Raw genomic sequence first — 57671 nt, 5'->3', positions numbered from 1 at the left:
CGCGTTGCAAAACACGGGCTTTCCGCTCAAATTCGTGTATCCGAAGGAGGGAGGCGTCGCGCTACAGGTAGCGGCCTGCGCGCTCGCCGAGAACGCACAGCCCAAGCTCTCGCAGGAGTTCATCCAGTATCTGCTGAGCCCGGAAGTGCAGGCGATGCAGGCGCAGGCAATCGGGCTCGGCCCCGTCAACAAGACCGTTAAGCTGACGCCCGAGTTCGCGGCGCGCGTGCCGTATGGTCCGGAACAGGTGCGCAAGTTGACTGCAATGGACTGGGCCACGATCAACCAGCATCGCACGGAATGGACGGAGCGCTGGAACCGCTCGGTCGAACGCTGAGCGCCGCAACCGCAGCATAGCCGCTTCACAGTTCCCACGTCCCGACTCCGAACCGGACCGACGCCATGACCTTTCTCACCCTGCAGGGCATCTCGAAGCGCTACGGCCATTTCACTGCCGTCGAGCAGCTCGATCTGTCCGTCGAACGCGGCGAGTTCCTGTCGCTGCTCGGGCCGTCCGGGTGTGGCAAGACGACCACGCTGCAGATGATCGCCGGCTTCGTCACGCCGAGCGCAGGCCGTATTACGCTCGGCGGACGCGACATCACGCACGAGCGCCCCGAAAAGCGCGGCATGGGCGTCGTGTTTCAGAGCTATGCGCTGTTTCCGCATATGACGGTGGCGTGCAACGTGGGCTTCGGTCTGGAAATGCGCAACATGAAGCGCGACGAACGCGCGGTGCGCATCACCGAAGCGCTCGATCTGGTGCGGCTCAACGGGCTCGACGCGCGTTATCCGAAGGAACTGTCGGGCGGACAGCGTCAGCGCGTCGCGATTGCGCGGGCGCTGGCGATGCGCCCCAACCTGCTGCTGCTCGACGAACCGATGTCGAATCTCGACGCGAAGCTGCGCGAGGAGATGCACATCGAACTGCGCGCGATTCAGAAGCGACTCGGCATCACGACCATCCTGGTCACACACGACCAGGTCGAAGCGATGACGATGAGCGACCGTATCGCGGTGTTGCACAAGGGACGCATTGCGCAACTGAGCACGCCGTTCGATGCCTATGAACGTCCCGCTACGCCGTTTGCATCGACCTTTCTGGGGCGCACCAACACGCTGCCTGGCGAAGTGCGGGAGCGTAATCCGCGCTGCGCCGTCGTGGATGTGGCGGGCACGACGCTGCACGTGCCGCACGAAGGGCGCGATGTCGAAGGCGCAGTGCACGTCTACATTCGGCCGGAGAAAGTACGCCTTGCGAATGGCGACGCGCGCATGCACGGACGTATTGCGAACCGCGTGTTCATCGGTAACCAGTGGCTGCTCGAAGTCGATACGGCGCTCGGCAAACTCCATATCGCGCAGCCGAACTTCGGCGCGCCGCCGCCCGACGAAGGCCATGAAGTCGGACTCTCGTTCACCGACGACGATCTGCGCGTGCTGACCCGGGAGCGTGCTCATGGCAACGCTTGACGAGTCACGCGCGGGCGCGGCGCCCTGGCTGCTCTCTTCGCCGGCACTGCTGCTGTTCGGCGCGCTGCTGCTCGTGCCGCTCGTGCTGACACTGCTGCTGTCGTTTCGCGTGTTCAGCGATGTGGCCGGTGTGCAGGCCGCGTACACGCTGAAAAATTACGTCGAAGTGCTGAGCGATCCGTACTACGGCGAAATCTTTTTGCGCACCGTGGGTCTCGCGCTCGCCGTGACGCTGCTGAGCGTACTGCTCGGCGTGCCGGAAACCATCGTGCTCGCGCGCATGAAGCGGCCCTGGCAGTCGCTATGTCTGCTGATCGTACTCGGCCCGCTGCTGATTTCCGTCGTGGTGCGCACGCTCGGCTGGCAGATTCTGCTTGGCAATAACGGCGTGCTAAATAACGCACTGCAAGCCTTTCACATTACGTCCGAGCCGATCCGTCTCGTGTTCACGATGACGGGCATGATCATCGCGCTCACGCATGTGCTGGTGCCGTTCATGGTGATATCGGTGTGGGCGACGCTGCAAAAGCTCGATCCGCACGTCGAATGGGCGGGGATGTCGATGGGCGGTTCGCCACTGCGCGTGTTCCGCCGCGTGGTGCTTCCGCAGATCATGCCCGGTGTGCTGTCGGGTTCAATCATCGTATTCGCGCTGTCCGCCTCGGCTTTCGCGACGCCGGCGCTAATCGGCGGGCGCCGTCTGAAAGTGGTGGCCACCGCCGCCTACGACGAATTCCTCGGTACGCTGAACTGGCCGCTCGGCGCGAGCATCGCCGTGTTGCTGCTGATTGCGAACGTCGCGATCGTGATGGGTTGCAGCCGTCTCGCCGAGCGTCGTTTCAAGCATATTTTTGAGTGACGCCATGAAACAGAACGGATTGTGGGGCCTGCTGTTCAACGCGCTGTTCCTCACTTTCATCCTCGCACCGCTCGTCGCCGTGATGCTGGTCGCGTTCACCGACAAGGGCTTCATCTCGATGCCCTTCGACGGCGCGTCGCTGCGCTGGTTTCGCGCGATCCTGGAGAACGACGACATCGTGTCGGCATTTTGGCTTTCCGTGCGGCTCGCGTTCGTGGCGGCGACCATCGGCGTGGCGCTCGCGGTGCCCGCCGCGCTCGCTATTGCGCGCTATCGCTTCGCGGGCCGTGGCGCGCTGATGAGCTTCTTCCTGTCGCCGATGATGATTCCCGCCGTCGTGCTCGGCATCGCGTTCCTGCGCTTTCTGTCACTGCTGCATCTGAGCGGCTCGTTCTGGGCGCTGGCGGCAACGCACGTGATCGTCGTGCTGCCGTATGGGCTGCGCCTCGCGCTGTCGTCGGCCGTCGGGCTCGATCGCGATGCCGAACGCGCGGCGCTGTCGTGCGGTGCGAGCCGCTTCACCGCGTTTCGCCGCGTCGTGCTGCCGATGATCCGCACGGGCGTCGCCGGCGGATGGGTGCTGTCGTTCATCCAGAGTTTCGACGAGCTGACGATGACCATATTCGTCGCGACCCCCGGCACGACCACGCTGCCCGTCGCCATGTACAACCAGATCGCGCAGACCATCGATCCGCTCGTCGCTTCCGTGTCGGCGGTGCTGATCGTCGGCACGGTTCTGCTGATGGTGCTGCTCGACCGCATGGTCGGACTGGACCGCATCCTCATTGGAGAAGCTCGATGATTCGTCACGCTTCCGACAACCCCGACGTGCTCGTGCTGGGCGGCGGACTGGTCGGTTCCGCCGTTGCCTGGGGCCTTGCGCGCGAAGGCGCGAACGTCACCGTGCTCGACCAGGACGACGGCGCGTTCCGCGCGTCGCGCGGCAACTTCGGGCTGGTCTGGATTCAGGGCAAGGGCTATGGCTTGTCGCCGTATGCACGCTGGTCGCGCAGCTCGGCTTCGCGCTGGCCGTCGCTCGCTGCGGCGTTGCTCGACGAAACCGGTATCGACGTCGCGCTGCGCCAGCCCGGCGGCTTCCACTTCTTTTTCTCCGAAGACGAAATCGCAGAACGCGCGAAGCGTCTCGGCGCCCTGCAGCGTGAACTGGGCGACTACCCGTATCAGTTGCTCGATGCGCGCGAAGTGCGAGAGCGTATCCCCGAAATCGGCCCGGACGTGATCGGCGCGAGCTACACGCCGATGGACGGCCACGTCAATCCGCTCAAGCTGCTGCGCGCGCTCCACGCGGGCATGCAGCGGCACGGCGTGAAGCTCGTCAACAACGAGGAAGCGCTGCGCATCACACCCGAACACGGCGGCTTCACGGTACAAGGCAAACGCGGCACCTACCGCGCGGCGCGCGTCGTGCTCGCGGCGGGCCTCGGCAATCGCGCGCTCGCGCCGCACGTCGGACTGCGTGCGCCCGTCGCACCGAATCGCGGACAGGTGCTGATCAGCGAACGCGTCGCGCCGTTCCTGCGTTACCCGACCCTCAACGTGCGCCAAACCGACGAAGGCACGCTGCAATTCGGCGATTCGATGGAAGAAGTCGGTTTCGACGACTTCACGACGACGCCCGTGCTGTCCGATATTGCGCGGCGCGGCGTGCGCGCCTTTCCGCTGCTGAAGAACGTGCGGCTGGTGCGCACGTGGGCCGCGTTGCGCGTCTACAGCCCCGATGGTTTTCCGATCTACGACGAATCCGCACGCCATCCCGGCGCGTTCGCCGTCACCTGCCACAGCGGCGTGACGCTGGCCGCCGCGCACGCGCTGCGCATCGCGCCGTGGATCGCGGGCGGCGCGATGCCCGATGAAATCCCCGCGCTGTCCGGCACGCGCTTTCTCGAATCCCCTGCACTCACCCCCGCTCACTGATTCCGACATGACCCCCACACCGCTCTTCAAGGCCTTGCCCGGCGCCGATGCGCCGGTCGACATCTGGTTCAACGATCAGCCGCTGCGCGTGCCGGGCGGCCGGTCGGTAGCGGCGGCGCTGCTCGCTGCCGGCATCGCGCGGTTCCGTGCGACACCCGTCTCGGGCGCGCCGCGCGCGCCGTATTGCATGATGGGCGCGTGCTTCGAGTGTCTCGTCGAGATCGACGGCGTGCCGAGCCGGCAAAGCTGCATGGTGACCGTGCGCGCCGGTATGCGCATCCGCTCGCAGGAGGGCGCGCGCGATCTGCCGCCCGTCGATGTTTCACTGGAGGACGCTCATGCCCGCTGATCACGCTGTCGAAACCGTGTCGAGTTTCCCTTCGGAAGCCGTCGATGTCGTCGTGGTCGGCGCCGGTCCGGCCGGCATGAGCGCGGCGACGCGCGCCGCGAGCGCTGGCCTGTCAGTGGTGCTGCTGGACGAACAGGACGCCGTCGGCGGGCAGATCTATCGGGCGATCGGCCGCGCCGATGCGCGCCGCAAGGAGATTCTCGGCCCAGATTACGCAGCGGGCGCATCGCTCGCCGACGCCTTCTCGCGCTCTGGCGCACGGCATGTCGCGCATGCGTCCGTGTGGCAGGTGACGCGCGAACATGCCGTGCACTATCTGAGGGACGGCAAGGTCGGCAGCTTCGACGCACGCCGCGTGATTCTGGCCACGGGCGCGCTGGAAAGGCCGTTCCCGATTCCCGGCTGGACGCTGCCCGGCGTACTGACGGCGGGCGCCGCGCAGATCCTGCTGAAAAGCGCGGGCGAGGTGCCCGCCGAGCCGCCCGTGCTGGCGGGCTGCGGTCCGCTGCTCTATCTGCTCGGCTGGCAGTACGTGCGTGCCGGCGTGCCGATCCGCGCACTCGTCGACACGACTCGTCACGAAGACCGCTGGCGCGCGAAGAAACATCTGCTGTCGGCGTTGCGCGCGTGGCCGTTCCTGAGCAAGGGCCTGCAACTGATCCGCACGCTGCGCGCCGCGGGCGTGCCCATCTACGAAGCCGCCGACGATCTGCGCGTCGAGTCGAAGCAGGACGCGCAAGGCGTCGAGCGCGCCGCCGCGCTGAGTTTCAGCACGCAAGGCCGTGCGCAGCGGATCGACGCGAACGTGATCCTCCTGCATCAGGGCGTCGTGCCGAATACGCAGTTCACGCTGTCGTTGCGCGCGCACCACCATTGGGACGCCGCGCAGCTATGCTTCGCACCGACCACCGACGCATGGGGCGAACTCGACGTGCCGGGCATCTTCGTCGCGGGCGACGGCGGCGGTATCGGCGGTGCGCTGGCGGCGGCCGAACAGGGCGCGCTCGCCGCGCTACGGGTCGCCAGTCAACTCGGTGCCATCGATGCGGCTGCCTGCGAGCGCGAAGCCGAGCCGCACCGCCGCGCGCTGGAGAGCGTGATGCGCATCCGTCCGTTTCTGGACAGCCTGTACCGCCCGCGCGACGCGAACCGCATTCCGCGCGACGACGTGGTCGTGTGCCGCTGCGAGGAAGTGACGGCGGGCGACGTGCGCGGTTTCGTCGAACTCGGCTGCCTCGGCCCGAACCAGGCGAAATCGTTCGGACGCTGCGGGATGGGCCCGTGTCAGGGTCGCATGTGCGGCCTGACCGTCACCGAAATCATCGCCGACGCGCGCAAGGTGCCGCCGGGCGAAGTCGGCTATTACCGCATCCGTCCGCCCATCAAGCCGCTGACGCTCGGAGAACTCGCCGGTGAATGACGCTACCCGCTCCTCTTCCGGCGCCGTGCGCGAGGCCGACGTGCTGGTGATCGGCGGCGGGCTGCACGGCTCGAGCAGCGCGTTCCATCTGGCCGCGCGCGGCGCGAACGTGATCGTGCTCGAAGCCGACTACGTCGGGCGGCACTCGTCAGGCGTCAATGCGGGGGGCGTGCGCACGCTCGGCCGCCCGCTGCCCGAGATTCCGCTCGCGTTGATGTCGCGCAAAATCTGGCACAGCCTGCGCGAAACGATCGGCGACGACGGCGGCTTCGTGCCGTCCGGCCAGTTGAAGATCGCGGAGACGGAAGCCGAACTCGACGAATGCCGCGCCCGCGTCGCGCAACTCGAAGCGCACGGCTTCACGCACGAAAAGCTGATCGACCGCGCGAGCGTGCTCGAACTTGAGCCGTCGCTCGCGCGGCACGTGACGGGCGGCATCTGGGTCGAGCGCGACGGCTATGCGCTGCCGTTCAAGACCACCACCGCCTTCCGACTCGCCGCGCAGCGGCATGGTGCGGCGTTTTTCGAAGGAACGCCGGTCACGCGCATCGAACAACGCGGCACGCGCTGGTTCGCGCAGACGCCGCGCGGCGAGTTCAGCGCGGACAAACTCGTCGTCACGGCGGGCGCGTGGGCGGGACAACTGGCCGAACAGGTGGGTGAACGCGTGCCCGTGCACCCCGAAGGGCTGATGCTGATGGTCACGCATCGCGTCGCGCCGTTCTGCCGCGCGACGCTGGGTGCAACCGGGCGTCCGTTGTCGTTCAAGCAGTTCGACAATGGCACCGTCGTGATCGGCGGCAGGCTGATCGGTATCGCCGATCTGCATGGCCGGCATGGCGAAGTCGATTTCGCGCGGCTCGTGCGTAGCGCCAATACCGTCGTCGATCTCTTCCCGCATTTGCGGCATCTCGGCGTGAACCGCGCGTGGGCCGGCGTCGAAGCATTCACCGACGATGCGCTGCCCGTGCTCTCACCTAGCCGCCGCGCGTCGAATCTCGTCTATTCGTTCGGCTATTGCGGCAGCGGTTTCCAGCTTGGACCGGCCTGCGGGCGGCTCGTATCCGAACTCGTGCTCGACGGCAAGGCTTCGCTGCCGCTCGACGACTTCGCGATCGACCGCTTTACGCGCCAGTCCGTGCCGCAGCCGACGGCCAGCACCGCCGCGTACTGATCGCACCCGCGCGCCGCCCGGTGCGCTTTCCTGTACTCCAACCAAGGAGAGCCGGGCGAAAAATCGACCGCCATAAGCCCATTCCGTCACGTCGACGACGCGCGCGTGTTGAATCAACTTGCGCACTGGGTACCCGAACCGGATTTGCGACAGCGCATCCTGGTCATCAATCCAACTACGCTTTATGGCTTTTGCTGCATTTTCCGGGTCCCGGAGGCTTTTTTCAGAACCGGTACTTGAACCGGATCTGGCCGCCATTCTCGACCTCGTGCGCGGCAACGACGCCGTCATACTCCAGACGCACATCGAGACGTTTGGTCGTATAGACCTCTACCCCAGCGGAAAACTTGCCTGCAACGTGCGCATTGGTGAGCGTATTGGTGAAGCTGCCGAAACCCGGGGCAGCGGCGAACGACGCGTTGGTCGTGTAGCTATTGCCTGCAATGAAGCTCACCCCGGCGCCGACATAAGCGTCGACTGTCGCTGACCCTATCTGCGCGCGCGTCCCGATCCGCAGATTCGGCGTGCCGGTCGCAATGATGCTGTTCGCACTATTCACCTTCAGGTTGAGCGCGCCCGCACCGCTCTCCGTGTAGCCCGGGAGATTGATGTAGTTCAGGTCGCCGTCGAGCGCCGGCTCCAGGTAGAAACGGCCGAACGGAATCTGATAGGCCGCGCGCATGTGCATTCCGAGATTGAACGAATTGGGCGAGGCGGTCGCCACCGCATTGGCGCTCGGGATCACGCGCGAGCTGTTCAACCAGCCATAGCTCGCGTCCACCGCACCGCTGAAAGTCCACCGCCCGACCTCGTGCTTGAGCGCGACGACGCCAAGAAGCGCATTGCCGTTGGCGCTCGTCAGGTTGTCGTTGCCGGTGAAACGGTCGGTCTCGTAGCCGATGGCGCCACCGAGGAACCAGCCGGGCTGTAGCTGGACCTGCCCGCCGACTTTCATCGTCGTACCTTGCCAGCCGAAACCTGGGAACGAAGCGTCGGCGCTGCGGTTTTCCCACATGCCCGTGGCGCGGAACCACACGCAGGAGCCCTGCTTTCTCACGGTGGTGTCGTCGTCGCCGAACTCTGGACAACTGAAGACGGAGCGCGAGAATGCCTGGCTGGACTGGTAGCGCGCAGCGGCAACGCCGAGCAACTCCTGGCCGGAAACGGCGGTTAGCGTCTGGGCATAGCCCGCCGTGCTACCGGCGCTACCGAAGGCTCCGAAGATGGGAGCAAAGGTAGGATCGGCACTGTTCCACAACCGGTCCAGATTGGCTGCGACACTCTGCTGCGTGGCCGAAGCCCCCTTGCTCGCACCGACGAAGTCCGCATCGGTTTTGATCGCGACGGTGTTGCCCTGCACCAGCGGCGTGAAGCGGTAGACCGGCGTGGAAGAACCCGCGAGCGCCGTATCCGGCCGAATTCCGCCGGCCGCCGACAGCACGGTGCTCGTGCTCTTCAGATAGCTCACCGGATCGGCCTGCACCTTGCCGGCAAGCGCGGCGGTACCCGTGATGTTGAGCAGATCGGACCGCTTGTTGGCCGGATCGATCTGTACGTTCAGCGTGCCAGTCGAACTCTGCACGAGATTGCCGGTGAGAATCGTATTGCCGATCGACTTCGCGCCGCCGACTTTCAGCGTGCCGGCGTTGTTCACCGTGCCGCCTCCGACGTTCAGCGTGGCCGGTGTGTCGATAACGCCCCCGGGCAGATTGTTGACAACGCTGTTGCCGGGGCCACCAAGGACGTGGATGTCACCCGTGATAGTGCCGGAGTTGTTGACCGTGGTGGTGGCGGACGCCTCGCCATACAACGTGGGGTCCACCAGGATCGCGTATTTGCCCAAGGTCTGGATGGTGCCCTGGTTGGTGATGATGTTGTTATTGCCGCCGATCAGACGGACGGCGGCAGCGTCGCGAAACTCCGGGTCCAATCCCCCCATTGAGGAGGTCCGGAAATTGGGATCGGTCGTGCCGCCTATGACTTTCGACCCGGGCGCCAGGTGGATCGAGATTTGCCCGCCTTTCTGGCCGTCGCTTTGCGCGAGGATGCCGGCGGACCCGACACCTGTGGCCATGACCGTGTCGTTATCCCTGACGTTGACGGCGACCAGGCCGCCCACGCCGGCGCCACCCGCCCTGCCACGTGCCACATCATGCAGCGGGCCGAGCGGGCTTGAGTTGTAGTTGGAGGCCACCAGACCACCGCCACCGCCGATCGATTGCGCGAAGATTGCCGGCGCGTACCGGCCGGTCGTCACGACCTTCCCGCCGTTTACCACGATGACGTTGACGGTGCCGCCATTGCCGCTGTTGGCAAATACCACGCCGCCCGTATTGTCGGCGTAGTAGTTCGGGGCGGACGGGTCGCCGGCAAAGCCCCCGCCACCGCCGATCGATTGTGCGACGATCCCATACGCACCGTCGCCGGTGGTAGAGACAGTGTTATTGGTGTCCACGACAAGAACGTTGCCGCCATTGCCGCTCGCGCCGCCGGCGCCAACGAGCGCGTTCGTGTTCGTGTTGATCTGTCCGCCCGCCACGAACCCGCCCCCGCCGCCGATCGACTGCGCGACGATACCGTGCGCGTCAAGCCCGCTCGTCGTCACGTTGCCTTGCGTGTTGACAGTGACGCCGCCGCCATTTCCCGAACTGCCGTTCTGACCGCCGAAGCTCAGTGTCACCCCGTAGATGTCGGCGATCCGTCCCTGCGGATTCTGGACGGCTTTGGAAGGATCGAATGTCTCATCGCTGCTCGCGGTCGTCACGACACCGCCGCCGCCTCCGATACTTTGCGCGAGGATGCCGACGCTGTGCTTGCCAAGTGTCGTGACCGTGCCGCCGTTGCTGACGCTTACGTCGCCGCCATTCCCGGCGCCTCCGCCATTGCCGCCCACGGCGATCGACAGGCTTTTCAGCGAACCGCTGACCGCCCCCGACATCGCGCCGTTGCCGCCACCGCCGCCTACGCTCTGCGCGTACACGCCGAACGCTTCCACCCCCTGCGTCTCGACTGCACCATTTGCCTTCTGCACCACACTCACCGCCCCGCCCGAGCCCGCCGCGCCACCGCTGCCGCCCACGGCGACCGCGGCCTGCACCTTCGAATCATTATTCGACTTGCCGGTCGAACTCGCCGCACCGCCGCTGCCGCCGCCGCCGCCAACGCTCTGCGCGAAGATGCCGTGGGATTGCGCGCCATAGGTGCCGATCGCGCCGGTGTTGCTGGCGTTCACCGCGCCGCCCTGGCCACCCGCGCCGCCACTGCCGCCGACCGCCACGCCGACGCTGATCTGGTTCACGGTGCCCAGAACTTTCGATACCCCGTCCGGCTGCGTGAGAAGCTTTTCCAGGTCACCATAAGTCGCTTTGATTTTTTCGCCGAGCACTCCGACCTGCAGGATGTTGTTGCCCAGGTTCTGCACGTTCTGGTTGAGGCCGAGGCCCTGACCCAGAATGCCAAACAGCGTCTGGGCGTTGGAGATCGTGTCGAGGCCGCCGCTGCCGCCCGCGGCCGCCGCGCCCTTGCCGCCTTTGCCCCCGCCGCCGCCGACGCTTTGCGCGAAGATGCCGGTCGAGGCCGCGCCGCGGGTGACGATGTTGCCGTTGTTGATCGTCGTCACCGTGTTGCCGTCGCCGCCGACGCCACCCTTGCCGCCAACACCCACGGCGATGGCATCTTTGCCGCCGCTGGCCGCAGCGGTACCTCCGCCGCCTGCGCCGCCGCCGCCGCCCACGCTCTGGGCGAACACGGCATCGGCGCCGTCGCCACGCGTCGCGATCGAACCGTCGTTGGTCAGGCCGACCGTGCCGCCCGTCCCCCCCGTTCCACCCGTTCCGCCCACCGCGATTGACGCGCTGAAGCTGGCTTTGGCGTTAGCCGCCGTTGCCGAGGCATCGCCCGTTCCGCCATTGCCGCCGCCACCGCCAATTGACTGTGCGAACACGCCATGGGCGTCCTGGCCCAGGGTTGCGACGAGCCCTGAGTTTTCGAGGTTGACGGCGCCGCCCCTGCCGCCGCTGCCGCCGCTGCCCCCGAGAGCCACGGAGACCGACAGGGACGCCCCCTTGGCAGGCGACGCGGAGTAGGACGCGGCGGTTGCGTCGCCGCCCGTACCACCGCCGCCACCGACGGACTGCGCGAGAACGCCGGTCGCGCTGTCGCCCGCAGTGGTGATCAGGCCGGAATTATCAAGCGTGACATTGCCGCCGGTGTTGCCGGTCCCGCCGGCGCCGCCGATAGCGGCGCTGACACTGATCGAAGGAATATTTGGGCTGGCCGATGCGGCAACGGCACGCGCCGTGGCGCTGCCGCCGGAGCCGCCGCCGCCGCCGATACTTTGCAGCACGACACCTTCGGCGTCCGAACCATACGTAACGACCTGCCCCGTATTGGTCAGCGACACCGCGCCGGCCGCGCCGCCTCCGCCGCCTTGTCCGCCGATGGCAACCGAACTCGACAGCGGGCCGCCGACGGTGAACGCTGTAGCGTTGCCGCCATTGCCGCCACCGCCGCCGATCGACTGAGCCTTGATACCGGCTGCGTGGTCGCCGTAGGTCGTGACGAGTGCGCCGTTGTCAACGGTGACCTGGCCGCCCGCGCCGCCACCGTGGGCATCACCGCCGATCACCATGGTGATCAGCCCCCCGCCGCTCGACGTCGCGTTGCCGGCATTGCCGCCGGAGCCGCCAATGCTTTGCGCAAGAATGCCGGCTCCACCGCTCTGGTCGAGGCTGCCAAACACGCTGTTCTGGCCCAGCGTGAGTTTCACCGCGCCGCCATTGCCGCCCTGGCCGCCGTTGCCGCCGATTTCGAAGCCCGCGCCAGCGGTGACGCCGCTGGCGTCACCGCCGCTTCCGCCGCCACCGCCGATGCTTTGCGCGATCAGCGGGATGCTGCCTACGCCTGATTGACTGCCGACCGTGACAAAGGCGTGGTCCGAGTTCACCGTGACCGCGCCGCCATCGCCGCCCGCGGCACCTGCACCGCCCGTGCCGGCCAGCGCGAAGCTGACACTACCGCCATTGCCGCCGCCGCCTCCGACACTTTGCACCAACGCGCCATGTGTATATGGGCCGTTCGTTTTAATTGTCGCCGTGTTCGCCGCGTCTCCAAGGGTCAGCGAAGCCTTCCCGCCAGCGCCTGCCTTACCACCATCACCGCCTTCACCCACGACAGTGCTCTGGGCGCCGTCACCGATACCGCCGGCGCCTCCATTGGCCTGCACCAGCACCCCCTCACCCCCGATCAACCCGGCAGCAGACTGCCCGCCCGGAACATTCGCGGTGTAATCGATGGAACCAAGGACGGTGGCGCTGGCGCTGCCTGCAATTCCGCCGTTGCCGCCCACACCACCCTCGTTGCGGAATGAGCCGTCGATGGCAGTGCCACCGCCCCCGCCCGCTCCGCCGTTCGCCTTGGCGGTTACGCCGCTGCCCGGCTGATACCGACTATTCGCCGGTTGCATCTGATCGGAGAACACGATCTGGCCACCGCTGCCCAGTTCCGCGCTCGCTGTGCCGCCGTTACCTCCGTTGCCGCCGGTCCCGCCAAAACTGCCACTTCCACCGTACGCGCCACCAGCGCTGCCGCCCGTACCGCCATCGGCGTCGGCCTGCATCGGAAAGATCTGGCCTGCCGAGGTGCTGGCGGTCAGACTGCCGTTCTGAAAGGCAAGCGTCGCGGTACCGCCGGCGCCGCCGTTGCCGCCCTTGCCTCCATGGCCTTCTACAACCAAATCGCCCGGAGTGGGCGAGTTGCCACCTACCCCGCCGGTCCCGCCCAGGGCGGACGCTCGCAGGCCGACACCATAGAACTGAATGCTGCCAGAGGCGCTAAGCGCTGCCTGACCACCCCGCCCCCCTGCTCCGCCGTTGCCGCCGTAGAGCGGCTCAGTACCTTGGGCATTGGACACGGCACCCACTCCGCCGGTGCCGCCATTGGCTTGCACGTCGAGCGCAACTTCCGGAAGGACACCTTTCGGGTCGGGACCAACCGTGCCGCTAAACTGCACGGAGACCGCGCCGCCATTGCCTGCCGCCCCGCCGTTTCCCGTGTGGGCGGAGCCATTGGCGTCATAACCGCCCTGTCCGCCGCCACCACCATCACCACCGTCGACGGACCATCCCGCTCCCATCGTGGGGCTGATGAAGGTCGGCGCGAATCCCCCCTTCACCGTAATTCCGTTGTTGACACTGTTAAAGGAACCACCCGACTGACCAGCGAAGCCATCCTGGCCCACTCCGTTCCAAGAGCCGTCGTCGGCGCCTTTGCATCCCGCCTGCCCCGCGGCGTTCAGGTAGTACTGCGGAAGCGGCGCTGCGCCAAACGACTGATTGGAAAAGTTGGTCTGTGCCGGCGCCGCAGGCAGCGCCGGGTTGGCGCTGCTGTTGCACTGGGCTCGCACAGCGACCGGAACAAACAGCGCGGCAAGCGACGTTACGGCAGAGGCCAAGGCAACCACGGTCCGACGCTTGCGGCCGCAGCAATCCTCAAAACAAGGCGCCGACGTCAATGTCCGCGCAGACTCACAATGCGATGAATGCTTGAATATGTACACGAACTTCCTCATTCGGTTCTGTCGCAATAACAGGTGCAACTGGTTCCAGTCTTTTGAAAAGACATCGAATCTGTCTGCGAGTCGCACAGAGACTGGTTTTACTGGCGACCCGGCTCGATCGGACAAAATCCGATTTCTGGACACGACGAATGACCGCAAGCCGGCACTGGCAAGTGATGCCTACGAAATTGAGCGCTGCCCAGGAAGATGATTAATTGCTAACGTCGCCGGAATATTTCGTCGGAGGCATGGTCACATAATCATGAAACTTAAAAGCGACTTAATATGGTTAAATGTTTTCATAATAAATCTCACGATCCAGCGTGCCGTGGCACCCAATGCGCGTTTGAAAATACATCAATCCGTTGCGCTTAAGTTGCATAGTGCGCGTGATAACTTAGATAACTATTAGTAGGAGGGAACATCAGGTGCCGCTAGCCGGGCTTTGTTCAATGGAACAAAAATGCGAATATCGAGGAGCTGAGGAGCGCGGCGCGAATTTCGAGCCTGGGACTCCGCTTCCACGACGGGCGTCGCGCTATGGCAAGCCGGTTGGTGTTCTACGGTGACGGGGCGAACGTGTTCTGCTGAACATCGGCCGGCAAGACCGGCAACGGCGTAATGTTGACGAAAGTATGGATTAGCACGATTCGATGTGTGAATAGCCGCTTGCTGAGCGACGCAGAACTATGCTTTCTTCGGGGGTCTCCGATCATCACAAGTGCGCCGAAGAAGAATATTTGGAGATTCGCCTTATTTCCGCCAACAAGAGCCCGGAAAATTGACATCGCCGTCGTACGGGACCTAGCCGAAACGCGCGGTCACACCTCCGGCGATTCGCCGAGCGTCACAGTCCAGCCGAGGCCACGCACGTTGCGAATCACAGACTGTCCGAACTTCTTGCGTACACCGTGGATCAGCACGTCGACCGCGTTGCTCTCGACTTCCTTACCCCAACCATAAAGCTTCCCCTCGAGCTGATCTCGCGAAAGGATAGTGCCGGGGCGCTCAAGGAACGCGAACATCAATGCGAATTCGCGCGCGGACAGAACGGATGACACTCCGTTGCAACATAGAGTTCGTTTGTCGAGATCGAGGTTCAACGTGTCATTGCCTAGACGCGACGACGCAAAGCCTGCCCTGCGACGCAACACGGCACGAATCCGCGCGAGCAGTTCGGGCAGGTGGAAGGGCTTGAGAACGTAGTCGTCAGCGCCGAAATCGAGCCCTTGGACCCGGGCGTCAAGGTCGTCACGTGCGGTCAGGATCAGAATGGGTACCTTGCTCCCCTTCTCACGTGCCGCCTTCAGCAATTCGATGCCGCCCATGCCGGGCAAACCAAGATCGAGCAAGACCAGCGTATATTCAACGGCAGCGATGGCCGCGCTGCCGGCATTGCCGTCGCGGACCCAGTCGACGCTGTACTCCGCATCCTGAAGCGCGCGCAGCAAACTTTGACCAATCTGCAGGTCGTCTTCGACTATGAGCACTCGCATAGTGCAATGTCCACGGCAATGGAGCGTTGTCGTTGGGCGCAGGGCAAGGAACATTCTTCCGCGGGCGCGTTTCTCGCCTGAGCGAATTGCGATTCATGCGTAATGCGCCGGTTTTTTCTCAACAGTTCGGAAGCTTCGCATCAGGCAAATTAGCTCTCCGCGGGAAAACCTTCCTGAACCACTCGAGAATGCCGGAGTTGATGAAGCTGTATCGCCCCGGATTTCCACAGGTGGCTGAACACTCACTATCCTCGGAATCGACGGGCAGTAAATACACATTAAGCATGTTGTCCCTCTCGCGTAGGCGACGATCTTGCGCTAGGGATTCCCTCGCAATAACTCCCGGAATCCACTCTGCACCGGGGCTTTTCAGCCCGCCAATCCGCAATCTTCGTCTCAGGAAATATTTTAGATCCTAAGAATTAGATTGGAATGAGAATCGACGGAACGGCCCTTCCTCGGGCCTATTAAATGGGGTCGGTCGCGATGCACGGCTGCGGATGAAGTCAGGCGACCTATGCATGCGCCCGCTGCGCCGCCAAAGTGTCCTTCCCTCGCCGCGATGATTGGCGTCTACCGACGTTCGATCACGTTACTCCCGACACGTGACATCAAAGCAACGTCAGAAACCCATTCCAATCTTCTTATGTCTTCAAGTATTCGATCCATTTCCATTGATCGACAGATGTACTGTGAAGGGTTGCGATAATCCTGAGAACATCTCCAAAGCGCTCGCCGCAAGTCGCTATTGCAATCGCACTGATCGCAGGCATCACCAAAAGAGCTGCAAGCAACTCGCTGCTCGGAGAAGGCTACCTGACAGGAACGTAGTCACAATGCCAGTATGTACGGTGCCTATTTGATGAGAATTAGCGTTGCGCCGCTTCCCGACCGAAACCCGTGACCGGGTGCCATTCTGGGCCCACTCTCCTACCTAGTGCCGCGCGCCGGCAGAACGATTGTAGCGATCAGACCACTGTGTCCATCGCTGCGGTTTGCAAGCGAAATAGAACCCCGGTACTTCGCCACGACCGATTTGACGATCGAAAGCCCGAGACCACTACCTTCCGAATCCTCCGCACGCAGACGGAAGAAGCGATCAAACACCCGGTCCAGGGACGCTTCCGGAATGCCCGGTCCGTTGTCGGTCACGCGCACCACCAAGTCGTCGGCGCTTCGGAACAGATCGATGTCGACGGTTCCGCCGGCAGGCGTATAGCGCAGTGCGTTCTCAAGCAGATTGCGCACGGCCATACGCAATTCTCCTTCACGCGCTTCAACTTGCGCGCTCTCGAATTTCCCTACACCAAGATCGATCGAGCGTGCATCTGCAACCGGCAGAAAATCCGCGACGAGCTTCTGAACCAACTGGGACAGATCCACTGTCTCGATTGCTGTCAGATCGAGCTGTGCATCAGCTCGCGCTAGCGAGAGAAGCTGTCGGATCATCGTCGACGCTCGAGCGATGGCCTCGCGCAATTCGCGCAGACGCTCGGAGCGTGCCGCCTCGTCGGGAGCGTTGACGAGGTTGTCGACACGGAGTTGCATCGCAGCGATAGGCGTGCGCAACTCGTGCGCGGCATCGGCGACGAATCGTTTCTCAGCGTCGATACCAACCTGAAGCCGGGCAATCATCCGATTGACCGAAGCCGCGAACGGTCGTACCTCGTCCGGCACGCCCGATATATCGAGAGGCTCGAGATGCCGGATGCCGACTAACTCCGACTGCGCCGCTGCACGCGACAGCGACGCGAACGCCGCGTTGACGACAAAGGGAATAGCGAGCCAGACGAGTGGAATCAGGATGAGCGTGGGTATCAGGCTTTCGAGCGCGGCATGCCTTGCTGTTTCTTCGCGGAACGCCACCGGCTGTCCGACCTGGTACGTGTACTGGCCGTCGGCCTTTCTCAACGTGTAAATGCGATAGGCATGCCCGCCGATACGCTCGATCGAATATCCGTCCGGCGCATTGCGATCGAATAGCAGCTCCGGATCGGTATTATCCGTTGGCGCCGCGTCGCCGCTCCTCCAGATTTGCCCGACAAAGCCGTCGACGGAGTGCTGCGGCGGACCGTGTGAGCCTATCGCCCCGACGTTGCCGGCGGACAGCCAGATAGCGGCGCCCTGTAAGTGCACGTCGAGCAGTTCGCCGATGTGCTTGCGCGACAGCCAATACGACGTATACGCATCGATGAGGCCGACTGCCGTGACCAGTACGATCAACGTTACAGTAATCTGGTTTTTCAACGAGCTCATGCGATCGAGTTCAGCGTATATCAGCGGTTACCCGTGCGGCCACACAATCTTCCAGACATTGTCCGTATCGACGACGGGGTAGTCGCCGCCCTCAAATCGGCCCGCGACCACTCCATCGACGAAACGCCGGAAAATGATGCTCGTGTCGATGATCACGCTCGCTGCGACGTTTCCGTACCGACGCGATGCATCGGCCATCCAGCCGATCACGCGGACGCGCGGATGGCGGACGGCCGCGACGATCACCGCGTCATTTGCATCTGCAACGAGTACGTCGGCACCGGCGTCGATCTGCTGCACGGTCAACTGCTGCGTGCGTCGGCGGTCACCCCAGTCGCCGACCCAATCTATCAGAACCGTTGCGTCGGGCGCCTTGGCAAGTACGGCCTGCCTGAAGCTTTGCGCCTCCGTACCGTCGACAGACTCTACGCCGCCGACGAAGCCGACGGTCTTCGTCTTCGACACGCTCGCGGCAACTGCACCAGCAAGCGCTCCACCGAGGCTCTTGCAATCGAGACAATAGTTGACGACGTTGGGGCCACTCGCCTTACCCGACAAGGTCGCGAAATAGGCTTGCGGATATTGTGCTGCGGCCGTTGCGGTGACTGCGCTCAGCTCAGCGCCTGCCAGAATGAAACCGCGTACACCTGCCGTGTAGTGTCGGCCGATAACCGTGAGAATTCGCGCGGCACCCAGACTGTCGGCATCGCGCACGATGGTCATCCGGTAGCCGTTGTGGCGGACCTGGAGGTAGCCGCGATATGCGGCTTCGCTGAATCCGAGATCGCTTCCGGCGAAGGGAATGAACAGCAACACGGGCCATCTGCTAACCGTGCCTGCAACGGATGCATGCGTCCCGCCTCGGAGTGCGGTCGGGGCGAACGCAGACAGTGCGAGCAGCGAACAGGCAACGCGACGTCGCTCGTTGACGGGGGCCGGTTTCATTCGGGCAGGATTTCTATGCGCTTCCTCAGATAGTCGAATGTTCCGAAGAACTGACCTGAATACGTCCAAAGTCTATGCAGGCGCGGAAGATAACGTCAAGAGCGATTTGTCGCACCAACAGCGGGTTGTGGGTTTTTGCCGGCTTTGTCAGGTTAAGCGAAATGGGCTACTGCTTGCCACTCAGATAAGGTCACCGACCATGACAATTAAGTAGTCGAGATTTTTAGACTCGGGCTGCGGCTAATCCACATCAAGCTGAAGGTACAGCGCTCGGGAGGTGCTGCGCAACGAATTCTCCCCCTTGAGAATTAGGCTGGAATTAGATGCGTGAGACTGCGCCCCCGCCACGATCTCGCGAGAACGCGATCAAGTGGCGTGGTGATCCAGCGCACGGCTTACTTTGTACGCAGGTTGCACCCCTCCGCGAGCTTGCTGCAGGCAACCATCCGGCTCGCAAAGCGCCGAATTGCGGGCTGGGTCCAGTCTTTTTCGAAGCTTCGCTTCGCCGAATTGCGGCCTAAGCTTTGGCTCAATTTTCTGCACTAAAACAAGGTAAGAACAGCGATGTCCACACGACGTCACCGGGCGTCTCGCGCGATCGGCTTTGCCCTTGCCGCCGCGACGTTCGTCGTGTCTGGCACGGCGGTGGCCAGACATCCCACCCGACTCTCCTCGCTTTCCGCTGACGATCAGATTTTCATCAGGTTGCGTGACGCCGCCCGCGACAACGATCCCGAGCGTGCCGCGCAGCTGGCGAGCCTGATCCGAAATTATCCGGCGCCGGCTTATCTCAGCTATTTTCAGATCAAGCCGCGTCTGTTCATCGGCGCGGGGCATGCGAATCTCGATGCGCCGGACGTACCGGTGCTATCGTTTCTGCAACGCTACGACGGACAGGCGATTGCCGACCGTCTGCGCAACGACTACCTGCGCGTGCTGGGCGCCCGCCACGACTGGAAGGATTTCGATTCCCAATATTCCCTGTTCGTCCTGAACGACGACACGCAGGTGAACTGCTATGCGCTCGAGTCGCGCGCCGCGCGGGGTGAAAACGTCGCCGACGCGGCGCGCGCGCTGCTCGTCGAGCCGAAGTGGTACGGCGACGGCTGCGTCGATCTGATCACCGCGCTCGACGGTAATCACCAGTTCACTTCGGAGGATGTCTGGCAGAAAATTCGCGAGGCCTATGAACAGGGCGCGACGAGGACCGGTGGCGGACTGGTCGATGCGCTGGGCACGGCGCGCCCGGATCCGCTGCGGCTCGATCAGGCGAGGAACCAGCCGCGCGTGCTGCTGGCGAAAGGCGTCCCGATGGACTCGGCGTCACATCAACTCGCGCTGCTCGCCATCACGCAGGTGGCGGCCAGCGATCCGGCAGCGGCCGCAGCCATCTTCACCGCGATCGCATCGGCGCTCACCCTGGCGGAACGCGCTATCGGCTGGGGCACGATTGCGTATCAGGCAGCGACCCGGCAGCTGCCAGGCGCGGTGGACTGGTACCGGCTGTCGGCGAACGCGCCCCTGTCGAGCCAGGCCTATGAGTGGCGCACGCGCAGCGCGCTGCTGGCAGGAGACTGGATGATGGTGCGCTGGTCGATCGAGCAGATGCCGGCCGCGCTGCGCGCACAACCACCGTGGGTCTACTGGTACGCACGCGCGTTGAAGCAGGCCGGCGAGGTGACAGCGGCGAACCAGGAATTCGGGAAGATCGCGGGAACCTATACCTTCTATGGCCAACTGGCCTCCGAGGCGCTCGGCCAGCAGATCGTGATTCCGCCACAGATCAAAGTGACCGACGAAGAAGTTAAGAAGGCCAGCCAGACACCGGGCTTCGAACTGGCAAAACGTTTTTATGCGCTGAACCTGCGCACGGAAGGCAACCGGGAGTGGAACTGGCAGTTGCGCGGCATGACCGACCGGCAACTGCTCGCAGTCGCCGAGTACGCACGCCGCATCGAGCTCTACGACCGGACTGTGAGCACCGCCGACAGGACGCAGACCGAGCATGATTTTTCGCTGCGCTATCTGGCGCCGTTCCGCGCGATTGTCGAGCGAGATGCGCAGTCCAACGGGTCCCATATCGAATGGGCATATGGCCTCATTCGCCAGGAGTCGCGCTTCAACATCAGTGCGCGCTCGGAGGTTGGCGCAGGCGGCCTGATGCAGGTGATGCCGGAAACCGCGGAGATGGTCGCGAGGAAGATCGGGCTCGGTCCGCTCTCGCGGGCGAGGATGAATGAGCTCGACACGAACATCCAGCTCGGCACGTATTATCTGTCGATGATTTACAACCAGCTCGACCGTTCGGCCGTGCTCGCGACCGCCGGCTACAATGCCGGCCCTGGACGCCCGCGCAAGTGGCAGGCCAACCTCCCGCGTCCGGTGGAAGGCGCGATTTTCGCGGAAACTATTCCGTTCAACGAAACCCGCGACTACGTCAAGAATGTGTTGTCGAACACGGTCTACTACGCGGCGTTGTTTGATGGCCGCCCGCATTCGCTGATGGAGCTGCTTGGTCATATCGAGCCCCGATGACATAGCAACGCTTCCCCGCTGACCGCACGGATAAAACAAAGAGCCATTGTGATACGCGGGCGCAGGCAACTGCAGTTCGGGGTATTCGTCCTTTTTCGTGCTTGTATGGACCCGACGCCTTTTGCAAGCTTCTTGTTCGTGATGCCGAAACGGTCTGCATGCATGTATCCGGCTTGCCAGATGGGCGGTTGCCGAAGCACGCCCGCAGCCTCGATGAGATCCGCGCACCCCGTCCTTAGCAAAATCGCGGCTTGCTACAAGTGGCAGCCGGCACGAAAAACAGGCTTCAGGATGCTGGTTCAACCTATTTCGTCATCGCTTTGAGAAGCTTCGCAAACCTGTGTTGGGGGTAGCGTCTCCTTACAAGCAGTTTTCGGAGATTATGTTGCCGCGCTTCTCGTCATATAAGTCGCTTCGCTGCTGAGCAGTGCCTGGATGATCCGCGCGTTCCTGTTGGCCAGTGCGACCGCTGCGCAGTTATGCCCGCGTCGAGCCATCAGCTCTTGAAGCCAGATGCTCTGAGGATCCGTTTTTTTCGGTGCATAGCGCAGAACAGCCCGAGCACCATGAATGAGCAAGGTCCGCAGGTATGTGTCGCCGCGTCGGCTGATGCCGTGCAGGCGAGGCTTGCCGCCAGACGAATACTGTCGAGGCACGAGGCCGAGCCAGGCGGACAGATGCCGGCCGTTGCGAAACTGCCTGGCATCGCCGACCGCGGCGACAACGGCCGTGGCGGTAATCGGGCCAATACCAGGGATCTCGGCGATCTTCCTGCAGAGCGCGGATTTCTTCATGAACGTCTGGATGGATGCCTCGATGAGATGAACACGTTCCTCTATGGCGCGCATGTGCTGCAGAAGTTCGGTGAGCAGAGTCTGGCAAAAGGAGGTCAGTTCATCTGCGCTCGTGCGCAGCAATTCCGGTATCGCGCGCCTGAAGGCTTCCGGTGAGCGCGCAATAGCCAGCCCCCGTTCGCCGAGCAGGCCACGTATCTGGTTGATCAGCGCGGTACGATGACGCAGCAGAATTGCGCGCATGCGATGTGCTGCCTGGATATCCTGCTGCTCGACAGATTTGATCGTCACGAAGCGCATCGTGGGCCGGCTGGCAGCCTCGACGATCGCCTCCGCATCATTGCGGTCGTTCTTGTTTGTCTTGACGAACGGCGCAACATATTGCGGGCTGATCAGCCGGACTTCGATACCGACCGACTGGAAACGCCTCCCCCAGTGGTGGGCAGTGCTGCATGCTTCCATGACAACCAACTTCGGGTTCAAGGCGCGTACGGCTTCGAAGAACGAACTCCGCGAGACCTTCGACCGATGCACAACACGACCGCGACGATCAGCGCCGTGGAGCTGGAAGATCTGTTTCGCTAGATCAATGCCGAGAACGTCGATTTCCATGATGAACCTCCGCACGTCTGGGTGAGTGCGTTAGTGTCCCCCGGTGGGAGGCGCCGGGTCCATCTCAGTAAAATCTGGCGCTTTCATCCGCCCCCGCGCCTGGCCGGCGAGCGCATGATTGAGGGCGGTCAACAAAACCGCACCACGCGCTGCAGTCCTGCGGTCTGTGAGCATGCAGAACGCGTTCACGATCCAGCCATGCGCCGCCATGGCGCCGCATCGAGAAGCATCTCTCGATAGAGATCGATCGGAAAGCTCAGCGTTCCGCTGAAATTCACATGCGCAAAATGCGCTGGATCCATCCACCGTAACCAGTCGTCGTTCACCCCTTGGCCCTTGCTTTGCCAACGATCAGGGGTTGCCTGGATGCGCTGTGTATTCCACGCAATGACCAGGTTTGTCAGCAGCGACAAGGAGCCAAAAATCGCGATCATTTCGTCGCGGCGCCGCCCGCGCTCCGGCGCGATCTTGCCGGTATAGATTGCGCGCTGCAACTGATGGACCGATTCACCGCGATTGAGCAGCGTATGCATTTCACGCCGGAATTCAATGTTGCTGAAGTAGTCGCACAGGAAAAGCGTGCGCAGTAACCTACCGAGGACCAGCTCTGGGTTTCGGATTTCACCGACGTTTCTCGGCGACCGTCGGTTCCGCTAACGGCGCGGATGAACAGGGCGGATACCTCGGCAAGGCGAAGAACGCGCTGGAAACGGGTTTGAGCTTCGCTTGTATGGCCGGCCTGATTCGTGTGCCGAGGGAACCTGTGACTTACGACGGCAAATCCGCCAGCCGCCCGAACCACAGACCTTCCGGTACATTCCGCTCGAGGAAGATGTTGCTGGCGAAGTCCGGATTGCGCTCAGGAAAGTCTTCGCGGTAGTGACCGCCGCGACTCTCACGTCGGGCAAGCGATGCGCAAGCCATCAATTCACCGACCTGAATCAAGTTCGCCAACTCGATGCTCCGGATGAACTCGGCCGGCGTGCGGATCATCATGTCCTGAAACAACTGGTCGCGCGTCTCTCTGCAGATCCGCCGGAAAGTCTGAAGCCCGGCTTCCTCGCGCACGATCAGCAAATACCGGTTTGCACTCTGCTGGATCCGTGCTCTCAGTTCTTCCACCGTGTGTCCGCCACTTCGGCGGAATCGCGTGGCGACCGTGCGACTGTCGTCGAGGGCTGCCGCAGTCGCGCGGTGCGTTGTCATTCTCGCTCGTTCGGCCGCTGCGAGGCCCGCGCGGCGGCCGAAGACCTGGCACGTCAAGGCCATATTGCCGCCGAGACGGTCGGCGCCATGCGGACCCGCTGCCACCTCACCCGCAGCGAACAAACCCTTCAGATTGGACTGAGCGTTTTCGTCGATGTACAAACCGCCGTTGATCGCATGTGCGGAACAGGTGATCTGCACGCGGTCGCGATGAAGGTCGACGCCGTGTTCCTTATACCATTGGCAGGTCAGCGGCCACATCCTTGCGATGCTGCGGCTCTTGTCGGCCAGTATCGCTTCGAGATCGCATCCGACGAAGTCGAGAAACACGCCGCCTTCAACCGTGCTGCGGCCATCGTTGAGTGCCTTCTGAATCGAAATTTCGACGTAGCGCGAGATGTCGCTTGAGCTGAATGGGAAGTGCCGCTCTTTTTGCCGAATGACATCGACCTGAGCGAGTCCCGCCGGCAGATAGTCAGGGACGAACGCCCTGCCATCGCGGTCGGTGAGATTCGGCTGCGCGTCCCACAGGTAGTTGCCGAACAGGTTGGTGAAAGGCGTCAGCACACTCACACCGGCCTGCATGAACTCCATGTTGACCAGTCTCGCGCCCGCGCGATAAGCCATTGCATAGCCGTCGCCGGTAATGTCCGATGGATACAGGTTTTGGGCGAACAGCTGACTTGCGCCGCCGGTGGTAAGAATCGTCGACTTGGCATGGATCAGCACCGGGTTCCCATCAGAATCGATCGCATATGCGCCGAGACATTCGCCGTCCTGCGATAGCAGGTCGACGAGCATCAACCGGTCCATGACCTTGATGCCTCGCCGGGACGCTTCGGTCCCCAGCGATTTCACGATGGGTTTGAAGTGCTCATGAATCACATGTGAGCGCGCCCTGGAAGAAAAGCATGCGCGAAAAACCAGGTAATGGTCGTCCTCGCGCTCGAACTTTACGCCGTACCGTTCGAGGTACCGCAGGGAATCCTGCGCTTCGTTCGCGAGAATCGAGCTCAAGCGCGGGTCGGCCATGCCTTGAGCGGCATGCAGGATATCGGCCAGAAAAACATCGGGACTATCGCTGGGATCCCCCGCTCCGTCCGGCACATTGAAGGCGCCTACTTCAGCTACGCTATGAAACGTCGCGCCGCTTTTGCCAAACTGGCCTTTGATCACGACCAGCACGTCAGCGCCGCTGGAATCTGCTTCGAGCGCAGCCCGCAGCGCAGCGCCGCCGCTGCCAACGACCAGCACGTCCGTCATGACTTCCCTGTACTTGTCACTCATGCCCGCTTCTCCTCTTTTCATCGACACGTGCGGCACGCTTGCCGCGTGGACGGCGCACCCCTGCTTCACGCAACGCCGTCTTTTGCCGCATCCGCGGCAACGGCCGCGGCCTCCTCGGCAACGCCGATTACGCCGTCCGCCAGCAACGAGTCGATGGTCGGCCGGCTCGTTCCCAACCCTGACAGGATGTCGATCGTGTGCGCGCCCAATCGTGGCGGCGGCGTGCGGATAGCCGGCGCGCTGCCGTTGTAGCGCACCGGATGATTGACGAGCGTCACGGGGCTGCCGGTTGCACCTTCGACTGTCTCGAAGCTCTTCAAGTGGCGCACCTGCGGATCGGCGACCACCTGCTCATAATCGTTGACGCGCGTGTGCCAGACATGCTGCCGCTCGAAGAGTGGCAACCAGTGCGCCGTCGTGTGCTGCGCAAGCCGGCGCGCAAGCCGGTCGGAGATTTCCTGCTGCTCGTCGAATGCGCGCTTCGCGGGAATCCGTTCCTTTGCCGGCATCTCGAGGATCTGATAGATGATGTCAAGAGGACTCAGCGACAGTGCGATGAAACCGTCCGCAGTTGCGTATATGCCATACGGCGCGGGGAAGTACCAACCTGATACACGCCCAGCCTGTCGCACGTCGTCATGGCCTTCGCCGTTCAGGAAGCATGTGAGAGACTCCTGTTGCAGATCGAGCGCCGCCGCCAGCAAGCTAACGTCGACCCGGCAGCCCTCGCCCGTGCGCTCACGGTTGAGCAATGCCGTCAGGATACCGTTCGCATACAGCGCAGCGCCGTGATGATCGACGACGGACACGCCCACCGCGCGCGGACCGTCCTGCCGGGTTCCGGTGACTGTCGCGATACCCGACATGGCCTGAATGATCAGGTCCTGCCCCGGCCGGCTGGCATAGGGTCCGTCAGGACCGAACCCCGAGCCGGACGCGTAGATGATGTCCGGCTTGACTGCCCTGAGTGCGTCGTAACCCAATCCCAGCTGTTCCATCACACCGGGACGGTAGTTTTCGGCGACGACGTCGACTTGTGGCAGCAAGCTCATGACGATATCGATTGCGCGCGCGTCCTTCAGATTGAGCGCCAGACTGCGCTTATTGCGATTGCCCATCAGAAGCAGCATCGTCTGTCCATCGATGGCGCGGTTAGCGCCGCCCCATTTGCGCTGAAATGCGCCGTCGACAGGTTCGACCGATATGACTTCGGCCCCGCAATCGGCGAGGTGCTGCACGCCCAATGGCCCCATCAGAAAATGATTGAAGCTGAGAATGCGGATACCGTTCAGCCCGTTCATGCAATCTCCGTTAGGTCATGAGTCCGGCTATCTGCCGAGGCGGCCCAAGGCCCTGCCGAACTCCGCGTTCACCCTGAACATTCGATGCCCGTCAAAACCAAAGGCAAGCGTTGCCCACCGCCGTCGAAAGGCGCATGTGCGACGCACCAGTGATCAGCGACCCTTGAAGTGCGGCGGCCGCTTTTCGACGAACGCGCGGTGGCCTTCGGCGCGATCCTCCGTCTTGAACACGTCGAGATTCGCCTGATGCTCCAGCTCCAGGCCTCGTTGAAGATCGGTCTCGAACGAATCGAGCACCGCGCGCTTGGCCAGTCGGACCGCGAGCGGTGCGCGGGCGGCGATCAGCGACGCGATCTCGACAGCGCGCGCGATGCTGCGTGCCGGCGCGACGACCTCGGTCACCAGTCCGTGGCGCTCGGCCTCGGCAGCCGTCAGCGGTTCGCCGGTCAGCACGAGTTTCATCGCCAGTGTCTTGCCGAGCACCCGCGGCAGGCGCTGAGTGGCGCCGTCGCCCGGGAGCGCGCCGATCACGATTTCTCGTTGCGAGAAGGTCGCGTCGTCCGCCGCGACGACGATATCGGCCAGCATCACCAGTTCGTGACCACCACCGATGGCAAAGCCGTTGACCGCGGCGATCAGCGGCTTCGGAAACGTCTCGATCGTCTTCCAGCTCGCGAGGCGCACCGGATCCGCATACGCTGCGACCCCGCGTGCCGCCATGTCGGCGATATCCGCTCCCGCGCTGAAGAAACGCTCGCCGCCGGTGAGCACGACAGCCCTGACGTCGTCGCTAGCTTCGGCCGCCGCGAGCACGCGCGCCAGTTCCTCCAGCAGCGGCACAGACAGCGCATTGCGCTTGTCGTGATGATTCAACGTGATCAACCAGACGAACTCAGCGGGTTGTTCCAGCTTCAGGTACCGCAGGTCCTCGCCTGCGGCCAGCGGGACCGGGGCCGCGCCGCTTCGTTCGATGTGAGCCGTGTTCATGATGAGCCTCTCGGTATTGCGATCGTTTTGCGCGCGAGAACAGTCGCCGCATACGAAGTTCTGAAGATTGGGCCGGGCGCGTGCGGCCGGTGGCCCATTCTCCTCGTGTTATTTGATTGCGAGCAGGTTCGGCAGGAACCGTGGGATATGCGGGAAGACGATGATCAGCAGCAGGTCGACCGTCAGCGCGAAGATGAACGGCAGGATCGCCCGAGTCGCTTTTTCGACGGACACGCCGCCGATCGATGCAGCCGTAAAGAGGCAAAAGCCGATCGGTGGCAGGTTGATGCCGATGGCCGAGTTGATCAGTACGATGACGCCGAACACCACCGGGTCGATATGCATCTGCGCGACGAGCGGCAGGAACACGGGGATCACCACCGCGATACTCGAGATCGTTTCCAGTACCGTATGGGCTGCCAGAAGGAAGAGATTGATCAGGATCAGCAACACGAACGCGCTGGTCGTCACGGCGAGAAAGCTGTTGGCGACGTGCAGCGGGATTTGCGCCTCGATCAGATAGCGGCCGAGCACGAACGCGAGCCCGAGAAGAAACGATACCCGCGTGGTATTGATAGCAGTGCGCGTGAGTATTTCCCTGAAGTGCGACAGCTTGAGCGACTTGAAGACGAAGGCGCTCACCAGCGTCACATAGACCGCCGCGATGACGCCTGCCTCAACCGGGGTGAAGATGCCGCCAAGAATGCCGCCCAGAATGATCACAGGAGTCAGCAGTGCCAGGATCGCCTGTCTGAACGTGGTCCACAACCGCGCGGCGGAAAACGCTTCGACGGCCGTATAGTTCTGGCGCACGGCAGTGACGTAGTTCACGAGCATGAAGGAAATCACCACCAGCAGCATCGGCACGATCCCCGCGACGAACATCGTGCCGACCGACACGTTGGCGGTGTACGCATACACCAGCATGCTCATCGACACGGGCGACAGCAGTCCGAGCGAGCCCGCCGCCGACTGCAGCGCCACTGCGAACGCGCGTGAATAGCCCTGCTTGACCATCCCCGGAATCATGACCGAGCCGATCGCTGCGGTGTCCGCAGTCGCCGAACCGGACAGGTCGGCGAAGAACATGCTGGCAACGATCGTCACCTGGCCGATGCCGCCCCGCATAAACCCGACAAGCGCCTGCGAAAAGTCGATGATCCGGCGCGAGACGCCACCCGCATCCATGATGGCGCCAGTCAACATGAAGAACGGGATGGCCAGCAGGCCGACGTTATTCAGGTTCGCAAATAGCTGCTGCGGAATCACCAGCAGCGGGGTTCCATTCAGCGTCAATGCAATCGTCGCCGCAATGCCGATGCAAATGGCCACCGGTACACCGAAGCCGAGCAATCCGGCGCCTAGAGCGAGTGCCCACATGTTGATTCACCTCAGATATGTTCGGAGACGCCCTGCAACAGAGAGGGCCTCGTTTGCGCGCCGGGCGCGAGATGGGAAACCGCGATTCGCACCGCGGAATGAAAGACCAGCAGCGCCCCGCAGACGGGAATCGAGAGATACGGGTAGACCATGGAAACTGGCAAAGAAGTCGCTGTTTCCGTGCCCATCAGCTCCAGCATCTCTCCACCGTACATGACGAACACCGCGCCGAGCGCGAGGACTACGCAGTCGGTAAGGTCCGCCAATGTCTGCGCGAAGATGGGCGGACAACGGTCGGCCAGTACCCGCACCTCCGGATGAACCCGCAGCTTGGCTCCTGCCGCCGCACCGAGGCACGTGAGCCACACGAACAGATAAGCCGCGAGTTCGTCGGACCACGACAGCGAGTCCTGCAGGATGAAGCGAAAGACCACGCCGAGGCCAGCGACGCACACCATCGTGAGAAGCAGTCCACCGCATAGGAACAGCGTGATCTTCAGAACCAGGTCGTCGATAAACATGAGATTACGCGCAAGCTTTTCCATGGCACTCCCCGTTCATTTCGAAGCGACAGCGGACTTGTCGGCTGCTTCGATTTCCCGATAAAGCGCCTTGCCATCCGGAATGCCACTGAGCAGGCCGTCGCGCGCCTTTTCGGTTGCTGCGGCCCACGGCGCGGTGTTTATCTCGGTCACCTGGGTGCCGTTCTTCTTCATCGTTGTTAGCGCGTCGTCATACTCGCGCTTGTATTCTTTCATGTCATAGTCAGCGGCGATGGCGGCAGCCGCCTGAAACGCCTTCTGCTCGTCAGGCGAAAGACGCGTCCAGGCGCTCTTGCTCATTGCCAGCACCACGGGCAAGTAGTTCACATGGGTCAGGTAGTAATGCTTCGCGACATCCGAGAACTTGTCCTGGATGAACTGCTCCGGTGACGTATCGCCTCCGTCGACCAGGTCTTGCGAAAGCGCCAGAAATAACTGGTTATAAGGCAACGGCGTCGGGTTTGCGCCCAGTGCCTTATAGCCCGCGATATAGCCGGGGCTCTGCATCACTCGCACTTTCAGATCCTTCATGTCACCGAGCGAGCCGACGGACTTCTTAGCCGTGAACAGATTGCGTTCGCCCACCGATAGCCACGTCAGGCCGATCATGTTGACGGCCGGCATCATGTCGAGGAACTTGCGGCCGACCGGTCCTTGCAGAACCCGGTTCGCGTCGTCGATGCTGCTAAAGAGATAAGGCGTATCGAAGATCTGCCATTGCCTGATCGTGTTTCCGATCGGCGCCTGGGCGGAAATCATGAGCTCCTGCGTGCCGGTGCGCAGCGCTTGCGCCATCTGCACTTCGCCGCCGAGCTGTGACTGCGGAAAGATCTCGATCTTGACCTTGCCGTGGGTTCGCTGCGCGACCTCCTTGGCGAACACCTGGGCAGTCAGCTGATAGTGGTTGTTCGGAGCGAGGGTGTGGCCCAGCTTCATGACGATCGGGTCGTCGGCGCGGGCGACGCCTGCGACAACGACGCCTGCCGCGAGCAGCGTACCTACCATGATGGCGCGTCCTGCGCGGCGCGCGCTCAAGAATGCTTTCATTTCGTCTCCTTCCGTACTGGAATTTAGTCTTCGCTCCGCGTCAGGTCGATCCGTCAGCAGGCGCTTCAAGTATTCGTGAGTGCACGCAACGGGCGTTAGGACCGGTCGCCCGATTTCTTGTACTTTTTTACGGCGTCTTCGATAGCAAGCGTTTCCCGGACTGTCTGGCGATTGATCCGGCGCACACGGGGGAAGACCCTTGGCGATACTGGCGAAGGGCAGAGCGGGGGCTATCCGCGGGCGCCTTGCGGATCAGGTGAAGACTGAAATCACCGCGTGCGTGCGGTCAAAAAAGTCCAAGCATTCCCCCAAACCGTCCTAACGGTCAGCAACCCGCACTGATTAGATTTGAGTCATGCCCGCCGGCCCCAATCAACGAGGAACAGGCAGGCTTCTCAACCCACTCTCACCGTCAGAACCACCATGGCCAAACGCCCGCACATGGATTGTTACGCGCTCGGCGACACTGCCGATTTCGCCAAGACCGTCACCGAATTCGATATCTACGGTTTCGCCGGGATCGTCGGCGATTTCTATGCCGTGCATTTGAACGAGGAATTCGCCAAAACCACGCGTTTCGAAAAGCGCATCGCGCAAGGATGTCTGTCGGTCGGCTTCTTATCGACTGTGATGGGCTATATGGCGCAAAAGGCGCCGAGCCCTGGTGCGGTTTCCTACCGCTACGACATCACGTTCAACGCGCCGGTATTTATCGGCGACACCGTCACTGCCCGGCTCACGCTGCGCGAGAAAGACGACGATCGCAACGTATGCGTGTTCAGAGCAGAGGTCACGCGCCAGGACGGCACGGTGGTCGCATCCGGCGATACCTATCTGAAGGTGCTGTAACCCAGCGCACTGCCTTTAATCTCTCCCGCTTTTCACGGAATCGAACATGCCGCATTGGTTAAACGAACAACACACCGCGATACGAGACGCCGTGCGCCGTTTTGCGGAAAACGAAATCGCTCCTGTCTCGGAAGAGCTCTGGGAAGCCGAAGCCTTTCCTTACGACATCTGGAAGCGTGCCGGCGAGCTCGGCTTCGCCGGCCTGCCCTATCCGGAGAGTTGGGGTGGCGGCGGTGGCGAATGGCTTTCCTATGTGATCGTGCTGGAAGAACTCGCACGGGTGGATTGCGCAATCGCCAATTCGCTGATGGCCAATTCGACGGTCGCGAGCCTGCTCTCCAACTATGGCACCGATGAGCAGAAGGACCGCTATTTGCGCCCTATTCTCGACGGCCGCAAGGTCGGCGCGATCGGATTATCGGAGCCCAACGCGGGCTCCGACGCGGCTAACATCGCGACGCGTGCGACGCTGGAAGGCGACCGATGGATCATCGATGGATCAAAGACCTTCATTAGCAACTCCGGCACGGAAGTGACCGGACCGGTCGTCATCGCCGCGGTAACGGGCACGCGCCCAGACGGCCGCAAGGAAATTTCCAACTTCATCGTGCCCAACGGCACCCCCGGTTTCAGCTACGGACGCAAACTGCGCAAGATCGGCTGGCGCGCATCGAGCACCTACGAGTTGTTCTTCGAGCGCTGCGCGATTCCGGCCGCCAACCTGCTCGGCGAACGCGGTGCGGGCTTGCGACAGACGCTCGCCCAGATCAGCACGGGCCGAATCCTGATCGGCGCGCTCGCGCTGGGCATCCTGCAAGGGTCGCTGGATCGGTCGATCGCGTACATGAAGGAGCGGCGCGCGTTCGGAAAGCCGATCGCCGAGTTCCAGGCGCTGCAGTTCAAGATCGCCGACATGGCGGCCCACGCGCACGCCGCGCGGCTGATGCTCTACGATACCGCCGCGCTGAAAGATGCGGGCGTTCGCTTCGATCAACAGGCGTCGATGGCCAAGCTCTTCGCCACCGAGTGCGCGATGGAGGCGGCTCATCAGGCGTTGCAGATACACGGCGGCTACGGCGTGATGAGCGAGTACCCGGTGTCGCGCGCATTCGGCGACGCCAAGGTTCTGGAGATCGTCGAGGGGACCTCGGAGATTCAAAGGATGATCATTTCGCGAAACCTGCTTGCCTGAGCGATCAGTCAAACAGATAGGAACACGCGCTCAGGAGACGAGTCATGCTGGAAGGCATCAAGGTAGTAAGTTTTACTCACTTCTTACAGGGCCCCGCTGCCGTGCAGATGTTGGCCGACGTCGGCGCGGACGTGATCAAGATCGAACCGCCGGGCGGCGCGTTCGAGCGAAGCTGGTCCGGCTTCGATGCGTATGTCGAAGGTGTGAGCATGTTTTTCCTGCTCGGCAACCGCAATCAGCGCAGCATCTCGCTGGATCTGCGCGACGAGCGCGCGAGAGAGATCGTCTGGCGGCTGATCAAGGAAGCCGATGTCCTGATCGAAAACTACCGCCCAGGCGTCCTGCAGCGCATGGGCTTCGGTTACGACGATGTCCGCGAGATCAATCCGAGGCTCGTGTACTGTTCGTGCACCGGCTACGGGTCATCGGGGCCATATCTGAAGCGGCCAGGGCAGGACCTGCTGCTGCAGGCGATCAGCGGCATGACGATGCTCTCCGGCGACGCCGATTCCCCGCCCACACCAGTCGGCTCCGCGATCGTCGACCAGCACGCGGCGGCGTTGGCAGCCTTCGGCGTCGTCGCGGCGTTGCAGGCGCGTGAACGTACCGGCAAAGGCACGCTGGTCGAAAGCAATCTGCTCAACGCGGCGCTCGATCTTCAGATCGAGCCGTTCACCTACTACCTGAACAAGGGGCCGCTCTGGCCGCGCACAAACCCGCCGACCGGCAGCCGGTTCCATCCGGCGCCCTACGGGATTTACCGGACGCTCGACGGCTGGATCGCCGTTTCGCTGACGCCCACTGAAAAGCTGGCGGCGGCCTTGTCTCAGCCCACGCTCGCCGGGTTTTCGCACCCCAAGGACAACGTGCGCCGCCGCGACGAATTGAACCGCATCGTGTACGACGCGCTGACCACGCGCACGACGGCCGACTGGATGACGACCTTCGACGCGCACGACGTCTGGTACGCGCCCGTCAACGATTACGATCAGGTCGAGGCCGACCCGCAAGTGGCGCACAACCACATCATCATGGAGGTCGACCATCCGCAGGCCGGGCCGGTTCGCTTGCTCGCGCATCCGGTTCGATACGACGGCGCAGCACCGCCGCTCACCCGCCAGCCGCCGCGGCAAGGCGAGCACACCCGTGAGGTGCTCGCCGAACTCGGCTACGAGCCACACGAAATCAATACGCTGGTCGAAGCCGGCACAGCGCTGACCGAGCGGAGAACCGCATGAAGACTCATCCGAATCGGTGCCACGAGATGCTGCGCTTCGACGATATCGAGATTGGCCGCTGCCAGATCCTCGTGCATACCATCGCGGAAAGTGACGTGAACGCTTTCGGCCATCTGTCGGGCGACCTGAATCCGTTGCATATGGATCCCCACTTCGCGGCACGCACGCCATTCGGCCAGCGCGTGGCGCACGGCCTGCTGACCGCGGCATTGGTGTCGACGACGCATACCGGCTTGACCGGTCCCGGCTTCGTCTACGTCGGGCAGGAGTTGCGCTTTCTCGGACCCGTCTTCATCGACGATACGATCAAAATCCATGTGACCGTGGTCGAGAAGAAGCCCGCCAAGCGCATCCTCGTGATGGACACGATGGTTCGCAATCAGGACGGCAAGCCGGTGCTGACCGGACTGTCGGCGCTGAAGGAATTGCGTTTCCAATCAGCAGACGTAATGAGCTGACAATCAGCACGCGAGGCCGAACCTGTGCGGGTTTTCGGCAACAGCCGTCACGCCGCTTTGCCAATTACAATTAGACTACTTTCGATGCCGAACGGGCGAAGGAGAAACAGCAGGCTTGACTTGGCTGGGGGGCAACTGGCTAGGCGAGCCTGAGAAGTGCGCTGGATGCAGGAGACAAGTCAGATGCCTAGCAGTTGTGGTTGTGAGTTGCCGGTCTTCAAGATCGCGCACTACGAGTATGGGTCGAGAATCAAGTCGATCGATTTTCATCTCGCTCCTCTCGAAGATATGAAATCGACGTTGCCGTATCCTCATCGGCACGAGTTCTATCACATCGTCTGGGTCGAGTCGGGCAGCGGTCACCACATCATCGACTCGATTCGCTACGAGGTGCGGCCCAATACGCTGTTTTTCATGGCCCCTGGCCAGATCCACGATTTCGCGTTGTCCGAAGACACCATCGGGCACGCGATCAGTTTCTCGTCCGAATTTTTCGCGTTCAAGGTGCAGAACCGCCATTCGCAGACCGAGATTCCCGTCTACGATTTCGAGCGAATTCCGAATACGGTTTATATGAGCGACGCACAGGCTCAGGACCTTCGCCGTGTGCTGGATGGAATCAACGCGGAATATCAGGGTGAAGAGGCTGGCTACGAGGACGTGATCTGGTCGTATCTGCGGGTTCTGCTCATCAAGTCCGCGCGCCTGGGCGGCGACGCCGTCACCGAGGTCAATTCGTCGCGTAGCGTGCTGTTGTCGCGACGCTTCAAGAGCCTGCTGGAAAAACATTTCGCCACGATCCACGACGTCGCTCGCTACGCCTGCCTGCTGAACGTCACGGAACGAGCGCTAAACGAGGCGACGCGCCAGGCGCTCGGCAGCACCGCAGCCAAGCTGATTCGTGAACGCGTGATGCTGGAAGCGAAGCGTCTGCTGCTGCATTCCGAGGTCAATGTGGCCGAGATCGCAACACAGCTTGCGTTCGACGACCCGGCCTACTTCAGCCGATGTTTTCGCAAGCATACGGGCCGCTCGCCCATCGACTTCCGCCGCAGCCTGGAAAAACTGAGCATCTGATGCATTGGCACGATACACGCCCGGTGCGCGTAGAAAAGTCCAACATAAGCCGCACTTCGTCCTAACTGCCGGAACCGCCGCACTCCTAGAATTTGCGTGTCCCCGTCACTCGGGAAACGTGAAAGTAATCAGGAGAGAAAAGGCGTGAATGCTTCGTACCAAGATCAAGGGTTGTCCTCTGAACGGTCCGCGCTCTTCACCGGCGTCCTCGACCGCATGGCAGCCAAGGTTGCAGAGGACGAGCCGACGCTCGGCGTCGAATTCCCTCAGATCACGGCGGCCGATGGAAAGTGGGTGCTGCTCCCGGCGTCGCTGTCCGCAGGCTACAGCGGTTCAGCCTGGAGCCACGGCAACTGGTTTTGTGGCTTCTGGGTCGGACTTCTGCTGACGTCGTATTTGCACACCGGCGAGGACAAATACCTCTCGTGGGCCCGCGAGCGCATGCGCCTCGTCGCGCAGCGCGCGCAGGACCCCAACACGCACGACATTGGTTTCATCTTCGACAGCAGCGCCGTGCCCGGTTATGAAATCACCCGCGACCCGTGGTACGCGCAAATTGCAATGGAAGCCGCGGACAAATTGCGCGCCCGTCTCGTCACCACGCACAGTGGCGCCTATCTCGCCTCCTGGGGCCCGCTCGACGATCCGCGCGGACGCAGCGCTTCAGCTATCGACACGATGGCTAATCTATCGTTGCTTTACTGGGCGGCCAACCATTCCGGGGACGGCAGTTATCGCCTCGCCGCCGAAGCACATTCCGTCATGACCGCGAAGTCGTTTATCCGCCCGGACGGTTCGACTTATCACGCGGTCGAGTACGACGTAACAACCGGTGAACGTCGGCGCGGCTACACGTTTCAGGGCGCATTCGACGAATCGGCGTGGAGCCGGGGCCAGGCGTGGGCCGTCTATGGCTACGTGAACACGGCGCGTGAAACCGGCAAGCGCATCTGGCTGGATCTTGCAGGGCGCCTGGCGGCGTACTATCTGCGCCGGCTCGATGGACGTTTGGTGCCACCGTGGGATTTCGACGCCACTGGCGCGGACGCGGAAATCAAGGACACTGCCGCAGCAGCGGTGATGGCGTCAGCGCTGATCGAGCTGGGCCGTCTGCATCCCGATCCGGCCAGTTCGGTTCACTGGCGAGAACACGGACTTGCGATGCTCGAAGCTCTGTGTCGTGACGAGTTTGCCTACGAACCTGCGCATCGCGGACTCCTGAGAAATTCCTGCTATTCGAAGCCGCATAATGAAGGCGTCGACGGCGCGACGATGTTCGGCGATTTTTTCTTCGCCGAAGCGCTGAGTCGCGTGATGTTGCCAGGCAAGCTTCGGCCCGGCACGCAACGCGTATCGCTCGCCGGAAGCACCCCTGCCTCGCGGTTCCGAACCCTCGCTAGCCAATCCATCCATGATATCGAACGATCTTCCGCCTTTCGTACCTGCTGACCTACCCGATGCGTTGCTGGTCGGACGCATCTGGCGAGACGCGCCTATAGACGGGCCGTCGGTCGTCGTTGTTCGTTCCGGTCAGGTCTACGACATCACGGCGTCGGCGCCGACGAGCTCCGATCTGTTCGAGCGCGTGGACCTGTTGGAGTTTGCGCGTCACGTCGAGGGCGAGGCGCTCGGTCCCGTCGAGAACATTGGCCAGGCATTGCTCGCGCCATGCGATCTTCAGGCTATCAAGGCATGTGGCGTGACCTTCGCCGTGAGCCTGCTCGAACGGGTCATCGAAGAACAGGCTGCCGGCGACGCGACGCAAGCCGACACGGTGCGCGCGACGATCACGCAACTGATCGGCACTGATCTCTCCAGAATTCGCCCCGGCACGCCAGCTGCCGACAGTCTGAAGCGGGAACTGGAACGGAGCGGTGCATGGTCGCAATATATGGAGGTCGGCATTGGGCCTGACGCAGAGGTGTTCACCAAGTCTCAACCGATGTCGGCAGTCGGCTACGGCGCGGACGTCGGGCTTCACCCGGCCTCCCACTGGAACAATCCCGAACCGGAAATCGTTCTGGCGGTAAACAGCCGCGGAACGATCGTCGGAGCAACCCTTGGCAACGACGTCAATCTGCGCGACATCGAGGGCCGCAGTGCGTTGCTGCTCGGCAAGGCGAAAGACAACAACGGCTCATGCTCGATCGGTCCTTTTATCCGCTTGTTCGATGATCGCTTCACGATGGACTCGGTGCGTGCGGCCAGCGTGTCGCTGAGCATAGAAGGCGCGGACGACGGATTCATTCTCGACGGCGTGAGCCACATGCGCGAGATCAGCCGTGACCCGGAGGAACTCGTCGCCCAGACTGCCGGCCCACATCACCAGTATCCCGACGGCTTCATGCTGTTTCTCGGCACGATGTTCTCCCCGATTAAAGACCGGCATGCTCCGGGCAGTGGCTTCACGCATCACCTCGGAGACAAGGTGACGATTGCAACGCCGCAGCTCGGCGCACTGGTCAACACCGTGCAGTCGTCAACCGAAATCGCGCCTTGGCGATTCGGCGTGCGCGCTCTATATGAAGCCCTTGCAAAACGCCTTGCGCTCGCCCGCGCCATGGGGCCGGTAAGCGATGCGTAAATCAGCGAACGGGCCGACGAGGCTTCCATTCCACCCACGTTGGCGACTTCGCCCGCCCCGTCGCCGGGCTGCCGCTCCAGCACCGAAAATGACCAGGTACTGGACGGCACAGCAACCGGATCGATTTGCACTCAACGCGCCAGAGGATGCGGCGAGGGCGCGGACGCTCGCGCGCCCGGCGCCGCGGCCGCCTCATCTCCCGGCTCCGCGGACAGATCGCGCTTGAAAGTCTCAGCGAGGAAAAACGCGCACACGAGGCTCAGCAACGCTGTCGCCGCGATATAGATCGAAATGGGCAGCGTCTGGCCATACGTCGCGAACAGATAGGTGGCGATCAATGGCGTCGGTCCCGACGTGATGATGCCGGCGATCTGATACGGCAGCGAAGCACCTGTGTAACGCACCCGGGTACCGAACAGTTCCGCGAACCACGTTGATTGCACGCCGTAAACCGACGCCTGGCTCAACGCGATACCGCAGACGTACGCCACGAAAATCAAGGTCGGATTGCGTGTCTCGAGCAACGGGAAGAACGCGAATCCATAGATTGTCACGAATACCGCGCCGAGCATGAAGACGGTCCGGCGTCCAATCGCGTCCGACAGCTTGCCGAACAGCGGCAGCGTGAACAGCGCAACCACGCAGCCCACAATGATGGCGTTCAGCAGCAGTCCGCGCGACAAGCCGAGCCGCGTCGTTCCGTACATCAGCACGAACACGTTGATCACGTTGAAGGTGATGTCGACCGCGAAACGCGTGCCGATCGTCAGCACGAGGTCTTTCGGATGCCGGCGCAGCAATTCGATCAGCGGCGCTTTCACGACCTGTCTGCTCGCCTTGATCTGTTCGAATACCGGCGACTCCATGACGCGCAGGCGGATGAACAGGCCGATCGCGATCAGCGCGACGCTCAGCAGGAACGGCAGGCGCCATCCCCAGGAATAGAACGCCTGCGACGGCAGACTCGAGACGGCGTTGAACACGGCGGTCGAGAGCATCAATCCGAGCGGCACGCCCAATTGCGGGAACGCGCCGAAGAAACCACGTTTTCTGGCCGGTGCCGTTTCGACCACCATCAGCACCGCGCCGCCCCATTCGCCGCCGACGCCGAGCCCTTGCAGGAAGCGCATCGCGACCAGCAGCATCGGCGCCCAGACGCCGATCGAGGCGTAAGTCGGCAGCAGGCCGATCACGAAGGTGCCGACGCCCATGATCGTCAGCGTCGCGACGAGCGTCGCCTTACGTCCGATGCGATCGCCGAAGTGCCCGAAAAACACGGCGCCGAAGGGCCGGGCGAGATAGCCGACCGCAAAACTTCCGAACGCCGCGATGGTGCCGACCATCGGATCGAACGAGGGAAAGAACAGCTTGGCGAAGACCAGCGCCGAAGCGGTGGCATAGAGAAAAAAGTCGTACCACTCGATGGCGGTCCCGACCACCGAGGCGACCAGCACACGGTTGACGGCCGACCGGCTGATAACCGGCGCGTTGCCGGATGAAATGGGCGATGTTTTCACGTCTCCTCCCTTCTCTGGGAATCTATGTTTTGAACTGCTGCGTGTCGGCGGCGCGGGGCCGCCCGCACGTTACGATCAGTTCACTGTGCTCACCAGTGCAGTTCCATCGGGAAATGGTCGAGCGTTTCGACGCCGCCCGAGGTCAACCGCACGATACGTTCCGTGCGCAGGCCGCCGACGTTCGGCACCGTGATCGTCGCCTTCAGCGTAAAGACCATGTTTTCCTGCAGCACGGTCCTGTTGCCCGGCCCGATCCACGGCGCTTCTTCTTCCGGGTCCATGCCGGTGCCGTGACCGGTGCCATGGCCGCGCGCTTCGCTCGAGTATTGCTCGTAGTTCGACTTCACCAGCGCCTGCTGGATCACCGCGTTCAACTCCAGGGCCGCCATGCCCGGACGCGCGGCGGCCAGCCCCGCTTCGACCGCGCGCGCCGCTGCCGCGACGATCGCCATCTTCTCTGGATTCGCCGGACCGTAGGTAAAACCGCGTCCGCCGTCGGCCACGTACCCACGATAACGCGCACCGATGTCGGTCATGATGAGGTCGCCCGGTTGCAGGATGCGGTCGGTGGGGCGCGCCAGGTTATACGCAGAGCGCGGACCGGATTGCACCATCGAATCGAACGCGGTCCGGTCCGCGCCTCCCGCGAGCATCGCGCGGTCGGCGATTAAAGCGAGTTCGCGCTCGGTGTAGGGACGGCCGTCGGCGAGCGCGTCGCGAATCGCGGCCATCGCCGAATCGGTCAAGGCCGCGGCTTTGCGCATCAGCGCGACCTCGGGCTCGCTCTTGATCGCCTTGATTTCGGCCATCACCATCGTCGGTTCGAGCTTCAGTTCGCCGAGACCGGCGTTCAGGCGCTGCAACAGGTCCGCGGGGATATAGGCGGCGCCGGCGAGGCCGACCGTGCCGCTGCGGTGCCGCGCAGAAAAGGCCTGCACCTGTTGCGTGACTTCACGCAGACTGCGCACCTCGAAGGCGGTCACGCTCGTCGCGTAATCGAAGCATTGATCCGACACGAACAGCACGGGGTCGCCGTCCACCGGCAGCAGCAGGATCGCATTGGCAATGTCCGATACGCCGTCGAGCGGGCGGAACTCGGTGAAGTAGCCGATGTTCGCGCCACGCCAGCAATCGCCGAATGCAAGCAGGCCGACCAGGCCCGCCTTGTCGAGCGCGCTGCGGACCTTGGCGACGCGGCCGAGGAATTCGTCGGTGGTGATGCCTTCCGGCGGGATGTCTGCAGTACGGATGTTCATTACCTCTTCGCCTCCTGTGCGGCTGCATGCGCGGATGCTGGATGCAGCCGGTCTCGATGCCCATGATGGGAAACCGCCCGCCTTGAAATGCAGGGCGACTGCTGCATAGTAGGATTGTTCGATATGCTTTTATAATGAAAAATAACGCAAGATCTATATCGATACGGAATACGTGGAGGGGACATCGTGAGTTCGGCACTTCATCGGGACGACGGCGCGGGGGCCATCGCGCCGGGCCGCTTTGACCCCACGCGCCTGAAGACGCGCCAATTGGCCCTGATCGTTCAGCTCGACACCCATCGCTCGGTATTGCGCGCGGCGGACGCCGCGCACATGACCCAGCCCGGGGCGACCAAGTTGCTGCGGGAACTGGAAGAGACGATGGGTGTGCCATTGTTCGAACGGCATCCGCGCGGTGTCGAGCCCACCTGGTACGGCGAGGTGCTGATCCGCCATGCGCGCAGCGTGCTGGCGGAGCTGCAGCACGCGTACGACGAAGTGTCCGCGCTCAAAGCCGGCCTGACCGGGCAGGCGATGATCGGCACGGAGGTCACGGCGGCCACCAACGTCGTGCCGCAGGCCGTGGCGCTACTCAAGAAGCGCTTTCCGCAGATTCGCGTCAACATCGAGATGGAGTTCAGCGAGGTGCTGGTGCAGCGTTTGCAGGAAGGCAAGCTGGATATGATCGTCGCGCGAATCCGCAATCCGGACGATCTGGCGGAACTGCACTACGCCCCGCTCGCAGAAGCTCAGCACGCGCTGTTCGCGCGCGTTGGCCATCCGCTCGCCAGGCGCAAGGCTCTTAGTTGGAACGAACTGGCGCCGCAAACGTGGATCCTGCCGCCGAAGGGCAACGTGATGCGCAATCAGTTCACGCAACTTTTTCTCGAACGGCGGCTCGCGTTGCCGACGGATGTGGTCGAGAGCTCATCACTGCCTGTCATTACGAGTCTGCTGCAAATCAGCGATATGATCGCGCCGCTTGCGCGCGAGCCGCTGCGGCCGTATTGCATTGCCGGCGCACTCGAACCGCTACCGTTCGAGCTCGATCTGAAGCTCGGGCCGGCGGGCATCGTCACACGGCGCGGGGACAGGCTCTCACCGGGTGCGCGGGCGATGCTGCAAGCGCTGCGCGAGGCGGCCGGATTCGATACCGGAGCCCCCGACGCCGACAACGACTGACTTACCTCGACGGGACTCAGCGCAGGCCGTCCACGGCGAAGGTGCGCGTGGCGGTGGATTTCCTGCGCCAGCAGTTGAGCGATGGACCGCTCGCCTTACGACGCCTGTGGTGAAATCGGTTCCGCTTACAACGCGTCACAGCCCACCGCGTTGCCCGCCATCTCCCGGACCGCCTTGGCGCCTTCGACCCGCAGCAGTTCCGGCAACGACACGCCGTTTTTCGCGGCCGTCAATTCGGCCAGTATCGACAGGGCGATCTCCGGCGGCGTCCGGCTGCCGATGTAGATGCCCACCGGTCCGTGCAGGCGCGCGAGTTCTTCATCGGTGAGGTCGAACTCCTTCAAGCGATTGCGCCGCGCCGCGTTATTGCGACGCGAACCGAGCGCACCCACGTAGAACGCAGGCGTTTTCAGCGCCTCCATCAGCGCGAGATCGTCGAGCTTCGGATCGTGCGTCAGCGCGATCACCGCAGAGCGTTCGTCGAGCTTCATGTCCATCACGGTGTCGTCGGGCATGGCGCGAACGACGGTCGTGCCGGGCACGTTCCACTCGACCGTATATTCCTCGCGCGGATCGCATACCGTGACCTGATAATCGAGCCCCACCGCGATGCTGCACAGATAGCGCGACAACTGTCCCGCGCCGATAACCAGCATCCGGTAACGGGGCCCATGGATGCTCAGCAGCGTCGTCCCATCGAACAGGAGGCCGTCCGTCGCCTGCGCGGGTTCGAGGCGCGCAGCCCCCGTCGCCATGTCGAGCGTGCGCGCGACGAGCCTGCCTGCCTCCACCGCTGCACACAGCCCGGCGATACCGCTCGCGAGCGTCAACGGCTCCAGCACGAGCTGAATGGTGCCGCCGCAAGGCAGGCCGAAGCGATGCGCCTCCTGCGCGCTGACGCCGTACTTCAGCACCTGCGGACTTTCCTGTTCGATGCCTCGCTGCCGCACGCGATCGATCAGATCGTCTTCGATGCATCCGCCCGACACCGACCCTACCACCTGCCCATCGGCGCGCACCGCGAGCATCGCGCCCACGGGACGCGGCGACGATCCCCATGTCTTCACCACCGTCACCAGCAGCACGCGATGCCCGTCTGCCAGCCATCGCGCGCTGCTTTTCAGGACTTCGAGATCCACGCTATCCATTGACTCGCCTCCCTGTCGTTCACCGCAACGGCGCGATACCTTCCGCCACGCCGGCCGGCATGCAGATGTGCTTCAACTCGGTGAAGTCCGCCAGCGCATCGTAGCCGTGCAGCCGACCCAGTCCGCTTTGGCGATACCCGCCCGTTTCGGCTTCGGCGAAAAGCTTGTTGTGGTCGTTGATCCACACCGTGCCGTTGCGCAGCGCACGCGCGACGCGCAATGCGCGCGCTCCGTCGTGCGTCCATACGCTCGCCGAGAGACCGAAGACCGTGTCGTTGGCTTTCTCGATCGCTTCCATTTCGTTCTCGAAGACTTCCAGCGTGACGAACGGGCCAAAGATCTCGTCCTGGCAAAAGAACGCCTTCGGATCGTCATGCTCGACGAGCGTCGGCGACAGAAACGCGTGCCCCGAGCAAGTGCCTCGCAGCAGCACACGCTCGGCCGTTCCGCACGCGCGCTCGATCGTCCGTGCCACCGCATCGCGCGTGGTGCCGTCGATGAGCGCGCCGATATCCGTCGCCGGATCGATGCCCGGTCCGACCCGCAGCGACGCAAGCGCCGACGCGAGCTGCTCGCGCATTTGCGCAGCGCGCGACGCATGAACCAGCACCCGGCGCGCCGCCGTGCATTGCTGCCCGGAGATGATCGTCGCGGCGCGCGCGAGACGCGGCGCGATCGCCGCGACATCGGCATCGTCGAAGACGACGCAGCATGACTTGCCGCCAAGTTCGAGCGACAGCTTCTTCATGCTGTCGGCAGCGGCCGCCATGATCTTCTTGCCCGTCGCCGTCGATCCCGTGAAGCTCACCACGTCGACCCCGTGCGAGTCGACGAGCCGCTGGCTGGCCGCGTATCCCCGTTCGTTGACTAGGTTCACCGCGCCTTCAGGCAACGCCGTGTGTTCGAAGCAGCGCAACATCGCGGCCGTGAGCAGCGACGTTTGCGCCGCCGGTTTGACTATCACCGTGCAGCCGGCCGCGAGAGCGGGCGCGAGCGAGCGCACGAGCAGCACGGCGGGCGCATTCCACGGCACGATGATCGCCGCGACGCCGGCCGCTTCGCGCAGCATCGTCGATATCGTGCCCGGTTCCGGTTCGAGCACGTGCCCGGCAATATGGCGCGCGAGCCCCGCGTAATAGCGCACCTCCGATATCGCGCCGGCAATCTCGTCGCGCGATTGCGCGATCGCCTTGCCGTTTTCACGCGTGAGCAGCGTCGCGAGCATGTCGCGTTCGGCTTCGAGCGCCGAAGCCCAGCCGAGTAGCACGTCCTGGCGCAAGCGCGCGTCCTGCGCCCATGTCGTGCGATCGAACGCGTGGCGAGCGGCGGCGATGGCGGCATCGGCTTCGCTCGATCCGCCGTCGGCGAACCGGCCGATGGCATCGCCCGTCGCGGGATCGATGCTGTCGATGTTGGGCGTGCCGGTCCATTCGCCGGCAATCCAGTGTCGTGCGTTCATGAAGATCGTTCCTTGATGGTGTGTGAGGGCTCGTCGCCCGACAGGCTCGACGCGCGGTGCAACTCGTCGCCGATGATCTCGATCAGCGCTTCCGCCGCCGCGCTCAACGGGCGGCGTGGATGATTCACGCAGACGATATGCCGCACGATGCGAGGCGCCAGAATCGGGTACGCGCGCAACGTGCCGTGCCGCGCGGCGCGCTCGACGACGATGCGCGGCAAAATCGTCGCAAAGCGCGTGTGCTCGACGAGCTTGAGAATCGTCGAAAGCACGTCGATCTCGAAGCGCGGCGCGAGCAGCACGTCCTCGTGTTGCGCGGCGCTGTCGAGCACGCCGCGCAGGCCGTGACGTTTGGTGGGCAGCACGAGTTCCAGTTCGGGCAATTGCGCGAGTTCGATTGCATGCGGCAAGTCGGGGCCATGCGCGGCGCTGGTGGCCAGCACCATCTCTTCGTCGAGCAGCGGGCGCGAGTCGAGCGACAAGCGCGCGCGCGGCTTGTTGATGAGGGCGGCATCGAGCTGCCCGCCCGCCACCCAGTCGATGAAGGTCGCGCTGTAGCCATCGGCGACGGTGACTTCGACATCGGGGTAACGCGCGTGAAAGCGCGACAGCGAATCCGCGAGCACGCTTTCCGTCACCGATGCGATCAGCCCGATGCCGACATGCCCCGTCACCACTTCATCACGCTGCACGAGTTGCTGCCGCGCGTGGGCAAGGTCACGCACGATCGGTAAAAACAGGCGGTACATCAGCCGTCCCGCGGCGGTCGGCGCCATGCCGTGCGCGCCGCGCTCGAACAGCTGTTGATGCAGTTCGTCCTCGAGCTTGGCGATCTGCATGCTCAGGGCCGGTTGCACGATGTTCAGCCGCTTCGCGGCACGGGTGACCGAGCCGTCCTCGAATAGTGCGATGAAGTACTGGATTTGCTTGAGGTCCATGTTCCTTGGGGGCATCAGCGATGCTAATGGGGCGCGGTGACATTATCACCCTGCGTTCATCGACGGTGCAGGGCCCCTTTTGGTAGTGCGCCCCTTCAGTACGGGCGTGCGTGAGCGGTCTATTGATACGTAACTGTAAGACCGCTGTCATCCGGGCTAACACCGATATAACGACGAATGATTCGTCGCATCAGTAAACAGTATTAGATGTTATGGCGCGATCTCGCTACGCTTCATCCCATGCGCTTGCTACGGTAGCGCTCACAGATGGAGACGCTGATGAACACACGCGATGCCGCGACGCACGGCAATCCCTCATTCACCTGGGCACGAGATCACGCCGACACCGGCTCGCTGTCGCTGCGCGACTGGCTCGCGCATCTCGCGAAAACCGGCCGGGTCGCGACGATGGACAAGCCCGTCGCGCTCGAGCACGAACTCGCCGCCGTTGCAAAGCGCCTCGACGGCGAACAAGCTGCGTTTTTCACGCAGCCGCGCGGACATGCGATTCCCGTCGTGAGCGGCTTCATGTCGAAGCGCGCGTGGATCGCCGAAGCGATGGACGTCGAAGAATCGGCGTTGCTCGCGCGTTTTTCCGCTGCGGCCGCGGCACCGCTCGCATCGAAACTGATTCAACGTGAAGACGCGCCCTGTCAGCAGGTGGTGCATACGAGCGGCATCGATCTCCACGCGCTGCTGCCCATTCCCACGCACAGCGAACACGACAACGGCCCGTACATCACCGCCGGTCTCGTGATCGCGCGCAATCCGCGGACCGGCGTGCAGAACGTCTCGATCAACCGCATTCAGGTGCACGGCCCCGATCGCATGGCGATCCTGCTGCTGCCGCGTCATCTCTACGCGTTCCAGCGCGACGCGGAAGCCGCAGGCGACGCGCTCGACGTTGCCGTCGCGATCGGCGTCGATCCACTGACGATGCTCGCGTCACAAGCGATCACGCCGATCGATCACGACGAACTCGAAATCGCAGGCGCGCTGCACGGTGCGCCGCTGCCTGTGGCGCGATGCGTGACGAACGGCGTGCACGTGCCGGCGTTCGCGGAGATCGTCATCGAAGGGCGCATTCTGCCGAACGTGCGCGAGCCGGAAGGTCCGTTCGGCGAATTTCCCAAGTACTACAGCGCGAAGGAAGCACGCGAAGTCATCGAAGTGACGGCCGTCACCCATCGGCGCGATCCGATCTTTCATACGATCGTGCCCGCCGAAATGGAGCATCTGCTGCTCGGCGCGATTCCGCGTGAAGCCACGTTGCTCGCGCATCTTCAGCGCAGTCATCCCGCCGTCAAGGACGTGCATCTGTCGGTGGGTGGCGTGTGCCGCTATCACCTGTGGGTGCAATTCGACAAGCAGCGCGAAGGCGAAGCGAAGAACGTCATTCTGTGCGCGTTCGGCGCGCATTACGACATCAAGCAGGTCGTCGTCGTCGATACCGATGTGAACGTGCACGATCCCGCCGAAATCGAATGGGCCATCGCGACGCGCTTCCAGGCAGACCGCGATCTCGTCGTGATAGCAGGCGCGCAAGGCTCGCCGCTCGATCCGTCGACGACGGTCGGTCAGCCCGACGATGCGCCGTCGCATCTGCAAGGCGTCAGCGCGAAGATGGGTCTCGATGCGACCCGCCCCGTCGTCTACCCCGCGCATGTGTTCACGCGCGTGCGCATACCGGGGCAGGACACGGTCAACCTGCAAGCACTCGTCGCCGCCGACAACAGCGCGTTCGACGCCTATCTGTCACGCGATCATGGCTGAAAGAAAGAAACGCATCGTCGTCGGCATTTCGGGCGCAAGCGGCGCGGTGATCGGCGTGCGTTTGCTCGCCGCCTTGCGCCGGCTCGGCACGCACGAGACGCATCTCATCGTGTCGTCGTCGGGCGCAGTGACGGCCGCCCAGGAACTCGGCCTCGCGCGCGGGGACCTCGAAGCAGCTGCCGACGTCGTGCACAACGTGCGTGATATCGGCGCGGCCGTGGCGAGCGGATCGTTTCTGACCGAAGGCATGGTGATCGCGCCATGCTCGATGAAAACGCTCGCGGGCGTCGCGAACGGCTTCGCGGACAACCTGCTGACGCGCGCCGCCGATGTGATGCTCAAGGAGCGCCGCCGCCTCGTGCTGGTCGCGCGCGAAACCCCGCTCAATCTCGCGCATCTGCGCAACATGACGCTCGCCACGCAAATGGGCGCGATCGTGATGCCGCCGGTGCCCGCGTTCTACGCGCATCCGCAGACTATCGACGACGTGGTCGATCACACGGTCGGGCGCATTCTCGATCTGTTCGAGATCGAGCACGACGAGATTGCGCGCCGCTGGAGCGGTCTAGCCGATGAATTCGGCGGCCGCGCCGCACGTGAGGAGTAAGGTCATGAATCAGCGCGAAACCGCATTCGCCGACATGGACGCGCGCGTCGCCGGCAACGAGGTGCGCGCGGCGAGCGCACCGCAGCGTCACATCGGACGCTCGATGCAGCGCCTCGAAGACCCGGCGATCCTGACGGGCCGTGGCCGCTATGGCGACGACATCGCTGTCAAGCCGGGCACGCTGCACGCCGCGATTCTGCGTTCGCCGCACGCGCACGCGGACATCCTGTCGATCGATACGCAAGCCGCGTCGAAACTCGCGGGCGTGCGTGCCGTGCTCACGCGCGACGATTTGCGTCCGTGGTCGCGACCGTTCGTCGTCGGCGTGAAATCGCCGATGGAACAGTGGGCGCTCGCAATGGACCGTGTGCGCTACGTCGGCGAACCGGTCGCGGTCGTGATGGCCGAATCGCGTGCGCTCGCGGAAGACGCGCTCGATCTGATCAAGGTCGACTACGCGATGCTCGATCCCGTGACGTCGATCGAACAGGCCGCGAAGGACGACGCGCCGGTGCTGCACGAACGCGTCGGCAGCAACGTCATCAGCGACCGGCATTTCCGCTACGGCGAGCCCGAAGCGGCCTTCGAGCGCGCGCCGCATCGTGTGAAGCTGGTCGCGCATTATCCGCGCAACACCTGCGCGCCGATCGAGTGCGGCGTGGTCATCGCCGAGTATCTTTCGGGCGAAGAAGGCTACGACGTCACGTCCAATTTCATGGGGCCGTTCTCGCTGCACGCCGTCATGGCGATGGCGTTGAACGTGCCTGCCAATCGGCTGCGTCATAAGGCCCCGCGCGATTCCGGGGGCAGCTTCGGCGTGAAGCAGGCGGTGTTTCCGTATGTCGTGCTGATGTGCCTCGCGTCGCGCAAGGCCGGCGCGCCGGTGAAGTGGGTCGAGGATCGGCTCGAACACCTGAGCGCGGCGACATCGGCGACGGCGCGTGTTTCAACCATAGAAGCGGCAGTCGAAGCCGATGGCCGGATCGTCGCGCTGTCTTACGATCAGTTGGAAGACGTCGGCGGCTACGTGCGCGCGCCCGAGCCGGCGACGTTCTACCGGATGCACGGCTGCCTGACGGGCGCATACGCGATCCCGAATCTGATCGTGCGCAATCGCGTCGTGCTGACGAACAAGACACCGACGGGGCTCGTGCGCGGCTTCGGCGGCCCGCAGGTGTACTTCGCGCTGGAGCGGCTGATCCAGCGTATCGCGATCGAACTGAAGCTCGATGTGCTCGACGTGTATCGCCGCAACTTCGTTCCCGCCGATGCGTTCCCGTATCGCGCAGCGGCGGGCGCCCTGCTCGATTCGGGCAACTATCAGGAAGCGCTGCGCCGTTCACTCGACGAAGGCGGATACGGGGAACTCGTTGCGCGCCGCGACGCCGCGCGCAGCGAAGGGCGGCTGTATGGCATCGGCTTCGCGGCGATCGTCGAGCCTTCGGTATCGAACATGGGCTACATCACGACCGTGATGCCAGCCGACGCACGGAAAAAAGCCGGGCCGAAGAACGGCGCGATCGCGAGCGCGACCGTCAGCGTCGATCTGCTCGGCGGCGTGGTCGTCACGATCGCATCGACCCCTGCGGGCCAGGGCCACATGACCGTGTGCGCGCAAGTCGTCGCCGATGTGCTCGGGCTCGATCCGAAGGACATCGTCGTCAACGTCGAATTCGATACGCACAAGGACGCCTGGTCCGTCGCGGCAGGCAACTATTCGAGCCGCTTCGCGGGCGCGGTGGCGGGCACGGTGCATCTCGCCGCGACGCGCGTGCGCGACAAGCTCGCGCGCGTGCTCGCGAAGCAGTTCAACTGCGCGCCCGGCGACGTGCGCTTCGAAGGCGCGCGCGTCTTTCCGCACGACGCCGAAGACCGCGCGCTGCCGTTCTCGCGTGCCGCGAGCAATGCGCCGCACTGGGCGCCCGCGCTCCTGCCCGAAGGCGAAGAGCCGGGCCTGCGCGAAACCGTGTTCTGGTCGCCGCCGCACATGGATGCGCCCGATGAACAGGACCGCATCAATACCTCGGCGGCATACGGCTTCGCGTTCGACATGTGCGGCGTCGAAGTGGATCGCGCGACGGGACGCGTGCGCATCGACCGGTATGTGACCGTGCACGACGCCGGCACCCTCCTCAATCCCGCACTCGCCGATGGCCAGATTCGCGGCGCGTTCGCGCAAGGCCTCGGCGCGGCGCTGATGGAAGAGTTCCGCTACGGCGCGGATGGCAGCTTCCAGTCCGGCACGCTCGCCGACTATCTGATGCCGACCACCTGCGAAGTGCCCGATCCGCTGATCGTGCATCTGGAGACGCCTTCGCCTTTCACGCCGCTTGGCGCGAAGGGTCTCGGCGAAGGCAACAACATGAGCACGCCGCCGTGCATCGCGAATGCGGTGGCGGACGCGCTCGGCGTCGAAGACATTTGCCTGCCGCTCACGCCGCCCAGAGTGATGGCGATGATCGGCATGGACGACCCTGAACCGTCGCGGCCGGAATATCGCGAAGCGCCCGCCGCGAAGTCGGCGACGCCAGGCGGCGGTCGCGCACTGACGGCGCAGGGCGCGGTCGACCTGCCCGCGACACCCGAAGCCGTGTTCGCCGTGCTGCTCGATCCGAAGGCACTCGCTAACGTCATTCCCGGCTGTCACGCGCTCGAAGAGACGGCGCCGAACCAGTATCGCGCTGACGTGACCGTCGGCGTCGGCATGATCAAGGCGCGTTTCGAGGCGCGTATCGGCTTGTCGGAGATCGATGCGCCGCGCCGCCTGCGACTCGCCGGCGCGGGAATCTCGCCGCTCGGCAGCGCGCGCGGCAGCGGTCTCGTCGAACTGACGCCGCAAGGCAGCGGCACGCGGCTCACGTACGACTACGAAGCACAGGTGTCAGGCAAGGTTGCGGCGGTCGGCGGCCGGATGCTCGAAGGCGCGGCGAAGGTCGTGCTCAAGCAGTTGTTCGAATCGCTCGGACGGCAGGCGGCGGGCAAGCCCGTGCAAGCGCACGGATCGTGGATCGCAAGACTCCTTGCACGTTTCAGGAGACACGCATGAAGCCCGCACCATTCGACTACCTGCGCGCGATGACCGCGCAAGACGCGCTCGACGCGCTCGCGCAATACGGCGAAGACGCCCGCGTACTGGCGGGCGGCCAGTCGCTGATGGCCGTGCTCAATATGCGGCTCGCGCAGCCGAAGGTGCTCGTCGATATCTCGCGCACCGCCGAACTCGATGCCGTGCGCGTGGACCAGCAGGCGCGGCATCTGGTCGTGAACGCCGCGGCGACGCAAGGCAGCGTCGAATGGCGCAGCACGCTCACCGACGAAGCGCCGCTGCTCGCGATGGCCTTCCCGCATATCTCGCACTTTCAGATTCGCAATCGCGGCACCGTATGCGGATCGATCGCGCATGCGGACCCGAGCGCGGAGTTGCCGCTGGTGCTTGCGGCGCTCGGCGGTGACGTGATGCTGCGCTCGCGAAAGAGGCGCCGCACGCTCGCGGCGCAGGACTTCTTTCAGGGGATGCTGATGACCGCGCGCGAGCCCGATGAACTCGTCGAAGCCGTGCGCTTCCCGCTGCGCAAGGAAGGCGAGCGCTACGCGTTCGCCGAATTTTCCGCGCGGCACGGCGACTTCGCGATCGTCGCGTGCGCGGCCGTGGTCACCGACGAGTCGATACGCATTGCTGTCGGCGGCGTCGCGGACCGGCCAGTGACGGAGCAATGGCCGCGTCTGCGGGGCGACGACCTGCGCGGCGCACTGAACGATTTGAGCTGGAAACTGAACGCGCAGGACGATGCGCACATCAGCGCGAAATATCGCCGGAATCTGGTCCGGCAACTCGGATGGCGCGTGATCGAGGAGGCAAAGTGAGCAAGATACCGGACACCATCATGCGGCACGGCGAAGCGCGGCGCATCGCGCTGACGCTGAACGGCCGCGAACGAAGCGGCTATTGCGAGCCGCGCGAACTGCTGTCGGACTTCATCCGGCACGAACTGGGCGCGACGGGCACGCACGTCGGCTGCGAACACGGCGTGTGCGGCGCATGTACCGTGCAGGTCAATGGCGTCGCGGCGCGCTCGTGCCTGATGCTCGCGGTGCAGGCCGACGGACGGCGTATCGATACCGTCGAAGGCCTTGCGCCCGACCAGACGCTCGGCGACCTGCAGCAGGCGTTCCAGCGGCATCACGCGCTGCAGTGCGGCTTCTGCACGGCGGGCATTCTGATGTCGTGCGCGGATTATCTGCGGCGCGTGCCCGATCCTTCCGAAGAGCAGGTGCGCGAGATGCTCTCGGGTCATATCTGCCGCTGTACGGGCTACACGCCCATCGTGGCCGCCGTGCTCGACGTAGCGGCGCGCCGCCGGGCCGAGGTAAGCGCGAAGGAGGCCGAACATGCTTGATCTCGGACGTACATTCCTGCAAAGCGTCGAGCGCAGTCCGAACGCGCTCGCGCTCGTCGACGGCGATGTGCAACTGACCTACGCGCAGTGGCATCGCATGATCCTCAATGTCGCCGATGGCCTGCGCGAACTGGGCCTGGAACACGGCGACCGGCTGCTCGTCGTACTGCAAAACCGCTGGGAAATGGCGACGCTGCATTGGGCCGGACAGTTCGCGGGCATCGTGATCGTGCCGCTCAACTGGCGGGCGAAGCCGGAAGAAGTCGACTACTGCGTGACCGACGCGGGGGTGAAGGCGATCGTCTACGAACCCGTCAGCGCGGATTCCGTCGCGCAGAGCGCCGCCGCGCAAAAAGTGCCGCGCGTCGGACTCGATGATGCGCCCGGCCGCACCACCGCCTTCGATGCGCTCATCGTCGAACGAACGCGGAGCGCAGACGTGACCGACACGACGCACGCCACCGCCGACGACATCTCGCTGATCCTCTACACGTCCGGCACGACGGGCAAAGGCAAGGGCGTGCCGCGCCGGCATCGGCATGAACGCGCGGGCGCGCTCGCGCACGTCGCGCAGAACCTCTACAGGCGCGGCGAACGCACGCTCGGCGTGATGCCGCTCTATCACACGATGGGCGTGCGCTCGCTGCTCGCGATGGCGCTCGTCGATGGCCTGTTCGTCTGCGTGCGGCGCTGGAACGCGAAGCTCGCGCTCGAATGCATCTCGAAGCACGCGCTCACCTGCCTCTATCTCGTGCCGACGCTCTATCACGATCTGCTCGCCGACAGCGCGTTCGCGAGCACGGACACGTCGTCGGTCAGAAAGCTCGGCTTCGCCGGCGCACCGATGAACGACGGCCTGCTCAAACGCCTTTCGGCCGCGTTCGAGCCGGAGCTCTTCGTCAATCACTACGGCTCGTCCGAGGTCTACACGTTCAGTATCGACCAGGACGCGACAAAGAAGCCCGGCAGCGCGGGCCGCGCGGGCATCAATACGCGGCTGCGCGTCGTCAAGCTCGATGCCCTCTCGCCCGATGCGATCGCCGAAGCCGGCGAAGAAGGACAGATCATCGTGGACCTGCTCGGCGACGAAGCCTTCGAAGGCTATTGGAATCGTCCGGACGCGAATGCGAAGTGCCTGCGCGAGGGCTGGTACTTCACCGGGGACACGGGCTATCTCGACCGCGACGGCGATCTGTATGTGACGGGCCGCGTCGACGACATGATCATCAGCGGCGGAGAAAACATCTCACCGGTGGACATCGAATCGGTGCTGTCGCTGCATCCCGCCGTCGATGAAGTCGCGGTCGCGGGCGTCAAGGACGAGCGCTGGGGGCAACGTGTGGTCGCGTTCATCAAGCGCCGCGAGTACGTCGATGCCGACTCGCTCGATGCATGGTGCCGCCAGTCGGACCTCGTCAACTTCAAGCGCCCGCGCGACTATGTGTTCGTCGACGACATTCCGAAGTCGCCGGTCGGCAAGATCCTGCGCCGCAAGCTGCAAGCGGGCGAGTACACGCCCGATTCAAACGCCCTGCCCGCGCAACCTACAGCAACCACCAAGGAGTAACCCACAATGAGTGATCTCACCCATCGCGGCCAGACGCTGCTGCAAGACCTCGACGGCTTCTCGGTCGAAATCGACGCGCAGCGCGAGCGCGCCGACATCATCCTGCATCGGCCGCCGTTCAACGTCATTTCGATGCACGCACGCGATCAGTTGCGCGCCGTGTTCGAAGCCCTCGACGAGGACGATCGCGTGCGCGTGATCGTCGTGCGTGCGAAGGGCGAGCATTTTTCGAGCGGCGGCGACATCAAGGGCTTTCTGGAAGCATCGCCGGAACACGTGTCGAAGCTCGCGTGGAATATCGCGGCGCCCGCGCGCTGCTCGAAGCCGGTGATTGCGGCGAATCGCGGCTTCTGCTTCGGCGTGGGCTTCGAGTTGTCGCTGGCGTGCGATTTCCGGATCGTCACCGATACGACCTTCTATGCGCTGCCGGAGCAGAAGCTGGGCCAGATTCCCGGCTCGGGCGGCTCGGCGCGTTTGCAGTCGATGGTCGGCATCGGCCGAACGAAGGACATCGTGATGCGCTCGCGCCGCATTCCTGGCGAGCAGGCGTACGAGTGGGGCATCGCGGTCGAATTCGTCGCGGACGCCGAACTCGAAGCGGCGACGGACGCGCTCGTCGACGAACTGCGCGCGTTCTCGCCGCTCGCGCAACGCACCGCGAAGAAGCTCTTGAACGATTCGGAAGACGCGCCCTTGTCGATCGCGATCGAACTCGAAGGCCATTGCTATAGCCGTCTGCGCTCGTCGGACGATTTCCGCGAAGGCGTCGAAGCGTTTCATGGCAAGCGCAAGCCGGTGTTTCGCGGCAGCTGATACCTGACACGCCGCGCGGCGGACGAGACCAGAGGAGACAACGCGATGAATCGCTTCGACTACGTGATCGTAGGCGGCGGCTCGGCCGGATGCGTGCTCGCGCATCGACTGTCGGCGGCGCCGTCGGTGCGCGTCGCGCTGATCGAGGCGGGCGCCGATACGCCGCCGGGCGCGGTGCCCGCGGCGATTCTCGACAGCTATCCGATGCCCGTCTTCTGCGGCGACGCGTACATCTGGCCCGATCTGAAAGCGAAGGCCACGCAGCACGCCGCGCCGCGCGTCTATGAACAGGGCCGCGTGATGGGCGGCGGTTCGAGCATCAACGTGCAATCGGCCAATCGCGGCCTGCCGCGCGACTACGACGAATGGGCTGCGAACGGCGCCGAAGGCTGGTCGTGGCGCGATGTGCTGCCGTACTTTCGCAAGCTCGAACGCGACGTGAACTTTCCCGGCGGCGAATTGCACGGCAGCGACGGACCGGTGCCGATCCGCCGGATCATGCCCAAGGACTGGCCGGCGTTCTGCCACGCATTCGCGAAGGGTTTGCGCGCGAACGGCTTCGCGGAACTCCAGGACCAGAATGGCGAATTCGGCGACGGCTTCTTTCCGGGCGCGTTCTCGAACATCGACGACAAGCGCGTGTCGACAGCGATCGCCTACCTCGACGAAGCCACGCGCAAGCGCACGAATCTCAGCATCTATTCGAATCTGCGTGTCGAACGCATCGTGATGGCAGGCGCGACGGCCCGCGGTGTCGTCGCGATTGCGGCGAACGGCGAGCGCGTGCATTTCGATGCGGGCGAAGTGGTGCTGAGCGCGGGCGCGTTGCAGTCGCCCGCGATGCTGATGCGCGCCGGTATCGGCGATGCGCGTCAACTCGTGGCGATGGGTATTCCGTGTGTGGCCGACGTGCCGGGCGTCGGACGCAATCTGCAGGATCATCCGTCGCTCACCTTCTGTCATTTTCTCGAGCCGCGCTTTCGCATGCCGCTCGCACGCCGCCGCGCGAGCATGATGGCCGCGCGCATGAGTTCGGGCGTCGCGGGCTGCGACGAGTCGGACCTGTATCTGTCGAGCGCGACGCGCGCCGCGTGGCATGCGCTCGGCAACCGGCTCGGCCTCTTTTTCCTCTGGTGCAACCGGCCGTATTCGCGAGGCCGCGTGCAACTGGCATCGCCCGATGCGGCCGTTGCGCCGCGCGTCGATCTGAATCTGCTCGACGACGAACGCGATTTGCAGCGGCTCGCCGCCGGCGTGCGGATGCTGGCGCGCGTCGTCGACGCATCCGGTCTCGGCCGCGATTCACGTGACTTCTTCCCGGCCGCGTTCTCACCGCGCGTGAAGGCGCTGAGCAAGGTCGGCGAAGGCAATGCGCTTCTGACTTCGATCCTCGGCGTGCTGCTCGATACGCCCGCGCCGCTGCGGCGTCTGCTGATCGAACGCTTCTTCACGCGCGGCCTGCAGATGACTTCGCTGATCCACGACGAGCGCGCGCTCGCCGATTTCATCCGCGCGAACGTGTTCGGCGTATGGCATGCGAGCGGCACGTGCCGCATGGGCAGCGCGCAGGACCTCGACGCGGTCACCGATACCGAAGGCCGCGTGCGAGGCACGCGCGGGCTGCGCGTCGTGGATGCATCGCTGATGCCGCGACTGCCATCGGCGAATACGAACATACCGACCATCATGATCGCCGAGAAGATCGCCGATGCGATGGTCGCCCAGCGACGGGCGAGCGTGGCATCGCCTTTCGCCTCCGCGCACTGACGATTTTTCAACCTCGACAAGAGCGCGCGTCCAACAAAGCGCGCCTGTGACACACAAGGAGATACAAATGGCTGTAGCAGCGCATGACGGGGCCACCGTGCTTCCGGTCAATCAGCGCCAGGTGATGGGCGCTGTGATGGCTTCATGCTTCGGCTGGGCCCTCGACCTGTTCGACCTGTTCGTATTGTTGTATGTGGCGCCGGTTGTCGGGCGTCTGTTCTTTCCGTCCGAACATGCGATGCTCTCGCTCGCGGCGGTGTACGCGTCCTTCGCGGTGACGCTGCTGATGCGCCCGCTCGGCTCTGCGCTGTTCGGCTCCTATGCCGACCGTCATGGCCGCAAGGGTGCGATGATCGTCGCGGTCGTCGGCGTCGGGCTTTCGACGGCGGCCTTCGGCGCGCTGCCGACGGTCGCCCAGGTCGGGCTCGTGGCTCCGGTCCTGTTTCTGCTGCTGCGTCTCGTGCAGGGCGTGTTCGTCGGCGGCGTGGTGGCGTCGACGCATACGATCGGCACCGAATCCGTCGCGCCGAAGTATCGCGGCGCGGTGTCCGGTCTCATCGGTGGGGGCGGGGCCGGGCTCGGCGCGTTGCTCGCATCGCTCACGTATCTGGCGATGTCCGCGATCTTTCCCGGCGATGCGTTCGACGCCTGGGGCTGGCGTTGCATGTTCTTCACAGGCATCCTGAGTTCGGTGCTCGGTCTGTTCGTGTTCAATGGTCTGGAAGAATCGCCGCTCTGGAAGAAGCTCGCCGCGGAAAAAGCTGCGAAAGCCGCTGAACAGAAGAAGATCGTCAACGCCGATAAGGCGCGCTCGCCGATCCGCACGCTGTTCTCGCGGGAATATCGCGGCGTGCTGTTCGTCAATCTGCTGCTGACTATCGGCGGCGGCAGCGGCTACTACCTCACATCAGGCTATCTGCCGACCTTCCTGAAAGTCGTGAGTCATGCGCCGAACGGCGCCGCCGCCGCGATCCTGATGATCTGCAGCGTGGCCGTGGTGATCGCTTCGGTCGCGGCAGGGCACGTCAGTACGTTCATCGGACGCAAGGGCGCGTTTATCTGGATCGGCATCATCCGGCTCATCGCGATGCCAGCGCTGTTCCTGCTGCTGCCGACGGCGCAAAGCATCACGATGGTCGGCGTCTACGCGGTGCTGCTTTCCGCGCTCGGCAGCGCCGGCTATGCGCCCGTGCTGATCTTCCTGAACGAACGCTTCCCGACCGCGATCCGCGCGACCGGCACGGGTCTGTCGTGGAACATCGGCTTCGCGATCGGCGGAATGATGCCGACCTTCGTTTCCCTCGTCGCGAAGGACGCGGGCCAGTTGCCGTCGACGCTCGCGATCTTCGTCGGTGCGATCAGCGTGATCTTTCTCGTGGGCGCGTTCGTGGTGCCCGAGACGCTCGGCAAGCTCGAAGGCGGTTCCGCGCGCAGTCGATCCTGAGTCATTGGACGTAACGGCGGACGCCAACGGGCGCACGCCTTTCACTATAACCGGAGACATCGATGAAATACGAAGAAGACGTTCGTGCGCGTTCCTACAAGTTCCGTGACGAGTATGTCAATGCCACGCCATGGTGGTATCGCGGCGAAATGCACCTCGGCTTCACATTGCTCTTCACCGGCGGCGTGATCGTGTATTGCCTGATGCAGCTTCATGCACCGACGCTTGCCGAATGGCTGGCGGTCATTCCG

43 protein-coding genes and 1 pseudogene (2 of these 44 running past the window's edge) are annotated in these 57671 nt (G+C 63.7%); 27 read left to right on the top strand and 17 right to left on the bottom strand.

What is annotated here, in order from left to right:
• The 8 genes from BC1002_RS28605 to BC1002_RS28570 all read left to right on the top strand — a co-directional run.
• Nucleotides 1-337, top strand: the final stretch of a protein-coding gene (locus BC1002_RS28605; RefSeq protein ID WP_013093468.1) for an ABC transporter substrate-binding protein. Its footprint begins 728 nt before the window's first position; the window shows 337 of its 1065 coding nt (coding positions 729-1065); its start codon lies beyond the left edge, outside the window; its stop codon occupies nucleotides 335-337.
• Between the two features lie 65 nt (nucleotides 338-402).
• The gene (locus tag BC1002_RS28600) at nucleotides 403-1473 is read left to right on the top strand and encodes an ABC transporter ATP-binding protein (RefSeq protein ID WP_013093467.1); all 1071 of its coding nucleotides are present in this window, start codon (nucleotides 403-405) and stop codon (nucleotides 1471-1473) included.
• Nucleotides 1460-2332, top strand: coding sequence for an ABC transporter permease (locus BC1002_RS28595; protein WP_013093466.1), 873 nt, complete (start codon nucleotides 1460-1462; stop codon nucleotides 2330-2332). The genes BC1002_RS28600 and BC1002_RS28595 overlap by 14 nt, the downstream gene beginning before the upstream one ends.
• Nucleotides 2333-2336: 4 nt before the next feature.
• Nucleotides 2337-3134 carry an ABC transporter permease gene (locus tag BC1002_RS28590; RefSeq protein WP_013093465.1) on the top strand — a complete coding sequence of 266 codons (798 nt, stop codon included), beginning with the start codon at nucleotides 2337-2339 and terminating at the stop codon, nucleotides 3132-3134.
• Nucleotides 3131-4267, top strand: coding sequence for an NAD(P)/FAD-dependent oxidoreductase (locus BC1002_RS28585; RefSeq protein WP_013093464.1), 1137 nt, complete (start codon nucleotides 3131-3133; stop codon nucleotides 4265-4267). The genes BC1002_RS28590 and BC1002_RS28585 overlap by 4 nt, the downstream gene beginning before the upstream one ends.
• Nucleotides 4268-4274: 7 nt before the next feature.
• Nucleotides 4275-4616 carry a (2Fe-2S)-binding protein gene (locus tag BC1002_RS28580; protein ID WP_013093463.1) on the top strand — a complete coding sequence of 114 codons (342 nt, stop codon included), beginning with the start codon at nucleotides 4275-4277 and terminating at the stop codon, nucleotides 4614-4616.
• Nucleotides 4606-6036: an FAD/NAD(P)-dependent oxidoreductase gene (locus BC1002_RS28575; RefSeq protein ID WP_013093462.1), complete on the top strand. Its 1431-nt coding sequence runs from the start codon at nucleotides 4606-4608 to the stop codon at nucleotides 6034-6036. The genes BC1002_RS28580 and BC1002_RS28575 overlap by 11 nt, the downstream gene beginning before the upstream one ends.
• Nucleotides 6029-7210: an NAD(P)/FAD-dependent oxidoreductase gene (locus BC1002_RS28570; protein ID WP_013093461.1), complete on the top strand. Its 1182-nt coding sequence runs from the start codon at nucleotides 6029-6031 to the stop codon at nucleotides 7208-7210. Before BC1002_RS28575 ends, BC1002_RS28570 begins: the two co-directional genes overlap by 8 nt.
• Nucleotides 7211-7433: 223 nt before the next feature.
• On the opposite strand, the gene BC1002_RS28565 is transcribed toward BC1002_RS28570, so the two are convergent.
• The 4 genes from BC1002_RS28565 to BC1002_RS28550 form a co-directional block, all read right to left on the bottom strand.
• Complete coding sequence (locus tag BC1002_RS28565) at nucleotides 7434-13853, bottom strand: autotransporter outer membrane beta-barrel domain-containing protein (RefSeq protein ID WP_238538064.1); 6420 nt, start codon at nucleotides 13851-13853, stop codon at nucleotides 7434-7436.
• 734 nt (nucleotides 13854-14587) lie between these two features.
• Entirely contained in the window at nucleotides 14588-15262 is a 675-nt protein-coding gene (locus tag BC1002_RS28560) for a response regulator transcription factor (RefSeq protein ID WP_013093459.1), read from the bottom strand.
• Nucleotides 15263-16192: 930 nt separating this feature from the next.
• Complete coding sequence (locus tag BC1002_RS28555) at nucleotides 16193-17518, bottom strand: ATP-binding protein (protein ID WP_013093457.1); 1326 nt, start codon at nucleotides 17516-17518, stop codon at nucleotides 16193-16195.
• A 27-nt stretch (nucleotides 17519-17545) separates the two neighbouring features.
• Complete coding sequence (locus BC1002_RS28550) at nucleotides 17546-18334, bottom strand: BMP family ABC transporter substrate-binding protein (protein WP_238538063.1); 789 nt, start codon at nucleotides 18332-18334, stop codon at nucleotides 17546-17548.
• 693 nt (nucleotides 18335-19027) lie between these two features.
• On the opposite strand from BC1002_RS28550, the gene BC1002_RS28545 reads away from it, so the two are divergent.
• On the top strand, nucleotides 19028-20998 hold the full coding sequence (locus BC1002_RS28545; RefSeq protein ID WP_013093455.1) for a lytic transglycosylase domain-containing protein: 1971 nt from the start codon (nucleotides 19028-19030) through the stop codon (nucleotides 20996-20998).
• A gap of 380 nt (nucleotides 20999-21378) precedes the next feature.
• Here BC1002_RS28545 and BC1002_RS28540 read toward each other — a convergent pair whose 3' ends face one another.
• From BC1002_RS28540 to BC1002_RS28500, 8 genes and pseudogenes are all read right to left on the bottom strand, one after another.
• Entirely contained in the window at nucleotides 21379-22404 is a 1026-nt protein-coding gene (locus tag BC1002_RS28540; RefSeq protein WP_013093454.1) for an IS110 family RNA-guided transposase, read from the bottom strand.
• A 185-nt stretch (nucleotides 22405-22589) separates the two neighbouring features.
• Nucleotides 22590-23003, bottom strand: a pseudogene (locus tag BC1002_RS28530) (Tn3 family transposase); the annotation flags it as partial.
• A gap of 169 nt (nucleotides 23004-23172) precedes the next feature.
• The gene (locus BC1002_RS28525; protein ID WP_013093453.1) at nucleotides 23173-24897 is read right to left on the bottom strand and encodes an FAD-binding protein; all 1725 of its coding nucleotides are present in this window, start codon (nucleotides 24895-24897) and stop codon (nucleotides 23173-23175) included.
• A 65-nt stretch (nucleotides 24898-24962) separates the two neighbouring features.
• Complete coding sequence (locus BC1002_RS28520) at nucleotides 24963-26198, bottom strand: CaiB/BaiF CoA transferase family protein (RefSeq protein ID WP_013093452.1); 1236 nt, start codon at nucleotides 26196-26198, stop codon at nucleotides 24963-24965.
• 153 nt (nucleotides 26199-26351) lie between these two features.
• A complete protein-coding gene (locus tag BC1002_RS28515; RefSeq protein WP_013093451.1) occupies nucleotides 26352-27185 on the bottom strand; it encodes an enoyl-CoA hydratase-related protein in 834 nt (277 codons plus the stop codon).
• Between the two features lie 108 nt (nucleotides 27186-27293).
• Nucleotides 27294-28565: a TRAP transporter large permease gene (locus tag BC1002_RS28510; RefSeq protein WP_013093450.1), complete on the bottom strand. Its 1272-nt coding sequence runs from the start codon at nucleotides 28563-28565 to the stop codon at nucleotides 27294-27296.
• Between the two features lie 11 nt (nucleotides 28566-28576).
• Nucleotides 28577-29110, bottom strand: coding sequence for a TRAP transporter small permease (locus BC1002_RS28505; protein WP_013093449.1), 534 nt, complete (start codon nucleotides 29108-29110; stop codon nucleotides 28577-28579).
• A 12-nt stretch (nucleotides 29111-29122) separates the two neighbouring features.
• On the bottom strand, nucleotides 29123-30223 hold the full coding sequence (locus BC1002_RS28500; protein WP_238538062.1) for a TRAP transporter substrate-binding protein: 1101 nt from the start codon (nucleotides 30221-30223) through the stop codon (nucleotides 29123-29125).
• Nucleotides 30224-30577: 354 nt separating this feature from the next.
• Between BC1002_RS28500 and BC1002_RS28495 the strand changes: the two genes are divergently transcribed.
• From BC1002_RS28495 to BC1002_RS28465, 7 genes are all read left to right on the top strand, one after another.
• Nucleotides 30578-31003, top strand: coding sequence for a MaoC family dehydratase (locus BC1002_RS28495; RefSeq protein ID WP_013093447.1), 426 nt, complete (start codon nucleotides 30578-30580; stop codon nucleotides 31001-31003).
• A gap of 46 nt (nucleotides 31004-31049) precedes the next feature.
• Complete coding sequence (locus BC1002_RS28490; protein ID WP_013093446.1) at nucleotides 31050-32195, top strand: acyl-CoA dehydrogenase family protein; 1146 nt, start codon at nucleotides 31050-31052, stop codon at nucleotides 32193-32195.
• 44 nt (nucleotides 32196-32239) lie between these two features.
• Complete coding sequence (locus BC1002_RS28485) at nucleotides 32240-33433, top strand: CaiB/BaiF CoA transferase family protein (RefSeq protein WP_013093445.1); 1194 nt, start codon at nucleotides 32240-32242, stop codon at nucleotides 33431-33433.
• A complete protein-coding gene (locus BC1002_RS28480) occupies nucleotides 33430-33891 on the top strand; it encodes a MaoC family dehydratase (RefSeq protein WP_013093444.1) in 462 nt (153 codons plus the stop codon). Before BC1002_RS28485 ends, BC1002_RS28480 begins: the two co-directional genes overlap by 4 nt.
• Before the next feature lie 183 nt (nucleotides 33892-34074).
• Nucleotides 34075-34968, top strand: a complete 894-nt coding sequence (locus BC1002_RS28475) for a helix-turn-helix domain-containing protein (protein ID WP_013093443.1) — start codon at nucleotides 34075-34077, stop codon at nucleotides 34966-34968.
• A gap of 144 nt (nucleotides 34969-35112) precedes the next feature.
• Nucleotides 35113-36417 carry a glycoside hydrolase family protein gene (locus BC1002_RS28470; RefSeq protein ID WP_013093442.1) on the top strand — a complete coding sequence of 435 codons (1305 nt, stop codon included), beginning with the start codon at nucleotides 35113-35115 and terminating at the stop codon, nucleotides 36415-36417.
• On the top strand, nucleotides 36380-37552 hold the full coding sequence (locus BC1002_RS28465; protein WP_013093441.1) for a fumarylacetoacetate hydrolase family protein: 1173 nt from the start codon (nucleotides 36380-36382) through the stop codon (nucleotides 37550-37552). Before BC1002_RS28470 ends, BC1002_RS28465 begins: the two co-directional genes overlap by 38 nt.
• Before the next feature lie 131 nt (nucleotides 37553-37683).
• Here the strand turns inward: BC1002_RS28465 and BC1002_RS28460 are convergent, their stop codons facing one another.
• Together BC1002_RS28460 and BC1002_RS28455 are read right to left on the bottom strand one after the other, a co-directional pair.
• The gene (locus BC1002_RS28460) at nucleotides 37684-39069 is read right to left on the bottom strand and encodes an MFS transporter (protein ID WP_013093440.1); all 1386 of its coding nucleotides are present in this window, start codon (nucleotides 39067-39069) and stop codon (nucleotides 37684-37686) included.
• Nucleotides 39070-39158: 89 nt separating this feature from the next.
• Nucleotides 39159-40325: a M24 family metallopeptidase gene (locus tag BC1002_RS28455; RefSeq protein ID WP_013093439.1), complete on the bottom strand. Its 1167-nt coding sequence runs from the start codon at nucleotides 40323-40325 to the stop codon at nucleotides 39159-39161.
• A gap of 186 nt (nucleotides 40326-40511) precedes the next feature.
• On the opposite strand from BC1002_RS28455, the gene BC1002_RS28450 reads away from it, so the two are divergent.
• Entirely contained in the window at nucleotides 40512-41507 is a 996-nt protein-coding gene (locus BC1002_RS28450; protein WP_013093438.1) for a LysR substrate-binding domain-containing protein, read from the top strand.
• 125 nt (nucleotides 41508-41632) lie between these two features.
• Here the strand turns inward: BC1002_RS28450 and BC1002_RS28445 are convergent, their stop codons facing one another.
• From BC1002_RS28445 to BC1002_RS28435, 3 genes are read right to left on the bottom strand one after another with little or no spacing between them, the layout of a single operon-like run.
• Nucleotides 41633-42655, bottom strand: coding sequence for an XdhC family protein (locus BC1002_RS28445; protein WP_013093437.1), 1023 nt, complete (start codon nucleotides 42653-42655; stop codon nucleotides 41633-41635).
• Between the two features lie 19 nt (nucleotides 42656-42674).
• Nucleotides 42675-44114, bottom strand: a complete 1440-nt coding sequence (locus BC1002_RS28440) for an aldehyde dehydrogenase family protein (protein WP_013093436.1) — start codon at nucleotides 44112-44114, stop codon at nucleotides 42675-42677.
• A complete protein-coding gene (locus BC1002_RS28435) occupies nucleotides 44111-45052 on the bottom strand; it encodes a LysR family transcriptional regulator (protein WP_013093435.1) in 942 nt (313 codons plus the stop codon). Before BC1002_RS28435 ends, BC1002_RS28440 begins: the two co-directional genes overlap by 4 nt.
• A gap of 279 nt (nucleotides 45053-45331) precedes the next feature.
• Between BC1002_RS28435 and BC1002_RS28430 the strand changes: the two genes are divergently transcribed.
• From BC1002_RS28430 to BC1002_RS28385, 10 genes are all read left to right on the top strand, one after another.
• Entirely contained in the window at nucleotides 45332-46825 is a 1494-nt protein-coding gene (locus BC1002_RS28430) for a UbiD family decarboxylase (protein ID WP_013093434.1), read from the top strand.
• On the top strand, nucleotides 46818-47432 hold the full coding sequence (locus tag BC1002_RS28425) for a UbiX family flavin prenyltransferase (protein WP_013093433.1): 615 nt from the start codon (nucleotides 46818-46820) through the stop codon (nucleotides 47430-47432). The genes BC1002_RS28430 and BC1002_RS28425 overlap by 8 nt, the downstream gene beginning before the upstream one ends.
• A 4-nt stretch (nucleotides 47433-47436) precedes the next feature.
• Entirely contained in the window at nucleotides 47437-50478 is a 3042-nt protein-coding gene (locus tag BC1002_RS28420) for a xanthine dehydrogenase family protein molybdopterin-binding subunit (protein ID WP_013093432.1), read from the top strand.
• Nucleotides 50475-51296: an FAD binding domain-containing protein gene (locus BC1002_RS28415; RefSeq protein WP_013093431.1), complete on the top strand. Its 822-nt coding sequence runs from the start codon at nucleotides 50475-50477 to the stop codon at nucleotides 51294-51296. The genes BC1002_RS28420 and BC1002_RS28415 overlap by 4 nt, the downstream gene beginning before the upstream one ends.
• Nucleotides 51293-51829, top strand: a complete 537-nt coding sequence (locus BC1002_RS28410) for a (2Fe-2S)-binding protein (protein ID WP_013093430.1) — start codon at nucleotides 51293-51295, stop codon at nucleotides 51827-51829. Before BC1002_RS28415 ends, BC1002_RS28410 begins: the two co-directional genes overlap by 4 nt.
• A complete protein-coding gene (locus BC1002_RS28405) occupies nucleotides 51822-53396 on the top strand; it encodes an AMP-binding protein (RefSeq protein WP_013093429.1) in 1575 nt (524 codons plus the stop codon). The genes BC1002_RS28410 and BC1002_RS28405 overlap by 8 nt, the downstream gene beginning before the upstream one ends.
• A gap of 6 nt (nucleotides 53397-53402) precedes the next feature.
• Nucleotides 53403-54209 (top strand): enoyl-CoA hydratase/isomerase family protein, encoded by an 807-nt coding sequence (locus tag BC1002_RS28400; protein ID WP_013093428.1) that lies wholly within the window; start codon nucleotides 53403-53405, stop codon nucleotides 54207-54209.
• A gap of 45 nt (nucleotides 54210-54254) precedes the next feature.
• Nucleotides 54255-55976, top strand: a complete 1722-nt coding sequence (locus BC1002_RS28395; protein WP_013093427.1) for a GMC family oxidoreductase — start codon at nucleotides 54255-54257, stop codon at nucleotides 55974-55976.
• A 67-nt stretch (nucleotides 55977-56043) separates the two neighbouring features.
• Nucleotides 56044-57420, top strand: a complete 1377-nt coding sequence (locus BC1002_RS28390; RefSeq protein ID WP_013093426.1) for an MFS transporter — start codon at nucleotides 56044-56046, stop codon at nucleotides 57418-57420.
• 62 nt (nucleotides 57421-57482) lie between these two features.
• Nucleotides 57483-57671, top strand: partial view of a sterol desaturase family protein gene (locus tag BC1002_RS28385; protein ID WP_013093425.1) — the 5' end (the start) only. The gene runs 513 nt beyond the window's last position; only the first 189 of its 702 coding nucleotides appear in the window; its start codon is at nucleotides 57483-57485; its stop codon lies beyond the right edge, outside the window.

Origin of the sequence: Paraburkholderia atlantica (assembly GCF_000092885.1) — a bacterium.
GTDB lineage: Bacteria > Pseudomonadota > Gammaproteobacteria > Burkholderiales > Burkholderiaceae > Paraburkholderia > Paraburkholderia atlantica.
This window is presented reverse-complemented; position numbering and strand designations above follow the sequence as displayed.

Coding starts and splice junctions, on each gene's coding strand:
- BC1002_RS28600 (WP_013093467.1), top strand. CDS start 403: ATGACCTTTCTCACCCTGCAGGGCATCTCGAAGCGCTACGGCCATTTC.
- BC1002_RS28595 (WP_013093466.1), top strand. CDS start 1,460: ATGGCAACGCTTGACGAGTCACGCGCGGGCGCGGCGCCCTGGCTGCTC.
- BC1002_RS28590 (WP_013093465.1), top strand. CDS start 2,337: ATGAAACAGAACGGATTGTGGGGCCTGCTGTTCAACGCGCTGTTCCTC.
- BC1002_RS28585 (WP_013093464.1), top strand. CDS start 3,131: ATGATTCGTCACGCTTCCGACAACCCCGACGTGCTCGTGCTGGGCGGC.
- BC1002_RS28580 (WP_013093463.1), top strand. CDS start 4,275: ATGACCCCCACACCGCTCTTCAAGGCCTTGCCCGGCGCCGATGCGCCG.
- BC1002_RS28575 (WP_013093462.1), top strand. CDS start 4,606: ATGCCCGCTGATCACGCTGTCGAAACCGTGTCGAGTTTCCCTTCGGAA.
- BC1002_RS28560 (WP_013093459.1), bottom strand. CDS start 15,262: ATGCGAGTGCTCATAGTCGAAGACGACCTGCAGATTGGTCAAAGTTTG.
- BC1002_RS28555 (WP_013093457.1), bottom strand. CDS start 17,518: ATGAGCTCGTTGAAAAACCAGATTACTGTAACGTTGATCGTACTGGTC.
- BC1002_RS28545 (WP_013093455.1), top strand. CDS start 19,028: ATGTCCACACGACGTCACCGGGCGTCTCGCGCGATCGGCTTTGCCCTT.
- BC1002_RS28540 (WP_013093454.1), bottom strand. CDS start 22,404: ATGGAAATCGACGTTCTCGGCATTGATCTAGCGAAACAGATCTTCCAG.
- BC1002_RS28525 (WP_013093453.1), bottom strand. CDS start 24,897: ATGAGTGACAAGTACAGGGAAGTCATGACGGACGTGCTGGTCGTTGGC.
- BC1002_RS28520 (WP_013093452.1), bottom strand. CDS start 26,198: ATGAACGGGCTGAACGGTATCCGCATTCTCAGCTTCAATCATTTTCTG.
- BC1002_RS28515 (WP_013093451.1), bottom strand. CDS start 27,185: ATGAACACGGCTCACATCGAACGAAGCGGCGCGGCCCCGGTCCCGCTG.
- BC1002_RS28510 (WP_013093450.1), bottom strand. CDS start 28,565: ATGTGGGCACTCGCTCTAGGCGCCGGATTGCTCGGCTTCGGTGTACCG.
- BC1002_RS28505 (WP_013093449.1), bottom strand. CDS start 29,110: ATGGAAAAGCTTGCGCGTAATCTCATGTTTATCGACGACCTGGTTCTG.
- BC1002_RS28495 (WP_013093447.1), top strand. CDS start 30,578: ATGGCCAAACGCCCGCACATGGATTGTTACGCGCTCGGCGACACTGCC.
- BC1002_RS28490 (WP_013093446.1), top strand. CDS start 31,050: ATGCCGCATTGGTTAAACGAACAACACACCGCGATACGAGACGCCGTG.
- BC1002_RS28485 (WP_013093445.1), top strand. CDS start 32,240: ATGCTGGAAGGCATCAAGGTAGTAAGTTTTACTCACTTCTTACAGGGC.
- BC1002_RS28480 (WP_013093444.1), top strand. CDS start 33,430: ATGAAGACTCATCCGAATCGGTGCCACGAGATGCTGCGCTTCGACGAT.
- BC1002_RS28475 (WP_013093443.1), top strand. CDS start 34,075: ATGCCTAGCAGTTGTGGTTGTGAGTTGCCGGTCTTCAAGATCGCGCAC.
- BC1002_RS28465 (WP_013093441.1), top strand. CDS start 36,380: ATGATATCGAACGATCTTCCGCCTTTCGTACCTGCTGACCTACCCGAT.
- BC1002_RS28455 (WP_013093439.1), bottom strand. CDS start 40,325: ATGAACATCCGTACTGCAGACATCCCGCCGGAAGGCATCACCACCGAC.
- BC1002_RS28445 (WP_013093437.1), bottom strand. CDS start 42,655: ATGGATAGCGTGGATCTCGAAGTCCTGAAAAGCAGCGCGCGATGGCTG.
- BC1002_RS28440 (WP_013093436.1), bottom strand. CDS start 44,114: ATGAACGCACGACACTGGATTGCCGGCGAATGGACCGGCACGCCCAAC.
- BC1002_RS28435 (WP_013093435.1), bottom strand. CDS start 45,052: ATGGACCTCAAGCAAATCCAGTACTTCATCGCACTATTCGAGGACGGC.
- BC1002_RS28430 (WP_013093434.1), top strand. CDS start 45,332: ATGAACACACGCGATGCCGCGACGCACGGCAATCCCTCATTCACCTGG.
- BC1002_RS28425 (WP_013093433.1), top strand. CDS start 46,818: ATGGCTGAAAGAAAGAAACGCATCGTCGTCGGCATTTCGGGCGCAAGC.
- BC1002_RS28420 (WP_013093432.1), top strand. CDS start 47,437: ATGAATCAGCGCGAAACCGCATTCGCCGACATGGACGCGCGCGTCGCC.
- BC1002_RS28415 (WP_013093431.1), top strand. CDS start 50,475: ATGAAGCCCGCACCATTCGACTACCTGCGCGCGATGACCGCGCAAGAC.
- BC1002_RS28405 (WP_013093429.1), top strand. CDS start 51,822: ATGCTTGATCTCGGACGTACATTCCTGCAAAGCGTCGAGCGCAGTCCG.
- BC1002_RS28400 (WP_013093428.1), top strand. CDS start 53,403: ATGAGTGATCTCACCCATCGCGGCCAGACGCTGCTGCAAGACCTCGAC.
- BC1002_RS28395 (WP_013093427.1), top strand. CDS start 54,255: ATGAATCGCTTCGACTACGTGATCGTAGGCGGCGGCTCGGCCGGATGC.
- BC1002_RS28390 (WP_013093426.1), top strand. CDS start 56,044: ATGGCTGTAGCAGCGCATGACGGGGCCACCGTGCTTCCGGTCAATCAG.